49 protein-coding genes (2 of these 49 cut by a window edge) are annotated in these 57,671 nt (G+C 55.4%); 27 read left to right on the plus strand and 22 right to left on the minus strand.

Annotation, left to right across the window (positions count from 1 at the left end):
- On the plus strand, positions 1-4,821 hold the 3' portion of the coding sequence (locus tag K0I31_RS04110) for a S8 family serine peptidase (protein WP_220080002.1). Its footprint begins 297 nt before the window's first position; only the last 4,821 of its 5,118 coding nucleotides appear in the window; its start codon lies beyond the left edge, outside the window; it ends in the stop codon at positions 4,819-4,821.
- 306 nt (positions 4,822-5,127) lie between these two features.
- The gene (locus tag K0I31_RS04115) at positions 5,128-6,792 is read left to right on the plus strand and encodes a methyl-accepting chemotaxis protein (RefSeq protein ID WP_220080003.1); all 1,665 of its coding nucleotides are present in this window, start codon (positions 5,128-5,130) and stop codon (positions 6,790-6,792) included.
- 105 nt (positions 6,793-6,897) lie between these two features.
- Here K0I31_RS04115 and fdhF read toward each other — a convergent pair whose 3' ends face one another.
- Positions 6,898-11,130 (minus strand): formate dehydrogenase subunit alpha, encoded by a 4,233-nt coding sequence (gene fdhF, locus K0I31_RS04120; protein ID WP_220080004.1) that lies wholly within the window; start codon positions 11,128-11,130, stop codon positions 6,898-6,900.
- 265 nt (positions 11,131-11,395) lie between these two features.
- On the minus strand, positions 11,396-12,376 hold the full coding sequence (locus K0I31_RS04125) for a pentapeptide repeat-containing protein (RefSeq protein WP_220080005.1): 981 nt from the start codon (positions 12,374-12,376) through the stop codon (positions 11,396-11,398).
- Between the two features lie 189 nt (positions 12,377-12,565).
- Here K0I31_RS04125 and prfB point away from each other — a divergent pair.
- From prfB to K0I31_RS04140, 3 genes are all read left to right on the plus strand, one after another.
- A protein-coding gene (gene prfB, locus K0I31_RS04130) for a peptide chain release factor 2 (protein ID WP_186300663.1) occupies positions 12,566-13,664 on the plus strand; the annotation gives its coding sequence in 2 pieces (ribosomal slippage) (positions 12,566-12,640 and positions 12,642-13,664; 1,098 coding nt in all).
- Positions 13,665-13,676: 12 nt separating this feature from the next.
- A complete protein-coding gene (gene lysS, locus K0I31_RS04135; protein WP_011864618.1) occupies positions 13,677-15,179 on the plus strand; it encodes a lysine--tRNA ligase in 1,503 nt (500 codons plus the stop codon).
- Positions 15,180-15,476: 297 nt separating this feature from the next.
- Positions 15,477-17,957 (plus strand): sensor domain-containing protein, encoded by a 2,481-nt coding sequence (locus K0I31_RS04140; RefSeq protein ID WP_258406569.1) that lies wholly within the window; start codon positions 15,477-15,479, stop codon positions 17,955-17,957.
- A gap of 44 nt (positions 17,958-18,001) precedes the next feature.
- On the opposite strand, the gene K0I31_RS04145 is transcribed toward K0I31_RS04140, so the two are convergent.
- The gene (locus K0I31_RS04145; RefSeq protein WP_434086916.1) at positions 18,002-18,550 is read right to left on the minus strand and encodes a pseudouridine synthase; all 549 of its coding nucleotides are present in this window, start codon (positions 18,548-18,550) and stop codon (positions 18,002-18,004) included.
- A 318-nt stretch (positions 18,551-18,868) separates the two neighbouring features.
- Between K0I31_RS04145 and nagB the strand changes: the two genes are divergently transcribed.
- The 5 genes from nagB (at position 18,869) to K0I31_RS04170 (ending at position 23,318) form a co-directional block, all read left to right on the plus strand.
- Positions 18,869-19,675, plus strand: a complete 807-nt coding sequence (nagB, locus tag K0I31_RS04150) for a glucosamine-6-phosphate deaminase (RefSeq protein ID WP_220080007.1) — start codon at positions 18,869-18,871, stop codon at positions 19,673-19,675.
- A gap of 275 nt (positions 19,676-19,950) precedes the next feature.
- On the plus strand, positions 19,951-20,487 hold the full coding sequence (locus K0I31_RS04155; protein ID WP_220080008.1) for an SRPBCC family protein: 537 nt from the start codon (positions 19,951-19,953) through the stop codon (positions 20,485-20,487).
- 17 nt (positions 20,488-20,504) lie between these two features.
- The gene (locus K0I31_RS04160) at positions 20,505-20,822 is read left to right on the plus strand and encodes a cupin domain-containing protein (RefSeq protein WP_220080009.1); all 318 of its coding nucleotides are present in this window, start codon (positions 20,505-20,507) and stop codon (positions 20,820-20,822) included.
- 167 nt (positions 20,823-20,989) lie between these two features.
- The gene (locus K0I31_RS04165) at positions 20,990-22,903 is read left to right on the plus strand and encodes a peptidase U32 family protein (RefSeq protein WP_220080010.1); all 1,914 of its coding nucleotides are present in this window, start codon (positions 20,990-20,992) and stop codon (positions 22,901-22,903) included.
- Between the two features lie 40 nt (positions 22,904-22,943).
- Positions 22,944-23,318, plus strand: a complete 375-nt coding sequence (locus K0I31_RS04170) for a PH domain-containing protein (protein WP_011864625.1) — start codon at positions 22,944-22,946, stop codon at positions 23,316-23,318.
- 64 nt (positions 23,319-23,382) lie between these two features.
- Here K0I31_RS04170 and K0I31_RS04175 read toward each other — a convergent pair whose 3' ends face one another.
- From K0I31_RS04175 to K0I31_RS04190, 4 genes are all read right to left on the minus strand, one after another.
- The gene (locus tag K0I31_RS04175) at positions 23,383-24,570 is read right to left on the minus strand and encodes an AAA family ATPase (protein ID WP_220080011.1); all 1,188 of its coding nucleotides are present in this window, start codon (positions 24,568-24,570) and stop codon (positions 23,383-23,385) included.
- Between the two features lie 156 nt (positions 24,571-24,726).
- Positions 24,727-25,014 (minus strand): helix-hairpin-helix domain-containing protein, encoded by a 288-nt coding sequence (locus K0I31_RS04180; protein WP_220080012.1) that lies wholly within the window; start codon positions 25,012-25,014, stop codon positions 24,727-24,729.
- 66 nt (positions 25,015-25,080) lie between these two features.
- Positions 25,081-25,674, minus strand: coding sequence for a LysE family translocator (locus tag K0I31_RS04185; protein WP_220080013.1), 594 nt, complete (start codon positions 25,672-25,674; stop codon positions 25,081-25,083).
- A gap of 246 nt (positions 25,675-25,920) precedes the next feature.
- The gene (locus tag K0I31_RS04190; protein WP_220080014.1) at positions 25,921-26,826 is read right to left on the minus strand and encodes a LysR family transcriptional regulator; all 906 of its coding nucleotides are present in this window, start codon (positions 26,824-26,826) and stop codon (positions 25,921-25,923) included.
- Between the two features lie 131 nt (positions 26,827-26,957).
- Here K0I31_RS04190 and K0I31_RS04195 point away from each other — a divergent pair, with 131 nt between their 5' ends.
- Positions 26,958-27,599, plus strand: coding sequence for an NAD(P)-dependent oxidoreductase (locus K0I31_RS04195; RefSeq protein ID WP_220080015.1), 642 nt, complete (start codon positions 26,958-26,960; stop codon positions 27,597-27,599).
- Between the two features lie 91 nt (positions 27,600-27,690).
- Here K0I31_RS04195 and rpiA read toward each other — a convergent pair whose 3' ends face one another.
- Positions 27,691-28,350 (minus strand): ribose-5-phosphate isomerase RpiA, encoded by a 660-nt coding sequence (gene rpiA / locus K0I31_RS04200; protein ID WP_220080016.1) that lies wholly within the window; start codon positions 28,348-28,350, stop codon positions 27,691-27,693.
- A gap of 330 nt (positions 28,351-28,680) precedes the next feature.
- Between rpiA and K0I31_RS04205 the strand changes: the two genes are divergently transcribed.
- Together K0I31_RS04205 and K0I31_RS04210 are read left to right on the plus strand one after the other, a co-directional pair.
- Positions 28,681-29,604 carry a DUF808 domain-containing protein gene (locus K0I31_RS04205; protein ID WP_220080017.1) on the plus strand — a complete coding sequence of 308 codons (924 nt, stop codon included), beginning with the start codon at positions 28,681-28,683 and terminating at the stop codon, positions 29,602-29,604.
- A 110-nt stretch (positions 29,605-29,714) separates the two neighbouring features.
- Positions 29,715-30,362, plus strand: a complete 648-nt coding sequence (locus K0I31_RS04210) for a peptidylprolyl isomerase (protein ID WP_220080018.1) — start codon at positions 29,715-29,717, stop codon at positions 30,360-30,362.
- A gap of 4 nt (positions 30,363-30,366) precedes the next feature.
- On the opposite strand, the gene K0I31_RS04215 is transcribed toward K0I31_RS04210, so the two are convergent.
- The gene (locus K0I31_RS04215; RefSeq protein WP_220080019.1) at positions 30,367-31,260 is read right to left on the minus strand and encodes a LysR substrate-binding domain-containing protein; all 894 of its coding nucleotides are present in this window, start codon (positions 31,258-31,260) and stop codon (positions 30,367-30,369) included.
- A 100-nt stretch (positions 31,261-31,360) separates the two neighbouring features.
- On the opposite strand from K0I31_RS04215, the gene K0I31_RS04220 reads away from it, so the two are divergent.
- Positions 31,361-31,780: a CidA/LrgA family protein gene (locus K0I31_RS04220; protein WP_011864635.1), complete on the plus strand. Its 420-nt coding sequence runs from the start codon at positions 31,361-31,363 to the stop codon at positions 31,778-31,780.
- 13 nt (positions 31,781-31,793) lie between these two features.
- Entirely contained in the window at positions 31,794-32,483 is a 690-nt protein-coding gene (locus K0I31_RS04225) for an LrgB family protein (RefSeq protein ID WP_220080774.1), read from the plus strand.
- 40 nt (positions 32,484-32,523) lie between these two features.
- On the opposite strand, the gene K0I31_RS04230 is transcribed toward K0I31_RS04225, so the two are convergent.
- Entirely contained in the window at positions 32,524-32,943 is a 420-nt protein-coding gene (locus tag K0I31_RS04230) for a CBS domain-containing protein (RefSeq protein WP_220080020.1), read from the minus strand.
- A 358-nt stretch (positions 32,944-33,301) separates the two neighbouring features.
- Between K0I31_RS04230 and K0I31_RS04235 the strand changes: the two genes are divergently transcribed.
- Both K0I31_RS04235 and K0I31_RS04240 read left to right on the plus strand, forming a co-directional pair.
- Positions 33,302-35,074 (plus strand): alkaline phosphatase D family protein, encoded by a 1,773-nt coding sequence (locus K0I31_RS04235; RefSeq protein ID WP_220080021.1) that lies wholly within the window; start codon positions 33,302-33,304, stop codon positions 35,072-35,074.
- A 262-nt stretch (positions 35,075-35,336) separates the two neighbouring features.
- The gene (locus tag K0I31_RS04240) at positions 35,337-35,903 is read left to right on the plus strand and encodes a phosphoribosyltransferase (RefSeq protein ID WP_011864639.1); all 567 of its coding nucleotides are present in this window, start codon (positions 35,337-35,339) and stop codon (positions 35,901-35,903) included.
- An 82-nt stretch (positions 35,904-35,985) separates the two neighbouring features.
- Here K0I31_RS04240 and K0I31_RS04245 read toward each other — a convergent pair whose 3' ends face one another.
- The 6 genes from K0I31_RS04245 to K0I31_RS04270 all read right to left on the minus strand — a co-directional run bounded on the left by K0I31_RS04245 (position 35,986) and on the right by K0I31_RS04270 (position 42,500).
- Positions 35,986-36,198: a hypothetical protein gene (locus tag K0I31_RS04245; RefSeq protein ID WP_011864640.1), complete on the minus strand. Its 213-nt coding sequence runs from the start codon at positions 36,196-36,198 to the stop codon at positions 35,986-35,988.
- 145 nt (positions 36,199-36,343) lie between these two features.
- Positions 36,344-38,971 (minus strand): ERAP1-like C-terminal domain-containing protein, encoded by a 2,628-nt coding sequence (locus K0I31_RS04250; RefSeq protein WP_220080022.1) that lies wholly within the window; start codon positions 38,969-38,971, stop codon positions 36,344-36,346.
- A gap of 241 nt (positions 38,972-39,212) precedes the next feature.
- Complete coding sequence (gene lpoB / locus K0I31_RS04255) at positions 39,213-39,806, minus strand: penicillin-binding protein activator LpoB (protein ID WP_011864642.1); 594 nt, start codon at positions 39,804-39,806, stop codon at positions 39,213-39,215.
- Positions 39,807-39,831: 25 nt separating this feature from the next.
- On the minus strand, positions 39,832-41,241 hold the full coding sequence (locus K0I31_RS04260; protein ID WP_258406571.1) for a COG3014 family protein: 1,410 nt from the start codon (positions 41,239-41,241) through the stop codon (positions 39,832-39,834).
- A gap of 64 nt (positions 41,242-41,305) precedes the next feature.
- On the minus strand, positions 41,306-41,518 hold the full coding sequence (locus K0I31_RS04265) for a SlyX family protein (RefSeq protein WP_011864644.1): 213 nt from the start codon (positions 41,516-41,518) through the stop codon (positions 41,306-41,308).
- Positions 41,519-41,531: 13 nt separating this feature from the next.
- The gene (locus K0I31_RS04270; protein ID WP_220080023.1) at positions 41,532-42,500 is read right to left on the minus strand and encodes a WD40 repeat domain-containing protein; all 969 of its coding nucleotides are present in this window, start codon (positions 42,498-42,500) and stop codon (positions 41,532-41,534) included.
- A gap of 179 nt (positions 42,501-42,679) precedes the next feature.
- On the opposite strand from K0I31_RS04270, the gene fkpA reads away from it, so the two are divergent.
- A complete protein-coding gene (gene fkpA / locus K0I31_RS04275; protein WP_011864646.1) occupies positions 42,680-43,447 on the plus strand; it encodes an FKBP-type peptidyl-prolyl cis-trans isomerase in 768 nt (255 codons plus the stop codon).
- A 192-nt stretch (positions 43,448-43,639) separates the two neighbouring features.
- Positions 43,640-44,014 carry a YacL family protein gene (locus K0I31_RS04280; RefSeq protein ID WP_220080024.1) on the plus strand — a complete coding sequence of 125 codons (375 nt, stop codon included), beginning with the start codon at positions 43,640-43,642 and terminating at the stop codon, positions 44,012-44,014.
- A 141-nt stretch (positions 44,015-44,155) separates the two neighbouring features.
- Here the strand turns inward: K0I31_RS04280 and K0I31_RS04285 are convergent, their stop codons facing one another.
- Both K0I31_RS04285 and narQ read right to left on the minus strand, forming a co-directional pair.
- A complete protein-coding gene (locus K0I31_RS04285; protein ID WP_011864648.1) occupies positions 44,156-44,785 on the minus strand; it encodes a response regulator in 630 nt (209 codons plus the stop codon).
- Positions 44,786-44,846: 61 nt separating this feature from the next.
- Complete coding sequence (gene narQ / locus K0I31_RS04290; RefSeq protein WP_144203927.1) at positions 44,847-46,550, minus strand: nitrate/nitrite two-component system sensor histidine kinase NarQ; 1,704 nt, start codon at positions 46,548-46,550, stop codon at positions 44,847-44,849.
- A gap of 247 nt (positions 46,551-46,797) precedes the next feature.
- Here narQ and nrfA point away from each other — a divergent pair, with 247 nt between their 5' ends.
- On the plus strand, positions 46,798-48,198 hold the full coding sequence (gene nrfA / locus K0I31_RS04295) for an ammonia-forming nitrite reductase cytochrome c552 subunit (RefSeq protein ID WP_011864650.1): 1,401 nt from the start codon (positions 46,798-46,800) through the stop codon (positions 48,196-48,198).
- Between the two features lie 106 nt (positions 48,199-48,304).
- Here the strand turns inward: nrfA and K0I31_RS04300 are convergent, their stop codons facing one another.
- Positions 48,305-48,847: a hydrolase gene (locus tag K0I31_RS04300; RefSeq protein WP_220080025.1), complete on the minus strand. Its 543-nt coding sequence runs from the start codon at positions 48,845-48,847 to the stop codon at positions 48,305-48,307.
- Between the two features lie 252 nt (positions 48,848-49,099).
- Between K0I31_RS04300 and K0I31_RS04305 the strand changes: the two genes are divergently transcribed.
- The 4 genes from K0I31_RS04305 to K0I31_RS04320 all read left to right on the plus strand — a co-directional run bounded on the left by K0I31_RS04305 (position 49,100) and on the right by K0I31_RS04320 (position 52,419).
- Positions 49,100-49,438, plus strand: a complete 339-nt coding sequence (locus K0I31_RS04305) for a P-II family nitrogen regulator (RefSeq protein ID WP_011864652.1) — start codon at positions 49,100-49,102, stop codon at positions 49,436-49,438.
- A gap of 12 nt (positions 49,439-49,450) precedes the next feature.
- Complete coding sequence (locus K0I31_RS04310; protein ID WP_011864653.1) at positions 49,451-50,701, plus strand: ammonium transporter; 1,251 nt, start codon at positions 49,451-49,453, stop codon at positions 50,699-50,701.
- Positions 50,702-50,818: 117 nt separating this feature from the next.
- Complete coding sequence (locus K0I31_RS04315) at positions 50,819-51,145, plus strand: hypothetical protein (RefSeq protein WP_220073220.1); 327 nt, start codon at positions 50,819-50,821, stop codon at positions 51,143-51,145.
- 92 nt (positions 51,146-51,237) lie between these two features.
- Positions 51,238-52,419, plus strand: coding sequence for a tetratricopeptide repeat protein (locus K0I31_RS04320; RefSeq protein WP_011864655.1), 1,182 nt, complete (start codon positions 51,238-51,240; stop codon positions 52,417-52,419).
- Positions 52,420-52,587: 168 nt separating this feature from the next.
- Here K0I31_RS04320 and K0I31_RS04325 read toward each other — a convergent pair whose 3' ends face one another.
- Entirely contained in the window at positions 52,588-53,385 is a 798-nt protein-coding gene (locus tag K0I31_RS04325) for a substrate-binding periplasmic protein (RefSeq protein ID WP_258406572.1), read from the minus strand.
- 377 nt (positions 53,386-53,762) lie between these two features.
- Here K0I31_RS04325 and aroG point away from each other — a divergent pair, with 377 nt between their 5' ends.
- Entirely contained in the window at positions 53,763-54,815 is a 1,053-nt protein-coding gene (aroG, locus tag K0I31_RS04330; RefSeq protein ID WP_220080027.1) for a 3-deoxy-7-phosphoheptulonate synthase AroG, read from the plus strand.
- A 125-nt stretch (positions 54,816-54,940) separates the two neighbouring features.
- Here aroG and K0I31_RS04335 read toward each other — a convergent pair whose 3' ends face one another.
- Positions 54,941-55,225 carry a hypothetical protein gene (locus K0I31_RS04335; protein ID WP_041406420.1) on the minus strand — a complete coding sequence of 95 codons (285 nt, stop codon included), beginning with the start codon at positions 55,223-55,225 and terminating at the stop codon, positions 54,941-54,943.
- Between the two features lie 291 nt (positions 55,226-55,516).
- Here K0I31_RS04335 and K0I31_RS04340 point away from each other — a divergent pair, with 291 nt between their 5' ends.
- Complete coding sequence (locus K0I31_RS04340) at positions 55,517-57,292, plus strand: ABCB family ABC transporter ATP-binding protein/permease (RefSeq protein WP_220080028.1); 1,776 nt, start codon at positions 55,517-55,519, stop codon at positions 57,290-57,292.
- Positions 57,293-57,367: 75 nt separating this feature from the next.
- Complete coding sequence (locus K0I31_RS04345) at positions 57,368-57,625, plus strand: hypothetical protein (protein ID WP_144200806.1); 258 nt, start codon at positions 57,368-57,370, stop codon at positions 57,623-57,625.
- A gap of 30 nt (positions 57,626-57,655) precedes the next feature.
- Here the strand turns inward: K0I31_RS04345 and K0I31_RS20100 are convergent, their stop codons facing one another.
- Positions 57,656-57,671, minus strand: the 3' end of a protein-coding gene (locus K0I31_RS20100; RefSeq protein ID WP_144200808.1) for a hypothetical protein. Its footprint extends 194 nt past the window's final position; only the last 16 of its 210 coding nucleotides appear in the window; the start codon falls outside the window, past its right edge — the gene reads right to left on this strand; it ends in the stop codon at positions 57,656-57,658.

Consider the following 57,671-nt stretch of genomic DNA (forward strand, 5'->3'; position numbering starts at 1 on the left):
CTGCTGGCTCAAGGCGGCGCCGAGCGTAGTGCTGTCAAGGCTAAGCCCGGTGAGGCTAAGTTGTTTGTGGCCGGTCAGCCGGTTAACCGCGAGATCAAACAGTACCGCGATCAGCTGCTGAGCAAGCAGCAGGCGGTCATCTCTGAACTGTCGGCTACCTTGGGCGATCGTCCTGTGCGTCAGCAGTTTACCAATGCGGTCAACGGTTTCTCTATGACCATGAGTCAGGAGGAGGCGCAGCGTGTTTCTCAGATGGCAAGCGTCGCCTCTGTTCGTCGCTCTAAGACCTATGACCTGCTGTCCGATGTCGGCCCTGAGTTGATCGGTGCCGACAAGATCTGGACTGGTACTGTGACAGATTCGGTTCCCTACAAGGGGGAGAATGTGATCGTTGGTATTATCGATACCGGGGTGAACACGGACCACAGATCTTTTGCCGATGTGGGCGACGATGGCTATGACCATCAAAACCCTTGGGGGGCGGGCCAGTACGTGGGGGACTGTCTCAAAGAGGGCTTCGAGGGCATGTGTAACGACAAGCTTATCGGTGTGCGCTCATACCCAGTGATCACAGATAATTTCACCAGCGGTGTCTATGGCGACACCCGCCCAGCCGTGGGTGAAGACTACCAGGGCCACGGTTCTCACGTGGCCTCGACCGCCGCGGGTAACGTGCTGCTGGATGTGGATTTCGTCAATCCTGCGCCAGGCGCGGTTAACGATGGTAGCGTAGTCAAAGAGGCACTCTTTCCGCGCATGAGTGGTGTGGCGCCTCACGCCAACATCATCTCTTACCAGGTGTGTCACCCATCGAACGAACTCAACCCAGGCTGTCCGGGTGAAGCCCTGATCGCTGGTATCGAAGATGCCATCAGCGACGGCGTAGACGTAATTAACTTCTCTATCGGTGGTCAGGATTCTCACCCATGGAGCGACGACGTCGAGCTGGCCTTCCTGTCGGCTCGCGAAGCCGGTATCTCGGTTGCGGCTGCGGCCGGTAACTCGGGTCAGCCTGCTGGCTACAAGGAATATTTCGGCGCTATCGACCATGCCTCGCCTTGGTTGATGAACGTGGCGGCGAGCACTCACTCTCGCGAGATCTTGGTTGAGACCAAGCTGGTCGATCCTATGGGTGGCGATGAAGCACCACGTTGGAGCGAGATCGTCGGCGGCGCGGTAAATACCAGCTCGGTAACGGGTATGGTGGTTAAGGCTAGCGACTATGGCGACGAGTATTGTGGCGAGCCGTTCCCGGCCGGCACCTTCGATCTGACCGACGCCGATGGTAACCCGACCGACGTGATCGTGGTGTGTAAGCGTAACGATCTGAACGATCCTAACGGTATCGCCCGTAGCGCCAAGGCCAACAACATCCTGGCTGGCGGCGCCGATGGCATGATCATGTACAACTACGCCAATGCCGACAGCATTGTGGCGACGGCAGCCTATTCTGTGCCAAGCATACATATCACCAAGCAGGAGTGGGATGGTCGCTGGGACAACGGTATGTCGGGTTACGGCCTGAGCGACTGGCTAGCCAAGGGCAGCAACCATATGCTGACCATCTCTGAAACTACAATCGATCGCGACCTGGATCCAGAGCGCGCCGACTGGTTGGCTGCCTTCTCGTCACGTGGTCCTAGCCCATCGACCCCAGAAGCCCTGATCCCTGCGGTTGCGGCCCCTGGCGTTAATATCTATGCCGCCTATGCCGATGAGCATCCATTCGTCTCTGGTGGTTCGTCAGGTGATTTCGCCTTCCTCAGCGGTACCTCTATGGCCTCGCCACACGTTGCCGGTGCCATGGCGCTGCTCAAGCAGGCCAAGCCGAGCTGGAGCGCTACCGAGATCCAATCTGCGCTGGCGATGACGGCGGAGAACAAGGTGCAATATCACAGACTCAACGATGAGAACGGTGATGTTGCGCTGGCATCGACCTACCGTGCCGGTACCGGTCGTATCAACGTGGCTAACGCCGCTAAGGCCGGTTTCATCATGGATGAAACGGTTGAGAACTTTAAGGCTGCCGATCCGCAAAATGGCGGTGCGGTGCACAAGCTGAATATTCCTCAGCTGGTGAACTTCGAGTGTAAGCCACAGTGTCAGTGGATCCGTACCATCAAGGCGACAACCGCCGGTAGCTGGAGCGTGACCCATGACGACGTGATGAACTGGGCCTTCGATTCTCGTTCACAGATGGCGCAGAACGGTGTGTCTATCAAGGTGACCCCGAGCGAGTTTACTCTGGAAGCGGGCGAAACCATGGATATCGTGGTCGAGGCTTCGATCATGGATACCCAGGACTGGTTCAGCAACGCGGAAGTTGAGCTGCACTCTAACCTGATCTTCACCGAAACCAGCGGCGCGGCGTCTGAGGCGCACTGGCCAGTGGTGTTCAAGTATGACAAGAACGGCATGCCAGGACGTCTGGCGGCAACGGCTCACCGTAATGATGGCAATGCGATCATCAAGGGGATCAGCCTGCCGGAAGGCGACAACATCCAAGGTCGTATCTTCGCGCCTGTTAAGGCCGACGTGAAGACCATCACCCTGCCGAAGGATAACGATGGTAGCTTCCCTTGGAGCAGCAATGCCGATCAGAGCGTGCCGATGGAAGAGCGCTTGGATGAGGCGACTCACGTGGAGATGATTCAGGTGCCGGCTAATGCCCGTCGTCTGATGGTCGAATCGTTCGGCACCACAGAGAGTGGTCTGGAAGGCAGCCTGGATAAGGGCAACCTGCTGGTTTACGTGGGTAAGGACTATAACGGCAATGGCAAGGCGGATCCGTTCGAAGAGCTATTGTGTGTCTCTAACCACATCCAGTACGACAACTTCTGTAACATCAACCAGCCGGAAGAGGGCCAATACTGGGCAATCTTCTACAACCCAAGAAAGGGCTCGGCGCAGAACAACTACCACGACTTCATGGAAGAGACCTTCCAGTTCGCGACAACTGTTGTGACCGACAATGTCGCCTCAGACATGAGTGTGGACGTGCCTGCCAGCAATGGTCAGGAGCCGGTCGATATCCAGGTGAACTGGAACCTGCCTGAGATGGTTGAGGGCGATGTTTACTACTCACTAATCGATTTTGGTACCTCAGAGGTCAACGCCGGCAATATCGGCAAGGTCGCCTTCAAGCTTGAGCGTGGTATCGATGACGTGCATCTGGATGTACCGCAAACCGGTGCCCATCTGGGTGAGCAGGTGCCTTTCACCTTCGAGGTGCAGCCTAATGATAGCGGCGCGGATCGTGCCTTCACCATTAGTGCCGACATCCCGGCAGGCCTGAGCCTGAATGTGGAAGATGTACTGACCTCGTCTAAGGCGATTGTGACAGACATCAGCCTGGAAGAAGGTAAGCTGACCATCAGCGGTGTTCAACCTAATACCGCCGATCAAGCGCCTAGCTACAATGTCACCACTAACCTGGAAGACGCCATGTGCCGCACGCCAGACTTTGGTAACAAGAATCCGGGTGGTTATGTGGATCTCGAAGAGTTCCGTATCTATCCGATCTTCAGCGGCTTCGCGCCGGTGGAATACGATGCCAACGGCCGTGCCGTCAATGGTAAGGACAACAACATCCTGAGCCGCAACGGTATCGTGCTGCCAATCGATGTGATCTTCGGTGGTCGTTATGACAGCTTCCATCTGTATAACAACAACGAAGAGCTCAATGTTGCTAAGCAGAACGCCCTGGATATCCATGCACACGGTATCGTGTCGCTATGGGAAGGTCAGCCTTTCTTCTTCCCATACCATGACATCTTCCCGTATCAGAGCTTCCCATACGAGTCGATCGGCATGATGTGGCGTGGCTTCGAGGCGCTGGATCCAAGTGCGCCAAAAGCTATCCTGTCGGCACCACTGGTCAACAACTTCAGCGAGCGTTCGGGCATCTCTATCGCCAGCACGCAAACTGGTTGGGGCATCCTGGAATACGATAACGCGCGTTCATACCTGCCTGCGGGCCGCGATGCAAACCGCGTCTATCAGTGGCAAGAGCTGGATGACAGATTCGACTTCGAGCTGATCTTCAACGTCAATACCCGTCATGGCGATGGTGAGTACGAGATGATGATGGCCTATGACAATCTGGACTTTGGTAGCCAAGACGGCCGTGGTTCTATCGGTATCCAAGGCTTCAAGGGCGGCGTCTATGCCTACGGTCCGCTGAGTGCCTACCTGGGTGAGCAGTTTACCTATGGCGAGCTGGACAAGAAGCTATCTGACGGTCTGGTGATCTGTTACGACTACGTGGGCCCTGAGTCTTCGCAGTTTGAGGTAACCGCTTGGACTCGCGTGAAAGACAATGCCGCTGGTCAAGACCTAACGGTTAACGCCGTGAGCCAGGTCGAAGGCATGGCCGACATCAGCATGAGCCACACAGTCAGTGTTGCCTCTAACATCACCCTGGGCGCCATCGCCGACCAGAGTGTGGAAGAGAACACTAGCCTGGAAGGCATCGCCGTGATGTACGCCGATGAGCAAAACAGCGTTAACCAGATCACCGTTACCGGTGAGCACATTACCGCTGTGGTCGATGGCCATACCTCAGGTAGCGAAATCACCATCACGCCAGAAGCCAACTTCTACGGCGAAGTGGAAGTCACGGTTACCGTGAGCGATGTGGAAAACCCAAGCGATGCGGCATCGACCAGCTTCATGCTGACCGTTGAGTCTGATGGCGTCGAGCCACAGCCAGAGCCAGAAACTCAACCTGAAGTCGAAGAGAAAGACGACGGTGGTGCGCTCGGTTTCGCGGCCCTGATGCTGCTAATGTTTGCCGGCCTACGCCGCAAGCTAGCACGCTAATCAGGGTAAGGTGTCAGGCGGTTTGTTATTGAGCCGCCTGATACTAAGCCGGAAAGTGAGTGCGTAAAATCGGTGCTTAGTCGTCGGAGTGATACCTAAGCACTATCTGTTAGCACAAACCAATTACTGAAGTGATTGCCAGTATTCCAGGGATGGAATGCTGGCTTTTTTTATGTTAGGCGGAAATTTCGGGCAAGTTGGCTAAGATTATTGATCTACTACAATTTATCTAGCATTAAGCACTGACACTGGTACTTTTTAGCTATATTTTACTTACAAATGTAATAAACCCTGTTGGAGTGGAACATGTGGCAATTAAGAATGAAAAATAAGCTGTTGGTATTTGCTCTCCTGCCCCTGATTTTGAGTTTTCTCTTCTTAGTTTCAATCACCTATAACCTGGAATCTAACTCCCTCGAAGAGAATATGTCGACCTTCAAGGCGAGCCTCTATAGCGAACGTAAGGCCCAGCTCAAGGATCAGGTCGATATCGCCCTGGATATCGTCGAGCATCAGCTCTCCCTGGGGGCGGCGGGCGATGTGAACAAGGCGCTGCGTAATGTGCGCTTCGGCACCGCCGGTTACTTCTTCATCTACGACTTTGACGGCTTCAACCGTTTCCACGCGGTCAAGCCCGCGCTGGAAGGCACGGCGCAGATCGGCATGACAGACCCTAACGGCAAGAAGATAGTGGTCGGCCTGATCGATGCCGCCAGAAGCGGCGATGGCTTCTTCAATTATGACTACTCCAAACCTGGGGTCACCGGCCTGGTGCCAAAGATTGGCTATGCCGCAACCGTGCCGGGTAAGGATTGGATCTTGGGTACTGGCGCCTACACCGACGATATCGACGCCCAGGTGGAGAGCTATCGAGAGGTGATGACCAAGCACATGAACGACAAGGCGATGATGATTCTGCTCTTCGCCCTGGTGCTGGTGGCGATCACCGCCGTGGTGATGCTGGTGGCCGCCCAACGCATGGTCAACCCGATTCACAACATGGTGCAGAACCTCGAAGATATTGCCAAGGGTGAGGGGGATCTGACCAAGCGCCTGGACGTGCAGGGCAGCGATGAGATCGCCATGTTGGGCCGCGCCTTCAATCAGTTTGTTGATAAGCTGCAGGGGATCATCAAGGATGTGGCCAGGGCCACCGTCGAGGTGAAGAGCGGCGCGGATAACATCTCCTCTCAGACCGCCGCCATGGCGCAGCAGCTGATCAGCCACAACAACGAGACGGATCAGGTGGTCACGGCGATCACCGAGATGTCGGCGACCGCCTCCGAGGTGGCCATGAGCACCACTCAGGTGGCCGAGGCAACCCAGGCGGCCACCCAGGATGTGGGCAACGCTCAGGAGTGCGTCGACAGCTCGCTGCATGAGGTCTCGACCCTGATGGCGGAGATCGATATGGCGGCCGGACACATTAACTCCCTCAACGAGCAGTCACAGAAGATCAACAGCGTGTTGAGTGTGATAGGTGGCATCGCCGAGCAGACCAACCTGCTTGCCCTCAACGCCGCCATCGAAGCGGCCCGCGCCGGTGAGCAGGGTCGCGGCTTTGCCGTGGTAGCCGATGAGGTGCGCAGCCTCGCCAGCCGGACACAGGCCAGTACCTTAGAGATCAACGAGATGCTGTCTGAGCTGCATAATCTGGTGTCGCTGGCGGTGAGCAGTATGGAGTCGAGCCAGCAGAGCTGTCATCGCTCGGTGACCTCGTCGCGGGCGATCTCCGATAGCCTGGGGGCGGTGACCTCGGCGGTGACCTCGATCAACGACATGAGTACCCAGATTGCCACGGCAGCTACCGAGCAGAGTTCGGTGACCGAGGAGATCAACCGCAATGTGTTTGCAATTCAGGAGATCGTCAACGATCTGCTACAGGCCAGTAACAGCGCCTCGGACACCAGTCAGGGACTGGCCAACGAGGGCCGTAACCTGGATACCCTGGTAGGTCAGTTTAAGGTGTAACGGGCAGTCTAAGGTGTAGCAGCCTGCTCGAAGCATCAAGTCGCTAAGCAACAAAGAAAAAGGCCACAACAGGAGTTGTGGCCTTTTTCACTACGTCAGCTTGTTCTAAGACCAACAGATCGCCTCGCTGGCCTTCTCGACCCTGACGGCGCAGATCTTAAACTCGGGGATCTTGGCCACAGGATCCAGCACATTGTTGGTCAGCTTGTTAGCCGCCGCCTCGGCAAAGTGGAAGGGCAGGAAAAGCACTCCCGGCTGGGCGCGGCGCGTGACGAAGGCGGCGATGTTGATGCTGCCGCGTCTCGTGGACAGGGTCAGCACGTCGCCGTTGTTCACCCCCAGACGGTCGGCGTCGATGGCCGACATCATCACCCTGGGTGAGCCCAGGGTATTGAGGCCGTCCGTCTTGCGGGTTAGGGTGCCAGTGTGGAACTGCTCCAGCAGGCGCCCGGTGGAGAGGGTGAAGGGATAATCCTCACAGGGCAGCTCGGCCGGCAGGCGGTAGCCGACGGGGGTCATCTTGCCGAGCCCTCGGGTAAAGCGCTCTCTATGCATCAGGCGGGTGCCCTCATGGCCAGGCTCTGGGCTGGGCCACTGCTTACCCTGCAGACCTTGTGGCGTGCTGGGGTCTGTGTCCTGCCATTGGATGCCGCGATACTGGGGGGTGACGCGGGTCAGCTCCTGCCAGATGGATGCTTCATCCTCATAGCGCCAGTCGGCGCCGAGGGCCTTGGCGATATCAGTGATGATCTGCCAGTCGCGGCGGGCCAGGCCTGGGCTGTCGATGGCAGCCTGCAGGCGCTGCACCCGGCGCTCGGTATTGGTGAAGTGGCCTGGCTTCTCGGCGAAGCTGGCGGCCGGCAACACCACATCGGCCAGCTGTGCCGTCTCCGTCATGAAGATATCCTGGACGATCAGCAGCTCGGCCGACTCCAGCCCTTGCATCACATGGGCTTGATCGGGATCGCTCAGTACAGGGTTTTCTCCCATCACATAGAGGGCTTTGAGCTTGCCGTGGGCCAGGGCGTGCATCATCTCGGTGGCCGCCAGACCTATCTGATCCGGTAGCCACTCCTGCTGCCAGGCTTGCCTGAAGGCGGCTTGCACCTCGGGGTCGGTGACCTTCTGATAGCCGGTGAAGTAGTTGGGCAGGGCGCCCATGTCACAGGCGCCCTGGACATTGCTCTGGCCCCGCAGCGGGTTGATCCCCGCGCCCTCGACCCCTATGTTGCCGCACAGCAGTTGCAGGTTGGCGATGGCGGTGACATTGTCATGTCCCGAGGTGTGCTGGGTGATCCCCATGGCATAGTAGATGGCGGTCTTCTCTGCCGTGCCTATCATGCGGGCCAGCTGGGCTATCTCCTCTTCGCCAACCCCGGTGATCTTGGCGGCGTTACTCAGGCTGTAGTCGTCCTTCATCACCTCGGCGCGCAGTGCGTCGAATCCTTCGACACGGCGACTGATGTAGTCGCTGTCGTGCCAGCCCTGCTTGATGATCTCCTGCATGATGGCGTTGAGCAGCATGACGTCGCTGCCGGGGCGGTGACGCAGGTAGAGCTCGGCGCTGTCGGCGATGCTCACCCGTTTGGGGTCGGCCACCACCAGGCGGGCACCGTGTTGGTTCACCGCCTGTTTGATCTTGGAGGCGATGATAGGGTGGGCGGCTTCGGTATCCGAGCCCAAGATGAAGATGAGATCCGAGGATTTTATCGACGGAATATCATTGGTCATGGCGCCGCTGCCAAGGCTTTCTTGCAGGGCGGTGACCGTCGAGGCATGACACAGGCGGGCGCAGTGATCTATGTTGTTGGTGCCGATGACGCTTCTAAACAGCTTCTGGAACAGATAGTTATCTTCATTGGTCGCCTTGGCGGAGGCCAGGCCCGCGATGGCGTCGCCGCCATGTTCGGCCTTGATGCGACCCAGCTGAGTGCCTATGTAATCGATCGCCTCATTCCAGCTGACCGGCACCAGCTCACCATCTCTGCGCAGCAGCGGCTGGGTCAGCCGTTGCTGGCTGTTGATGAAGTCGAATCCGAAGCGGCCCTTGACGCAGAGCATCCCCTCGTTGACCTGAGATCGGTTGTCGCCCGAGACGCGTTTGATTTCGCCAGTTAGGGGATCGCTGTGGATGATGACACGGCAACCCACGCCGCAGTATGTGCAGACGGTGGAGGTCTGTTTCAGCTCATGTTTAACGCCCTGACGCTTGTCTCTTGCATCGGTCAGCGCCCCTGTGGGGCAGACCTGGACACAATTACCGCACTGCACGCATTGGCTGTCGGCCATGGTGGCGCTGAATCCGGCGCGAGGCGCCTGGCGGCTGTGTGTTTCGGCCATCTCCTTGGGCAGTGCCAGGTAACTGTCGGGCTCGAAGCTGATCGCCTGATGGCCAGACTGCTGGCGGCACATGGCGACGCAGGCACCGCAGCTGATGCAGCGGTTGGGGTCGAAGTTGATAAAAGGTGTGCTGGCATCCTGGGTAAAGGCGCGGTGGCCCTGTTTATCGAGCGCGGCACCATCGACACGGTACTCGGTGGCGTAATCCCGCAGGGCACACTCAGTGTTGGCCTGACAGCCACACTCCAGGCAGCGGGCGGCCTCGAGCATCGCCTCCTCGTCGTTAAAGCCGAGTTCTATCTCGTCGAAATTATCCAGGCGCTTGTTGATGGCCAGTTCCGGCATCTTGGCCTTGGCCTGTAGCAGACGAGCCGGGAAGTGACGGCTGTCTGGCTTCTGCTCATCCTGCTTCTGGGAGTTGAAGGGCGCAGGTGTCAGTTCACAGCTCAGCTCGCCGCTCAGCAGTTTCTCGATGGCATTGGCGGCCTTACGCCCATCGGCCACCGCGGCAACCGCCGTGGCTGGGCCGGTGCGCGAATCACCGAGCACGAACAGCTTTTCTACTCCACTGGACATAGTATGTTCACAGCCGGAGAAGGTGTTCCAGCGGGTCAGGGCCACCTCGCCGGTGGAGAGCTGGCTCTCTGGATGCTCGAGGAAGGTCATGTCCGGGGTCTGGGAGACCGCGGGTATCACAGTGTCGAACGCCTCGGTGAAGGTCTCGCCCGTGGCCTTAGGTGAGCGTCTGCCGGAGGCATCGGGCTCGCCCAGGCGCATCTTCTCGAAGGTGACGGCATTGATACGGCCATTGGCGTCGCCATGGTTTTCGATGGGGTTAGTGAGGAAATAGAAGCGCACGCCCTCATGTTCGGCCTCCTCTATCTCATAGGCCTCAGCCGGCATCTCGTCGCGGGTGCGGCGATAGACCAGAGTCACCTCGGCGCCCTTGCGTAGCGCGGTGCGGGCGCAGTCGATGGCGGTGTTGCCGCCGCCGATCACCGCCACCTTCTGGCCTGTGTGGTAGTTGTTGTCTGTGCAGTGATCTTTAAGGTAATCCACCCCCAAGTAGCAGCCTTCGAGGTCTACACCCGGGTAGTTCATGGGCACCGCCTTCTGGGCGCCGATGGCGAGACAGACGGCGTCGAATTGGTTGACCAGCTCCTTGAGGTGGATGTCTCGGCCGAGGCGAGTATCTGTCTGTATCACTAGGCCATTCTGACACAGCAGGTCTATCTCTCTGTCCAGTATCTGCTTGGGCAGACGGTACTCGGGGATACCGTATCTTAGCCAGCCGCCCGCCTTGGGCATGGACTCGAAAATGGTCACCTCGTGACCTGAGTTGGAGAGATAGTAACCCGCGCTGATCCCCGCCGGGCCGCTGCCTATGATGGCGACGCGTTTGCCGGTGGCGGGCGCCTTGGGCGGCACATAGGTGTCTTCACTGTCCAAATCCAGGTCGGCGGCGTGACGCTTGAGTTGGCGAATGGCCAGGGGCTCATCCAGCTCGCCGCGGCGACAGGCCGATTCGCAAAACGCCGGGCAGACACGGCCGATAGAGAGCGGCAGCGGCAGGGTTTGTTTGATCACCTTGACCGCTTCCTTGTGGTTGCCCTGGGCGATATGCAGCAGATAGGACTGCACGTCTACGCCGGCCGGACAGGCCTGTTGGCAGGGCGCTTCGCAGTCGGCGAAGTGGTCGCTCAGAAGATGTTTCAGCGCCGCCTGGCGGCGCTTGCTAAGGGCGGCCGAATGGGTGATCACCTCGAGCGGTGCCTCGACCTGTGTCTTACAGGCCTTGACTGTGTGGAAGTCGCCCTTTTCGTCTCGCACCTCGACATAGCAGAGGTTACAGTCTTGTTTGCCCGCGAGTTTGTCGTCCAGTTGCTTGCCCAGATGACATAAATTAGGGATCGCTATGCCTGCGGCCTTGGCACAGGTGAGCAGATCTTCGCCCCGGTTGGCTTTGACGACCTGGCCGTCGAAGGTGAGTTCTATCATGGTAGGGACCTTTTATTAGAATCTAAGCTTGAGCTTGGCTACCTTGGTCTCGTCGATGATTTTTTATGGACTGCCTATGGGTAAAGAGGCTTATCGTAAATTAGCGAAACAAGGTTTGCTTGAGTATACCCAGAGGCTTTTTCACCACAGGTCTTAGTAGTGATTTTTTGTGCTGCATTTGCAGTGCTGCTCACAAATTGTGCTGAGTTTGTTGGCTTACGCCGTGGCGGAATTGGCGCGATTTGAGGTGGATCACACTCTGGTTTTAGCGGGTCATCTTCTTGACGAACACCACCACAAACAGGGCGATGGTAAAGCTGCCGGTGAAGGCCTCGACGGCCGCGATGGCGCGGGAATAGCCTATGGGGGTGAAGTCGCCATAGCCTAGTGTGGTGAAGGTGACGACCGAGTAGTAGATGCAGTTGAAGAAGAGCGCCAGGTTGGTGGTGAGATCGTTTTGCCAGTTGAACACATGGATATTGCCGTCATAGTTGAGGCCGGTAAACAGGTAGAGCAGGGCGCAGACGAAGATGAGTCCCATGGAGAAGCCGATCACCCGGGTGGGGGCCTCGCCATAGCCGCAGAAGATGTCGATCATCTTGGAGAGGATGCGCGAGTAGCTGTATTTGGGCATCTGATGGCGGCGCATGGTGAGCTCTTTACGCAGGTAGTCGCCGCCCATGGCAAACAGGCCTTCGCGCTCGGCTGCCTTGCGCAGATCCCGGTAGATCTCCTCGGCCTGTTCGAAATAGTCGAGGGCGATCTCGGTTTCGCCCACTCTCTCTGCCTCGTTGGCCAGACGTTCCTGCCTGAGGAGCTTACCGGTATTTATGTTCTCTATCTTGGCGCCGTTCCACTTGATCCCCAAGAGGTTGGTGCCCACCAGATTGGCGCAGTGAACATTGGCCTCGCGCAGATCTGCCTTCATCAGGCTGGCGTGTTGCAGGTTGAGGTTAAACATGTGCGCGCCCTGTAAATTGGCGCGATACAGCTCGGCGTGGCTCATGTCGAAGCCCGTCTTCTGATGGTGCCTCACCAGATCGATGCCGGGCAGGTTGGCCCGCTTGAGGGAGATGCCCCGCAGCATGCCGCCGTTGCGGGCGAAGGCCTCCAGACGGGCGACATCTTCCGGCTTATCTTTAATGATTTTAGGATCATGCCAATAACAGAGCCCAGAGGCTTCGGCCGGCTCGGTGCAGGAGAAACCTTCGTCTTCGTGATAGCAGCATTGGTTCGTCTGTTTCATATTGAACAGTATAGCCAGCCTGTTGAAAAGGGGCGGGGATTCTCCCCGCTGCCGGAGCCGGGCAAGAATGGCGTTTTTTGCGATGAAATTCGCTCAATTAGCACTGCTTCGCCCCTATGCGAAAAGGGACGATTGCGTTAAAATACCGCGTTTGCATTCCTGCCAATCGAATTTTAAGTAGAAAGAGTCATGTTTGAAGTAAATCCGGTTAAATTTAAAATCAAGGAGCTGGCCGAGCGCACCCAACTTCTTCGGGGGTATCTTTGACTACGATGCCAAGAGTGAGCGTCTAGAAGAAGTCAGTCGAGAGCTAGAGAGCGCCGACGTTTGGAACAATCCCGATAATGCCCAGGCCCTGGGTAAAGAGCGCGCCTCCCTTGAGGCCGTGGTCAAGACCATAGACGATATGGACAGTGGCCTAGAGGATGTGGAAGGCCTGCTGGAGCTGGCCGTCGAAGAGGAAGATGAAGACACCTTCAACGACGCCAACAGCGAGCTGGCTGGTTTAGAGAAGCGCCTGGAAGAGCTGGAGTTCCGCCGCATGTTCTCGGGTCCGAACGACGCCTCTGATTGCTACCTTGATATTCAATCGGGTTCTGGTGGTACCGAGGCTCAGGATTGGGCCAACATGGTGCTACGTATGTATCTGCGCTGGGGCGAAGCCAAGGGCTATAAGCCTGAGCTTATCGAAGTTACCGACGGCGATGTCGCCGGCATCAAGGGCGCCACCATAAAGTTTACCGGCGAGTACGCCTTCGGGTCGCTACGCACCGAAACCGGGGTACACCGTCTGGTGCGTAAGTCGCCGTTCGACTCCTCGGGTAAGCGTCATACCTCGTTCTGTTCTGTGTTTGTCTATCCGGAGATCGACGACTCTATCGAGATCGATATCAATCCGGCGGATCTGCGCATCGACGTTTACCGTGCCTCGGGTGCCGGTGGTCAGCACGTTAACCGTACCGAGTCTGCGGTACGTATTACCCACTTGCCGACCAATACCGTAGTGCAGTGCCAGAACGATCGTTCACAGCACAAGAACAAAGACACGGCGATGAAACAGCTGAAAGCTAAGCTGTTCGAACTGGAAATGCATAAACAAAACGCCGAGAAGCAAGCCGCCGAAGACGCCAAGTCTGATATCGGTTGGGGCAGCCAGATCCGCTCTTACGTGCTGGACGATGCCCGTATCAAAGATCTGCGTACCGGCGTGGAAAACCGTAATACCCAGAGCGTCCTCGACGGCGATCTGGACAAGTTTATTGAAGCTAGCCTGAAATCTGGCCTTTAACGAGAGAAGAAGATGACTGAACAAACTCAAGACGAAAACAAGTTAATTGCAGAGCGCCGTGCCAAGTTAGATCACGTTCGCGCTTCTTGCCCTGCTAACGGTCACCCGAACAACTTCGATCGAAAACATAAGGCTGCCGACATCCAGGCCGAGTATGGTCAATACAGCAAGGAAGAGCTGGAAGAGATGAATGTCCAGCGTTCTATAGCCGGTCGTATCATGGCCAAGCGTGGTCCCTTCCTGGTGATCCAAGACGTGAGCGGTCGCATCCAGGCCTATGCTGGTAAAGACGTTCAGAAAGATCTTAAGGCCAAGTATCAAGGTCTGGATATCGGTGACATTATCGGTGTGACCGGCCAGCTGCACCTGTCTGGCAAGGGCGACCTCTATGTCAACATGGAAGAGTACCAGCTGCTGACCAAGGCACTGCGTCCACTGCCTGAGAAGTTCCACGGCCTGACCGACCAAGAGACCCGCTACCGTCAGCGTTATGTTGATCTGATCGTGAACGAAGAGTCACGTGCGGCCTTCATCATGCGCTCTAAAGTGGTTACCGCTATTCGTAACTTCATGGTAAGCAAAGAGTTTATGGAAGTGGAAACCCCTATGATGCACAGCATCCCGGGTGGTGCCTCTGCGCGTCCTTTCATTACTCACCACAATGCGCTGGATATCGAGATGTACCTGCGTATCGCGCCTGAGCTATATCTCAAGCGTCTGGTGGTAGGTGGTTTCGAGCGCGTGTTCGAGATCAACCGTAACTTCCGTAACGAAGGCCTGTCGCCACGCCATAACCCAGAATTCACCATGATGGAATTCTATATGGCCTATGCCGACTACAAAGATCTGATGGATCTGACCGAAGAGATGCTCTCTTCGATCGCCAAAGATCTGCTGGGTGATACCAAGCTGCCATACGGCGAGCACACTATCGACTTCGGCGGTCCATACGAGCGTCTGAGCATGCTGGATGCGATCAAGAAGTACAACCCAGACAACGAGACGATTCAGTCTATGACCTATGAAGAGGTTAAAGACGTCGAGTTTATGCGTAACCTGGCTAAGAGCCTGGGCATGACTATCGAGAAGTTCTGGACCTGTGGTCAGTTGCTGGAAGAGATCTTCGGTGAAACCGCCGAGCCTAAGCTGATGCAGCCTACCTTCATCACTGGCTATCCGGCCGATATCTCGCCGCTGGCCCGTCGTAACGATGAAAACCACTTCATCACCGACCGTTTCGAGTTCTTCATCGGCGGTCGCGAAGTGGCCAACGGCTTCAGCGAGCTGAACGATGCGGAAGATCAAGACAAGCGCTTCAAGGCGCAGGTTGATGCGAAAGATGCGGGCGACGATGAAGCCATGTTCTATGACGCCGACTACATCACGGCGCTGGAGCACGGTCTGCCACCGACTGCCGGTCAGGGTATTGGTATCGACCGTCTGGTGATGTTGTTTACCAACACTCACACCATTCGTGACGTGATCCTCTTCCCGGCGATGCGTCCTCAGGGATAAGCAGGCAACGCTTAATTAAAAACCAGCCCCAGGGCTGGTTTTTTTATCTGCGCCATTTGGAGCTAAAGTGACCGCCTGAGATGAAGTTTTAGATTAAACCACTGATAAGTTACTCTATTTCTAGTATAAGATGGGTTGGTCCGCTGCCCGCGCCATTTTTTGTCGGGGCTAACACACTTTTGTTAAATTAAGGTTAATTTATCGCATTTGCAGGTGTCCATTACGACTATTTGGCGATAAGCTAGCGAAAAGGATTCAGGGATAGTGACACTCGGTCGTCGCTCTCGGAGTAGGATAGTGATAGATATCAAGATTCCAGATGAAGCGTTACAAGATTGGCAGGAAGCGTTAGAGACCCTGGCCCAGGCGTTTGACGGCAGTCTTTTCCTGCTGGCCCTCACCGCCAGCGATGGTCTGACGCCACAGCTTAGCCTGTGCGATGACAATCAGGTCCATCGCCAGAGTGTCGCCCAGCTTTGCGCCCAGGGACTCAGCCTGTTTCGCGACTATATCGAACATCCCCATCATCCCCGTGAACCTGTCGATGTCGGCGGCATCATACTGCATCCGCTCTTCTGGCCGTCCCAGGCGCTTTATGGCGCCCTGTGTCTGGTGCCAAACGAACGGCCCAACCACGACAAGCGGCTAAACACCCAAGTCAAGCTGACCTGTCAGGCGATGCAATATGCCCTGGTCAACCTCTATCAGACCCATCGCCAGCAGTTGCTGGAGATAACACCGCAATCGGCGCCGAATGTGGATCTGCAACTCTTCATCGACAGCCTGCAGGAGCATGTGTGGATGAAGGATGTGGCGGGGCGCTACGTGCTGATCAACCACAGCGTCGAGATCGCCTGGGGCCGCAGCAAAGAGCAGCTGCTTAATCGCACCGATGATGAGATCTTCTCCCCCGAGCTAGCCGAAGAGTTTGTTCAGGGGGATTATGAGTCAATCGTGCGCGGCGTGCAGGTGACGGCCGCCGAGTGCGAGGCTAAAGATATCGACCAGTCCAACTCCTGGCTGGAGACCACTAAGGTTCCGGTCGTCTCGCCCGACGGCACTCTGGAGGGGGTGATCGGCATCTCCCGTAACATCACCTCCCATAAGGCGGCCCAGGAACAGCTGGAGCTGGCGGCCAACATCTTCGAAAACTCGGTGGAAGGTGTGGTGATCACCGATGCCAGCGGCAATATCATCGAAGTTCATGGCGCCTTTACCGAGATCACCGGCTATAGCCGCGACGAGGTGCTGGGGGAAAATCCACGCATCTTAAATTCCGGCCGTCACGACAAGGCCTTCTTCGAGCGCCTGTGGCGCTCGTTGCTGACCAACGGCAAGTGGCACGGCGAGATCTGGAACCGACGCAAGAGCGGCGCCATCTATCCGGAGCAGCTCACCATCAGCTCCATGTATGGCGACGATCATCAGGTGCGCTACTTTGTCGCCGTGTTTGCAGATATCTCAGCTCAGAAGCAGAGCGAGAAGGAGTTGGCGCGGCTGGTGTACCACGACCCGCTGACCAAGTTGCCCAACCGCATGATGCTGTCGGCCAACCTGGAGCAGGAGCTGAGACACGCCGCCCGTGAAGAGACTGAGCTGGCGCTGATCTTCATCGACGTGGATCTGTTTAAACATATCAATGACAGCTACGGCCATGTGACCGGCGATGCCATCTTGGTGGAGGTCGCCAGACGTCTGGGACAGAAGCTCGGCGAAGAGGCGACCCTGGCCAGGCTGGGTAGCGATGAGTTTATCGCCGTCCTGCCCCATGTGGAGAGTGACGACAGTGTCTCCCTTATGGTGAGTCGGCTGCGTGAAGCCTTCGATGCGCCCTTCTTGCTGGATGACGAAGGCAGCGTGCGCCTCACCGCCAGCATGGGGGTGGCCATCTATCCGGGTGATGGCGAGAGTGGCGACACCCTGCTGCGTAACGCCGATACCGCCATGCACAGGGCCAAGGCCAATGGCCGCAACAACTACGCTTTCTATACCCAATCTTTGACTCTGGCCTCGGTGGAGCATCTTAAGCTACAGAGCGCGCTGCACGATGCTATCAACAAGGATGCCTTCTATCTGGTGTATCAGCCTAAGTTGGCGCTGGGCACGGGTCAGTGTGTCGGCTTCGAGGCGCTGCTGCGCTGGGAAGATCCACAGCTTGGCACTATCTCGCCGGCCATCTTTATCCCAGTGGCTGAGAATATCGGCCTGATCAACGAGATAGGTCTCTGGGTACTGAAACAGGCGGCGACTCAGGGGGCTCAATGGTTAGCCGAGGGCAAGACTTTCGGTCGTATCTCGGTGAACGTTGCCGGGCCTCAGTTGCAGCAGAAAGCGTTTTGCGCCCAGGTGAAACGCGCGCTCGACGAGGCGGGACTGCCGCCCGAATACCTTGAGCTGGAGGTGACCGAGAGCTGCATGATGTCCGATCCCCTGGCGGTGATCGAGGTGCTTAAACAATTGGGCGAGCTCGGGGTCGAGTTGTCGGTGGATGATTTCGGTACCGGCTATTCGTCGCTGAACTACCTGAAGCGTCTGCCCATACATAAGCTGAAGATAGATCAATCCTTCATCCGTGATATTCCCAGAGACGGCAACAACACGGCAATCGCCAAGGCGGTGATCGCCCTTGGCCATGCGCTGAATCTCTGCATCATAGCAGAAGGGGTGGAGACGCCGGAGCAGGCGGCCTTCCTCGAGGCAGCGGGGTGCGATCAGGCCCAGGGCTATCTCTACAGCAAGCCCAGAGTGGTCGAGGAGCTGGCCGAGTTCTTAGGTTAGCGCTAGGGCTAGTACTTAGCTTAGCGCTTGGGCTAACGTCTGGCTTAACCTAGTGTCGCGAGCGGTTTAACTTCGCCTGGCAGCAGCGTGCCCAGGTGGATATCGCCTATGCGTACCCGCACCAGCCTCAGGGTGGCAAAGCCCACGGCGGCGGTCATCTTACGTAGCTGACGATTCTTGCCCTCTGTGATGGTGATCGCCAGCCAGCTGGTCGGCCCGTGGCGGGCGTCTCTTATCTTGCGTCCCCGCGGCGGTAGATTGGGCGCTTGGTCGAGACGGTGCGCGCGGCAGGGTAGGGTGCGATACTTCGCGCCCTTGATGCCTATCTCAACCCCTTCGCATAGCCTCAATATCGCCTTATCAGTGATCTCGCCATCGAGCTGCAGGTAATACTCCTTCTCTATTGATTTGCTGCGCACCGCATGGCTGGTCTTGCCATCAGTGGTCAATAGCAGTAATCCCTCAGAGTCATGATCCAGCCGGCCGATCGCCATGATGCCCGTTGGGAAGTTGGCCAGCTCACCAAGTAAAGGCTTACATTTACGCCGCTCGCCGACAAACTGGCTCAGATAGCCGTAAGGCTTAAAGATCATGAAGTGCTGGGCAGGCGTGCTTGTTTGCCCAGTCAATTGCATCTGTTCTTGGGCTTCGCCTTGAGTCGCTTCAAGTGAATCTGGGGTAATTTTCAAAGGCGTGACCTTTGCTGGCATAGATGCTGACATGGGCTTCTCTGTGGTAATGGACGGGGGCAGTTTACCACGAATGGCACGGCGTTTTTATGGTCAGATTAATAATGACAACGCTGTCATTTGTGGTTATAGTAATGTTAATTTCTCTCATCGGCGCGTAGAGCTGCTGCAGCCAGCCGCCGTGAGAGGGCGTTAACTACCAGGGCCGAGACGAATCAAATCATGCAAATTGTTATTCTAAAAGACAGCGCCGAGGTGGCGGAATATGGTGCCAATCTCATCATCAATCAGCTTAAGCGTAAGTCGGACTCTGTGCTGGGGCTGGCAACTGGTTCGACCCCTGTGTCTCTCTATCAGCGCCTGGTGGCGGCCAATCAGGCGGGCGCCGTCTCTTTCGAGGGCGTGACCAGCTTTAACCTGGATGAATATCTGGGGCTGGAGGGCAGCCATCCCCAGAGCTATCGCTACTTCATGGACAACCAACTGTTTGATGCTATCGACATCAATAAGGCCAACACCCATGTGCCGCCGGGGGATGCCGAAGATCCCATCGCCGCCTGCGAGGCTTATGAGGCGCAGATCCAGGCCGCCGGCGGTATCGATATTCAGCTGCTCGGCATAGGCCGCAACGGACATATCGGTTTCAACGAGCCCTCGTCTGGTTTGATGTCACGTACCCGGGTCAAGACGCTGACCCAGGCGACCATAGAAGACAATGCCCGTTTCTTCGCCGGAGGGGAATATCAGCCCCATCTATCGATCACCATGGGGATAGGCACCATTTTAGATGCCAAGAAGGTGCTGCTGCTGGCCACAGGTGAGAGTAAGGCCGACGCCATTCGCGCCGCGGTAGAGGGCGCCCTGAGCGCTGCCTGCCCGGCATCGGCGTTGCAGCTGCATCGCGACGCCGTATTGGTGATCGATGAGGCGGCGGCATCTAAGCTGGCCGACAAGGAGTTCTATCGTCATATCGAGGCAGAGAATCAGCTGCTGCAGGCCAGACTGGCGGCCCTCAAGGCCGGCGAGTAGTAACTGCTATTGGTAAACAAAGGGCGTCTCTTACTGGAGGCGCCCTTTCTGTTTTGTGGCCTTGCCATGGCAAGGCCTTGTTATTAATCGGCTCTTTTCAGTTACTAAGAGCTGGTACTAAGAGCTGGTACTAGGCGCTGGTATTAGGAGCCGATGTTAGCTGCCGGCGCCGCTTTCCAACGCCCTGATTCTTGACTATGTTATGACAGATACAACTAGACCAGACCATTTTGCGCTCGCCACAAGCTTATCGCCATCCTGCTAAGGAACTCGCCATGCTAAAGAAACTCCTGATACTCGTACTCCTGCTACTCTCATCTCCCTTTATTGCCGCCCTCTTTATCGAAGAAGATTATCGTGTGGATACTCAAATCGTTATCGACAGGCCGGCGGACCAGGTGTTCGACTTCTTGAGAAAGCTCAAAAACCAGGATCAATTCAGCGTCTGGGCCAAGATGGACGCGGCCATGGAGAAGAGTTATCGCGGCGAGGATGGCACAGTTGGGTTTGTCTCAAGCTGGCGCAGCGATAACCCAGATGTCGGCGCGGGAGAGCAGGAGATCATGGCTATCTTCCCCGGCAAGCGTATCGAGTATGAGCTGAGATTTAAGACGCCCTTCGAGGCGGTCTCGCCCGCCTATATCACTACCGACGCCCTGGGGCCGAACCGGACCGAGGTGCACTGGGGCTTTAGCGGCCACATGGCCTATCCCATGAATATATTGCTGCCGCTGATGCAGGTGGATGCCATGGTGGAGCGGGATCTTAGTCAGGGGCTGAGTAACCTCAAGACCCTACTCGAGAGCAAGTGAGCCTGAGGGAGATGGTCATGGAAAAGCACAACATCTTTGCGTCCCTGCCGGAGGATCTCACCCTGGAGGTGTTCGAGCCCCTGGTGGATACCGGCGGCGTGTTGATCGAGCGTATCGTCTCTAAGGCCCATCGTACGCCAGAAGGACAATGGTACGATCAGGACAGAAATGAGTGGGTCATGGTGCTTAAGGGAGAGGCGACCTTAGTGTTCGAGGGCGCCGAGGTGGTGCACCTTAAGGTGGGCGATCATCTTAATATTCCTGCCCATTGCCGCCACAGGGTCAGCTGGACCAGTGAGCAGGAGGAGACCCTATGGCTGGCGGTGCATTACTGAATATAAGGGGACTGGCACTAGCAAAAGCCGAGGCTCGAGTGGATTGTGAGCCTGATGACTGGCTGGCTTGGTGAAAAAATGCGCGATATCGAGGTGTTTTGTGAGCCAGGTCTGTTATAATCGCGCCCCTAATTTTTATCTATCTGTGATCTGATTCGAGACTCCTCATGGACAAGCCTGAGATTTTTATCCCCGATAGCGCCCCGATCGCGCCGGTAACTACCCGCTCAAACCGCCTCGAGCTCCTGGCACCCGCCAAGAATGCCGACTATGGTATCGAGGCCATCAAGCATGGTGCCGACGCCGTCTATATCGGCGGCCCAGCCTTCGGTGCCAGGGCGACTGCCGGCAATAGCGTCGAGGATATCGCGCGTCTGTGTGAGTTTGCCCACCGCTATCACGCCCAGGTATTTGTTGCCATCAACACCATCTTGATGGACGACGAGCTGGACGCGGCGCAGAAGCTGATCTGGCAGGTGTATGAGGCTGGTGCCGATGCCCTAATCGTGCAGGATATGGGGGTGCTGCAGCTGGATATTCCGCCAATCGCCCTGCACGCCAGTACCCAGATGGATAACCGTAACCCAGAGAAGGTTGCCTTCTTGGAGCAGGTGGGCTTTTCTCAGGTGGTGCTCGCCCGCGAACTGGGCCTGAGTCAGATCCGTGATGTGGCGGCTAAGACCAATATGCAGCTGGAGTTCTTCATTCACGGCGCCCTGTGCGTCGCCTACAGCGGCCTGTGTAACCTGAGTCATGCCTTCAGTAATCGCAGCGCCAACCGAGGAGAATGCTCGCAGATGTGCCGCCTGCCGGGGGATCTCAAGACCCGCCAGGGGGAGGTGTTGGCGCAGAACGAACACTTGCTGTCGCTCAAAGACAACAACCAGACAGATAACTTAGAGGCGCTGATCGACGCCGGTATTCGCTCCTTTAAGATCGAGGGCCGCCTCAAAGATCTCAGTTATGTGAAGAACGTGACCGCTCACTATCGCCAGGAGCTGGATAAGATAATCGCGCGTCGCCCCGAGTTTGTGGCCTCGAGCCATGGCCGCTGCGAACACAGCTTCACGCCTAACACGGAGAAGACCTTCAACCGTGGCCGCACCGACTACTTCGTCAACGAACGTAGCCAGGGGGTCAGCGATTTCCGCTCGCCGAAATATATCGGCGAAGAGGTGGGCAAGGTGGCGGCTCTGGGTAAAGACTTTATTCAGGTGGAATCGAGCCACAGCTTCAACAACGGTGACGGCCTGTGTTACTTCCCGCCAAACTATGAGAAGGCCAAGCAGTCTGACGATAAGTTGCAGGGGCTCAGGGTTAACCGCGCCGAAGGCAACAAGCTGTATGTGATCGCCGTGCCGGGCGATCTTAAGGTGGGCGCTACCCTGTATCGTAACCATGACCAGGCGTTCGAGACAGTACTGGCCAAGGAGTCCTCCAAGCGTATCATCAAGGTGGACATGACCCTGAGCGACACCGCAAAAGGGATCGCCCTGACCATGACAGACCAATATGGCCTGAGCGCCACCCGCGAGCTGGAACTCGACAAGACCCCGGCCACAGACACAGAGAAGGCGCTGAAGAATCTGCGTAAGCAGCTGGGTAAGCTGGGCAGCACGGACTTCGAGGCCCGCGAGATCAATATCGAGACCGCCAGTCCCTGGTTTATGCCGGCTTCCCTGCTTAATGGCCTGCGCCGTGACACGGTTGCCGCCCTGGAGCTGGCGCGCGTCGAGGGCTACGAGCGCCCTCAGGCATGGAAATACAACCAAGACGCCGTCTATCCCTTTAAGCACCTTAGCTTCATGGGTAACGTGGCCAACGAGAAGGCCAAAGACTTCTACACGCGCCATGGGGTGATCGAGATAGAAGACACCTATGAGAAGAATGGCGTGACCGAGGATGCGCCGCTGATGGTGACCAAGCACTGCCTGCGGTTTAACTTTAACCTCTGCCCGAAAGAGGTGCCCGGCATCAAGGCGGAGCCGCTGCAGATTGAGATAGGTAAAGATGTGCTTAAGCTGGTCTTCGACTGTCCTAAATGCGAAATGATGGTTGTCGGCGCTAACCGTCAGGTATAGGCTAGGGAACAAATTAAGTTCACTTTCAAGGAGATCAAATATGGGACTGTTAGATGCGCTGATGGGCAATGCTGCCGAAGTGAACCTGGATGAGTTAGCCCAGGAGCTGGGGCCCATCATGGGCGACAACGAGCAGTTAGCGCTGGCTTACCGTGTCATCCGCGACATGTTCGTGTTTACCAACAAGCGACTCATCCTCATCGACAAGCAGGGCGTCACCGGCAAGAAGGTGAGTTATCACTCTGTGCCCTATAAGGCGATCACCCATTTTGAGGTGGAAACCGCCGGGACCTTCGACATGGACGCCGAGCTAAAGCTATGGATCTCGGGGCAGAAAGATCCCCTGGTGAAGGAGCTGAAGAAAGGCACCGACGTCGTGGGCATTCAGAAGACGATTGCTAACTTTTCGTTATAAAACTAGCTAGTTATAAAGCCGCGACTCTTTTTAGAGTGCGTTTTTAAAGTGAATAAGCCCAGGCCTAGCCCTGGGCTTTTTGTTGCCAGTTCCAGCCTGGGGTCGAGAGCAGATCTTGCCTCACTATCTTGGTCTGTCCCAGCTGCTTGTCGAGTTCGATTAGCTGGCACTGCTCAAATTCGTTGAGGGCATTGATCAGCCGATTGGCGTGGGACACCACCCAGAGCTGACACACCTTAGATGCCTTGGCGATAAGCCGGGCAAGGGCCGGTAACAGATCTGGATGCAGGCTGGTCTCCGGCTCGTTGAGCACCATCAGCTCAGGCGGCCTTGGGGTGAGTAGGGCGGCGATCAGCAGCAGATACCTGAGGGTGCCGTCGGAGAGCTCCTGGGCGTTGAGGGGCCTTAGCAGCCCCTGCTGGTGAAAGTTAACGCTTAACAGGCCACTGGCCTGGTAGCCTATGGTGACATGGGCGCCGGGAAAGGCATCACTCACCGCCTCATCGAAGCTTTCCCTATCGCCTATCTCGAAGATGGTCTGAATCGCCGAGGCCAGATCCCGGCCGTCATGGTGCAGCACTGGGGTGCGGGTACCCAGCTGCGGCTGACGCGCGGGGGCCTCGCTGTCGCTGCGGAAATGATCGTAGAAGCGCCAGGCGCGGATGCTGTCTCTGAGCCTGAGCACCTCGGGCGTGCGGGTGGGATCCGACAGCTCGGTGAAGATGCTGTCGCCGTGCTGCATATGCTGATTCAGGCTCTGCCAGCCATCTTGCCCCCCTTGCTGGGCGCGCCCCTTCACCATGGGGCCACGTCGCTCCACCAGTACGGCGGCGGGTCGATACTTGTTGCCGACCCAGATCGCCTCGCGTTTTATCTGAGGATCTAGCCCGAAGAGGGTGGTGCTGTCGGGCTTGGGTAGCCCAAGCTCAATCAGGTAGCTGAACTCATCACCGGCAAAGCCCAGTTTCAGTCGCTTGGTCTGCTGGCGTACCGTAGGGGTTATTTCGGTGTCACCACTCAACATCCCCTTGGTGAGGTTTTCCGGCCCCGCCCAGAAGCAGGAGTCCAGCCCGCCTTCCTGGGCCAGAGCATTGACCACGCCACCTTGGGCCGTCTGTGCCAGTAGCCTAAGCGCCTTGTAGAGGTTGGACTTGCCACTGCCGTTGGCGCCCGTGACCAGATTGAGCCGCCCCAGGGGCAGGCGTATGTCTCGCAGCGAACGGTAGTTGTTGATGGCTAAGGTGGTCAGCATGGCGCTCTTTTTTTGTGGTTTTAGTATTGGTTTTAGTAGTGGTTTTCGTTGTTGTGGTTGAGCATGAGTTTAATTTTGGCTTGGGACCATAGTGGCATCTTTAGGCTCTCGATGCCATCAACACTCAAACGCGGGGCGAGCCTATCCTTTAGCCGCTTATCCCTGTTGCAGCTTGGCGAGATGCGCCTTGCGCTCCGGGGTATAGTGCCACCAGGGCTGAGACGCTTCCCCTTCCATGAAACGCACCGCGGCGATAAACACATCGATGACACAGGGATCGTGACGACACTGGGTGATGGCTTCGAGCTGGGCGTGCATCTGATACGGATCCAGCCCGATAAGCTCCTTGGGCTGATGCAGGCCGAGCTTGTAAAAATCCTCCGCCGTGGCCTTACCCACGTTGGGGATCATGGTGAACTCAGTGATGGTATCGCGGGCTGACATCTGGTTTCTCTTCTTATCTGTGTGGTTTTAAGTGTACGGCGTTTAACGCGGCTTGTCAGCGACTCCCTAGGCCAGCAAGGCATAACCGACCGCGACTAGCATGGCGATGGCGAAGAAGATGCGCAGCGCCCTCGCGGCCTTTGGCCTGGAAAATAGCGGGCGTAGCAGGCCGCCGAAGATCAGCCAGAGGCTGTCTACCAGAGTCGCGACCAGCAAGGCGCAAACGCCCGTGGCCAGATAACCCAGGGCCGTGTTCTCCAGTGGCAGTAAAAACTGGGAGAAGATGGCCAGGAAGGCGGCATAGGCCTTGGGATTAAGCAGGTTGAGGATAAAGCCATCCTTGAAGCTCGGTGCCTGCTGCGCGTCATCTAACTGGGTGCAGGGGGCACTGGCAATCTTATAGGCGATGAAGGCGATATAGGCGGCGCCGAGCAGCTGACAGGTTAGCCTGAGGTCGGGAAAGCGGCTAAACAGGGCGGCGAGTCCGGCGCTGGCGCCTATGATGGCGACCGAGAGCCCAAGGAGTATGCCCGCCAGGAAGGGGGCGCCGCGTCTTATGCCAAAGGTGGCACCCGTGGCGGCCAGTGCCAGCGGCGCTGGGCCGGGTGAGCCCAGTAGTAATCCGGTGGCGGCGATTAACGAAACGAGTGATTCCAACATGCCAGGCTCCTTGTGGCGCGCTTTTGATGGGCAACCCATATGCCCGGATTGAGCATCTTAGCCTGATTGGTTTATCTGTAAAGCCATGGGGGCGATTTGGCGCGGCGCCTCGCTGCAAGGCTAACGCTACACCTAACACTGCCCTCTTGGTAACTCGGCGATAAACCTGGCGATAGAACTTGCGATAAACCTGGGGGCGACACCAGCGAGGTCTGCACAGGTTTCATTACACTTTCGACTTCCTGCCTATCGGGCCGATGCGGGCTGCTTAAGGATATCTTGCTGCCAGCGCTCGGCGAGAAAATCGATGAAGTGGCGAATCAGATGTTGCTGATAGCTGCGCGAAAGGTAGACGGCCCACAGCGTCTTACCCGGCAGGTGATATTCAGGCAGCAGCTCGACCAGCGCCCCAGATGCCAAGTGCACATTGGCGAGATCGCAGGGCAGGTGAATGAGCCCCTTGCCCCGCAGCGCCGCCTTGATGAGGACGCCCATGTCGTTGGCCTGCAGGTTGCCGCTGATCTTTTTTTCGATATTTTGATTGTCTTTGACAAACAACCAGCGGGTTTGGCTGGCGTGCAGCAAGCAGTTGTGCGCCGTGATATCGTCGAGACTGGTGATGGGCTCATGGGCGGCGAGATAGTCAGGCGAGGCGCACAGCACTGAGTCTATATGCATCAGGCGACGGGCGATCAGGCTCTCATCGGGCTGCTGGGTGTAACGCAGGGCGATATCAACCCGCTCATCGACCAGCTGCACCATCTCATCCGACAGCAGCAACTGCACCTTGACCTCGGGATGCTCGCGGGTGAAGTCGTCCACCGCATCGAACAGTAGCGCCTGACCCAGGCCGATGGGGGAGGCGATACGTATGCTGCCGACCAGCTCCTGTCTATGGCGCTGGGCGCGGTTTTGCAGCGCCGCGACCTCATCGAGGATCTTCTGACAATAGATGAAGGCCTCTTCGCCCTGCACGCTCAGGCTGACACTGCGGGTGGTGCGATGCAGCAGGCGCAGTCCCAGCCAACGTTCCACCTCCTGAATATGGCGGGAGACCTGTAGTCGGCTGAGGCCTAGTTGTTCGGCGGCCTGGGTAAAGCTGCCGCAACTGGCCACCTCGACGAAGCTACGGATCGCGCTGATCTTATCCATTCTAGTAACCTTATTTTGTAACCCAGATTGGTAACACAAAGTGAAACAATGATGCTCTATCTAAGCTGTTTATCACGATAATCTGGCTAAGTAAACTGATGCCAATTTAGTCAGATAGTGAGGAACAGAAGATGAATATAGCGATTATTGGTGCCACGGGTTGGATAGGCAGTACCTTGATGCAGGAAGCCTTAAGCCGCCAATTGCCGGTCACCGCCCTGGTGAGAGACCCGTCTAAATTAAGCGGTGAGTTAGCCGGTCAGGTTACGGCGCGGGTCGTCGATCTCGAGCAGGGTATCGACCCTCAGGTATTCGAGGGGATTGACCTGGCGATCGCCTCCGTGGGTGGACGAGCCTCTGGCCAGCATCAATTGGTGCCCCAGAGCGCCAAGGCGCTGCTCGAGCTGCTGCCCAAGACTCAGGTTAAGCGCCTGCTGTGGGTCGGCGGTGCCGGCAGTCTCGAGCTGGCCCCAGGCCAGACCCTGGTGCAATCGCCAGGATTCCCGCCAGAATACAGGGATGAGGCCTTAGCCCAGGGTGAGGCGCTCGAGGTATTCAGGGCGAGTGACTCGCCGCTTAACTGGACCTTTGTCAGCCCGGCGGCAGAGATCTACCCCGGCGCCAGCGAAGGGCCCTATCGCATCGGCGGCGATAAGTTTTTCACCGACGAGGAGGGACGCAGCCGCATCTCGGTCGCGGACTACGCGAAGGCGATGCTGGATCTAATTGATTCAGACGACTATGCCCGCCAGCGGATCAGCGTGGCTTACTAGAGTCGCGAAGAAGCGCATTAGGGCCTGAAAAACAAAAAGCCACTCTATGAGTGGCTTTTTTAATGGCTTTTTTAATGGCTTTTGATTCGGCCTATGGCTTAACCGTCTTCACGCCTTCTGGGGTGCCGACCAGCAGGACGTCGGCGCCGCGGTTGGCGAACAGGCCATTGGTGACCACACCAACGATCTGGTTGATCTGCTCTTCAAGCGCCTTTGGATTGAAGATCTTCATGTTGTAGACATCCAGGATCACGTTGCCGTTATCTGTGACTACGCCCTCACGGTAGACAGGGTCACCGCCTAATTTGACCAGCTCGCGGGCCACGTAAGAACGCGCCATAGGAATCACTTCTACCGGCAGCGGAAACTCGCCCAATACCTCGACTTCCTTAGTGTTATCCACGATGCAGACGAACTTGTCGGCCACGGCGGCAACAATCTTCTCGCGGGTCAGCGCGGCGCCGCCACCCTTGATCATGTCCATGAGGCCGTTGATCTCGTCGGCGCCATCGACATAGACAGAGAGCTGATCGACAGAGTTCAGGTCGAATACCGGGATCCCCAGCGCCTTCATCTTCTCGGTCGAGGCCTCAGAGCTAGACACTGCACCTTCGATATCGGCCTTCATGGTGGCCAGTGCATCGATAAAGTGGTTAACGGTCGAGCCAGTACCCACGCCGACAATACTGTCTTTCTCTACATACTCGAGCGCGGCCCATCCGGCGGCTTTTTTCATTTCATCTTGAGTCATAAGGAGTTCCTATAAGGATAAACGAAGCATTTTGTCGTCATTATACCTTTAGTTCTCCTCTGGAGTATGTCAAATGACGCAGTTTGTTGCTTTAGCGCAGAATTTATTCCCCAGATCCCAGGGGAAATTTGTGTGAAATCTCCCAACTTGAGCCTGCGGCTAGGGTTTTGTCTGGCGCCCTCTGGAAAAATGCATTGAGGCAGAGTACTTTAGCTCTCAACAAGCGTACTTTAGCTTGCAGTTAGCGCTAAAGATTAGCGCTTAATTCGCGAGAGCGCCCTCACGCCCAAGGCGGTGGGTAAAGGATATAGAAGAGAGTAAGGAGAGAGCATGGCGGGCGCGAGTCTGTTAACCCTGTTGGATGATATCGCGGCAATATTGGATGATGTCGCCCTGATGAGTAAGGTGGCGGCGCGCAAGACGGCCGGTGTGTTGGGGGACGATCTGGCCTTAAACGCCCAGCAGGTGTCTGGGGTGAATGCGGACCGTGAGCTGCCCGTGGTGTGGGCGGTGGCTAAGGGATCGCTGCGCAACAAGTGTATCTTGGTTCCGGCGGCGCTGCTGATCAGTGCCTTTATCCCCTGGGCGGTGACGCCGCTGTTGATGTTTGGTGGTCTGTTTCTCTGCTATGAGGGGTTCGAGAAGGTATATCACTCCCTGACCCACAAGCATGAGCCTGCCATGAGCCAGAGCGAGATGGCCAAGGCGGCGGAGGATCTCAAGGCCTTCGAGAAGCAGAAGGTGGCCGGCGCGATCCGTACCGACTTCGTGCTCTCGGCGGAGATCATCGCCATCACCCTTGGGGTAGTGGCCGAGAGTAGCTTCATGACCCAGGTGGTGACCCTGGCGATCATCGCCGTGCTGATGACAGTCGGTGTCTACGGCCTAGTGGCGGGCATCGTTAAGCTGGATGATGCCGGGCTCTATCTGAGTCAGCGTCAGGGGGATGGCCTGCTGCGCCGTCTGGGGCGTAAGTTAGGTGGCGGCCTGGTAAATGCGGCGCCTTACCTGATGCGCTGCCTCACTGTGGTGGGCACCATAGCCATGTTTATGGTGGGCGGCGGTATTCTCACCCATGGGATACATCAGATTGCCGAGGTGTTCGAGCAGGTGGCCCATTGGGTGGCGGGGCTTGCTATAGTCGGGCCAGTCTTGGCCTGGATGACACCGAGTTTGCTCAACGCCCTGTTTGGTGTCCTGGTGGGCGCGGTGGCCCTTGTTGTGATGTCGCTGATTGGGCGGCCACGCAACTGATATTTGGCCGTTAGATGTAGCATAATGTATCAGTAACAACTTGTATCTTATATTGTTTTCTAATTTAGTGCCTCGTAACATCCCTAAGGTGACACGTGTTGGGGACTGTGATGAAAAAGCAAATAAGAGGCAAGTTGGCGCTGGGAATATTGCTGCTTTTGGGCTTAACCGCCTGCGGCGGTGAAGAGGGCAGCAATGGGGCGATAGTCAATCCGCCGGTGACTGGCCCAGTGCCCGATATGAGCATAGATGCCTGCTTCACCATGACCACGAGTCTGGGGGAGGTTGGGCTAGGTATCGATAGCCGCCATACGCCGCAATCGGCGGCCAACTTCATCGGCTATGTCGACGATGGCTTTTACGATGGCACCCTGATCCACAGGGTGATCCACAACTTTATCATCCAGGGGGGCGGATTCACCTCTGGCATGGTGCCTAAGCCCGGCAAGGCGCCCATCAAAAATGAGGCTAGCGTAGGCTTTAGCAACCTCAGGGGCACCCTGGCCATGGCGCGCGCCCGTCAGAGCGATTCGGCCACCTCGCAGTTTTTCATCAACACCTTAGACAATCCGCAGCTGGATTATAGCGCCAGCAGCGAAGGCTACGCCGTGTTTGGCAGGGTGCTGTTTGGCATGGAGGTGGTGGATCAGATAAGCATAGTCGCCACCACTCGGGTGGGGGAGTACGCCGATGTGCCGCTGGAGGAGATAGTGATCGAACGTATCACCCCCAGCGAGTGCCCTATGCTGGAAGAATGATCGTCTAAGCGCCGCTTGCCTGATGATGTTTGACCAGATCTATCATCGCCTGGGCGGCGAAGGAGAGGCAGAGATCTTTACGCCAAAACAGGCTCATCTGCCAGCTGAGATCCGTCTGGGTCAGGGGGCGGGTGATCACTGCGTCTGGGCGGTAGCGCTCGGCAATAAATTTAGGCAGCAGCATCAGGCCGATCCCGGCGGCAACCAGGGCGACGCCAAACTCCGGCTGGTTCACCTGGGTGGGGTTCTTGATGCTCACACCGGCCTGCTGGCAGGCATTGATCACCATCTCATGCAGAGAAAATTCCGATTCAAACAGGATCTGCGCCTGGCCATCGAGTTCGCCAAGGGGGATCTCCGAGCGCTTGGCTAGCGGGTGCTCGCTGGGAAGTACCACCACCATAGGCTCGGTATGGATGGCGATCCCCTCATAGCGATCCTTGAGATCGATAATGCCGGTGGCGAGTTCTATCTCCCCCTGTTGTAGGGCCTGGGTCTGCTCGACCCCGCCGCGAACCAGCAGCTGGGTCTCTATCTCAGGGTAGGCCTGGCGATACTTGGCGATGATGGGGGCGAACAGTTCGGCGCTGCCCAGCGGCGCCAGCCCCAGTTTTAGTATGCCGCGATTGAGCCCCTTCAGTTGTGCCAGCTCCTCCATCATCGTCTGCTTATCTTCCAAAAGCCTGAGGGCGTGGCGGTAGACCACCTCGCCATGGGGGGTGAGCTGCACCTTAGTGCCGCGTTTGCCCCGGGTCAGCAGGGGCAATGCCAGCTCGCTCTCCAGCTGGGCGATAGACTTGGACAGGGCGGGCTGGCTGATATGGATCCGCTCGGCGGCGCGGTTAAAGCCTCCCGAGGCGACGATCTCGACGAAGTAGTGTAGTGCCTTAAGATCCATTAAATAGCTTTTGGTGATTTATTTTATAAATAATATTCATTTTTTTTATTTAAATGGCAAGCGTAAGATCGCCATATCATCTCGTTAGACAGAGTTTTTCATGGCAACTTACCTTCCCCCACTCAGAAACTTGCTGCAGCTGTTGTTGCAGGTGGGGTTATTGTCTCTACTGGCCCTGGCCGCCCAATGGTTGGTGACTCGCCTGGCATTGCCGCTACCCAGCGGCGTGATTGGCTTGGCGGCGCTTCTGGCCCTGCTGGCACTTAACTGGCTGCCGGAGCGTTTCGTGGCCCGCGGCGCCGCCTGGCTGCTCGGCGAGCTGCTGCTCTTCTTCATTCCGCCCGTGGTGGCCTCGATGCATTATGCGCCGCTGCTGGAGCAGTATGGCGTCAGCCTGCTCTGCACCTTAGTGCTGGGGAGTGTTAGTGTCTTGCTGATCACCGGTTTCGTGATAGACAGGGTCTTCAAGTATGAGCGCCGCCTCAGACAGGCCGGCGCGGCCAAAGCGGTGGGCGTCTGATATGTTGGCTTCCATGCACCTGTCAATGCTTGGCCTTGGCTGTTTGCTGGCGACCCTGGTCAGCTATGGCCTGAGTAAGCGTCTCTATCGCCGCTTCGGTCACTGGTGGCTGTCACCCATGGTGCTGACGCCGGGCTTCTTGCTGGCCTTGGTGGTGGGGTTTGCCATTCCGCTGCCTACTTATTTCGAGTACAACCACTACCTCAGTTTGTTGCTGGCACCGGCGACCATCGCCTTCGCCCTGCCGATCTACCGCGAGCGCCATCTTATCCGCCGTTATCCGCTGACACTGAGCCTGGGCGTGTTGACCGGCCTGTTGGCGGGTTTGGTCTCCTCCTGGCTGCTGACCCAGGTGATCTATCTGCCGCCCGAGCTGTCTCACAGTTTGCTGGTGCGTTCGGTCTCGACCCCCTTTGCCCTGGAGGCGACCCGCGAGTTTGGCGGCGTGCCGGATCTCACCGCCGTGCTGGTGTTGATGACGGGTGTGCTGGGCATGTTGCTGTGTGGTCCTGTGTTCAGGCTGGCGAAGATCTCTAGCCCTTTGGCTAAGGGCGCCGCCTTGGGCGCCAGTGCCCATGGGGTGGGGGCGGCCAAGGCCGCCGAATATGGCCGGGAGGAGGGCGTGGTAGCCAGCCTCACCATGATCTTTACCGGTATCGCCATGGTGGTCGGTGCGCCGCTGTTCGCCTATCTGCTGGTCTAGCCTGGCTGTATCGGCTAGAGCGGCTATCTATTCTGATGCCTCATTGTTTTAGCAGTGAGGCGCACAGCTTAACGAAGTCCGACGAGGTCAGGATGCCGATCACCTTGTGATTGTCGTCGACCACAGGCAGGCAGCCCAGCTTGTTGTCGATGAAGTAATCCACCACGACCGCAAGTGGCTCGTCCAGCGTGACCCTCTGAAATTCCCTATCCATGATCTCGGCCACCGAGGTGCGCCGCTCCTGACGATCTAGCCCTTCGTTGCCGTAATGGGTCAACATGACCATGACGGTGCTGATCATCTTCTTGTGGGTCAGTATGCCTACTAGGGTACCGTCGACTTCGCTGATGACGGGCAGATGGCGCACGCCGCGGCTACTCATCAAGAGGTGGGCATCCTTGGTGGTGGCCTGATCGCTGATGCACACAGTGTCTGTGGTCATGATATCGCTGACTCTCATGGTCGACTCCTTCAACTATGGGGATGCCTTCATCATAACAGCTATTTACGCCGTGGTTGAAAAATGCACTCTGGCAAGCGGTGGTCGCGATCTCTGATTGGCGAAAAATGCTGTGACATGGCGATAAGCATGCCTCTGCCGAGATGTTCTGCTGCCGCGGCAGTGCCCCTTAGTCGAAACTAGCGGTTGCCGTGATCATAATAATTTTGCAATATTGTTAATTGATAATTAGAGTCATTAGACCTCTTACCAGGAATAACAATAACAAGGTCAGTTATCTTTCGCAGTACGCGTTTTCAGCTTCACATGGTGTGAACCGAGGGCACAAGGGATAACCGGCTCAAATAAAGGAATAACAATGAAAACCAATTATTCTCGCAGGGATTTTCTGGCCATGTCGGCCAAGGGTGTGGGTGCCGCCGTTGTCTCCTATGGCCTGATGGGCTGTTCAAGCAGTGATGACGATAAGCAAGAAACCGCCCCTAAGGTTCAATTTCTACACGGTATCGCCAGTGGTGACCCTACCCACAGCGCAGTGATCCTCTGGACCCGAGTAACCCCTGACACCGACGGTGACGTCAAGGTGGGTTGGGAGATCGCTTCCGACGCCAATTTTACCCAGATGATCTCAAACGGCGAGACCACCACTAACGCCGATCGCGATTACACAGTGAAGGTCGATGCTATCGGCCTGGATTCGGGTACGGCCTACTATTATCGCTTCATGTCGGGTGAGCAGGTCTCAAGTGTCGGCATGACCAAGACGCTGCCAGAAGGCGCCGTCGAGCAGGTCAAGCTTGCGGTGATGTCTTGCGCTAACTTCCCAGCCGGTTTCTTCAACGTCTATGAGCTGGCGGGTCAGCAGGAAGGGCTGGACGCCGTGGTGCACCTTGGCGACTACATCTATGAGTATGGCCGCGGCGGTTATGCCAGCGAACATGCTGCCGAGCTTGGCCGTGAAGTACTGCCTGCCGGTGAACTCTTTACCCTGTCAGACTATCGCACCCGTTACGGTCAATACCGCAGCGACGAGTCTCTACAGACCCTGCATGCCAAGGTGCCTTTCATCACAGTTTGGGATGACCATGAGGTGGCTAACGATACTTGGTCTGGCGGCGCCGAAAACCACAACGAGGGTGAGGGCGACTTCGAGGCCCGCAAGATGGGCGCCCTGCAAGCCTATTTCGAATGGCTGCCTATCCGTCCATGGCGCGAGGGCAACCACGAGGAGATCTATCGCTCATTTAGTTTCGGCGATCTGGTCGACCTACATATGCTAGACACCCGCGTACTGGCTCGTGACAAGCAGCTGGACTACGCCGACTATGTCGATGCCGCTACAGGTGCCATGGACAGTGCCCGCTTCATGGCGGATGTCACCAGCACAGAGCGTACTCTGCTGGGGGCCGAGCAGCTACAGTGGCTGCAGGCCAGCCTGCTGAGCGCCACGGGTAAGTGGCAGGTGCTGGGACAACAGATATTGATGGGTACCATGATGCTGCCTGCGGCGATCGCCATGCAGAAGCTCTCCGTCTATGAATATGCCGAGCTAGGCGCCTTGGCACAGCTGGCGGCCCGTGCAGCGGCCAATGATCCGACCCTGACGCCACAGGAGTACAGCTTTCTCATAGGTAACCAGTACAAGCTGACCCCTGAGGTGATGGCGCTGCTGCAACTGCCTTCTATCCCCTACAACTTGGATGCCTGGGATGGCTACGCCTATGAGCGTGAGGTGATCCTGGCGACGGCCAAGCAGAAGGGCGCTAACCTGGTGGTGATCGCCGGTGATACCCATAACGCCTGGGCCAACGAACTTAAGGACAGCCATGGGGACCTGGTGGGCGTCGAGTATGCGACTAGCTCGGTATCCTCTCCTGGACTCGAGTATTACCTTGGCATCCCTGCCGATCAGCAGAGCGTGACCGAGGCCGGTGTCGTCGACCTGGTCGATGGCCTCAAGTACACCAACTTGAGGGATCGCGGCTTCATGGTGCTGACCTTCACCTCCGAGGCGGTGCGCAGCGACTGGCACTTTGTCGATACCATTCTCGACAGCGAGTTCAGCGAGGCGACCGACAAGCATTACGCGGCGATGACCATGGCGGGTGAGCCTAAGATCACCGCGGCATAAGCCTGTTTTCTGCCGATAAAGCCGCCCTCGAGGCGGCTTTTTTACCTTTAAAAATGCATCCCCCGTCCAAGTTTCGCTATTTAGTTCTGCATGGGGGAAATTTTTAGTATAAAATTCAGCTCCAAATCCCGCAGCGTCGATTGTCGTCGTGTTGAAGTTCAATACGCGCCCCTTGTGCTACGCTGGATTTGGGGCGAAGCCTAATCGATGGATTACCTTCCTCCCTCTCAAAGACCAAATAGAACAAGATGGGGACGGCCTGATGTCTGAGAAACACTTTATTACCGCACAGGAATTGCTGGAAGATTCTTTTCGCCTAGCGGCGCAAGTTTATGAGAGCGGTTTTAGACCACAGTTTATTGTCGGCATATGGCGTGGCGGTGCCCCGATAGGGATCGCGGTCCAGGAATATTTCGATTTCAAGAAGGTCGAGACGGACCATATCGCCGTGCGTACCTCCTCTTACTATGGCATTGGCACCGATAAGCAGAGCAAGCAGATCAAGGTGCATGGCCTGCACTATATCGTCGAGAACGCTAACGCCGATGACGGCCTGCTGATTGTCGATGATGTGTTCGACTCTGGCCGCAGCATCCATGCCCTGAAAGAGAAGCTGGCGGAGCTGATGCGCCTCAATATGCCAACCGACGTGCGTATTGCCTGCCCTTACTACAAGCCGAAGAATACCGCAGTATCTTTGAAGCCGGATTACTTCATCCATGAGTCTGAAGACTGGTTGGTATTCCCACACGAGGTTTCTGGCCTGTCGCCAGAGGAGATCGCCAACGGTAAGGGCGATCTGAAGAACATCAAAGAGCTTTTCGTATAACGCGTCTAGCCATGATTAGCACCAATAAAAATGCCACCCTAGGGTGGCATTTTTATTGGTGCTAATTCTTGCCATAACCTGTTTATAGCTTGTCTATCTCGTCACCCAGCTGATAGGCCTTGTCCGTGACTATCTTCTCTAGGGTGGCGATGCGGGATTTGAGTTTATCTATCTCGGCCTTAAGCGCATCAATTTCGCTGTTGTCTACGCTGGCCTGTCGCCGGTTGTGCTCCTTAAAGGCGGCGAAGGCGAAGGCGCCTATGATGGCGATGGCGGCGAGTTGAAAAATGCCCATGGGCTTGCTCCTGTTTATGCTAGGGCCTGTAGACCTAGACGTCCCAATGTCTGTTATCTCACTATAACCCAAAAATGTTTCGCTACCAGGCCCTTATCCTGTTTTATCTATTCTGCTTACGAGGGGCTGACTAGATCTACCAATGTTAGGGATTTGGCTGCATAGCTTCCTGCACCCGGATACATTCCTGCTCGGCGGCTATGGTTCGATTGATGCCTCTCAGGGTAGTTGGGCTATAGCCTTCTGGCTTATCGAGCAGTGCCTGCAGCCTGAGTAGGCTGGCGTAACTGCAGCTCCTGGGCAGCAGGTTAGCCGTATAGCTCTGCATGAATGCCTGGCTGTTGCGTTTGTCCACCTCGGCAAGATCTGCCAGACGCTGCTCGGCGCTGGCCTGACTCAGGGCCTTCTGCTCGCTGGGGTAGAGGTGGCGCATCACCTGAGTTAATTTTTCCAGCAGCTGAGGATCGCTCTCCTTGCTGTGGGCCTGAATGCGCTCGAACCACTGGCGTTTCTCCTTGGCGCTGGGACGGGCCACCAGGGCGCCGAGCGCCGCCGTTTGCCCCTCGGGCGAACTATCCTTCTGTTTCTCCTTGAGTAGCAGGCGTTCGCTGCCCAGGTAGTCATAGCGATTGAGGTGGGTGATTATCTGCCAGCGGCGCTCTGGTGTGAGCGTGATGCCGGGCAGTGACTCTCTCTCATCGAGCAGCGCAGCAAGGTGACTCTTGGCCTGATGACTGACGGCAAAGTGCAGGTAGTTGTCGAACCACAGAGATTGCAGCGCGGGATCAGCCTTGTTGCTGATGGTCAGGCGCAGGCTCATCTGGGCGATGGCGTTGAGGGCCTGACGGCTATAGCGCTGCTGATTGGGACTCATCTGCTCCAGCAGGGCTTTGGCCTGTTTAAGCTGGCCTTGAGCACCGACCAGCACCTGGGGATCGGTTTCAGCTGGCAGGTTCACCAGGGTACTGCCGATAAAGCGGGGCAGGGGAAGTTCGCCGGCCAGCACAGACTCCCACAGGGATTGCCACAGCATGCGTCTGAGATCGGCTTCTTCCAGGCTGCCAAGGTGCAAGAGAGCCGTCTCTAGGGAGGCCTTGTCCAGCTTGACCCTGACGTAGGCCTTGTTCTGATAGTTGCTAAACACCAAGTCGGGACAGCGCACACCCTTGAGGCGCTTGGCCTCGGTGCTCGCGCCCTGATAATCGACTTCGCTCACCAGATTCTTGTGCAGGCCATGTCGCCCCAGGGTAAACAGACCTAGCTTTACCCTCTGTGTGCTAGCCAGATCGCCATTATGCTGTTTGAGGTCAAAGCGCGATATGCGATCGCCTGCGCAGCTGAATGCCGCCTCAAGACGGGTGACGCCGGCGCGCTTAAAGGCCGCCTGGCTCCACTGGCTCAGGGGCTGTTTGGTAACCTGCTCTAGGCTCGAAATAAAGTCATTTAGGTCGGCATTTTGCAGGGCAAAGCGCTCGAGATAATTGCCTATGCCCTGGTAGAAGCTGGTATCGCCCAGCATAAATTTCAGCTGATTAAGTTGGGCGATCGCCTTGTTTTGACTCGGCAGGGGATCTTGCGAAAACAGCTCCAGGCTGTTGGCGATCTGCTGCTCTACCTGCTCGGGGCTGCGGATAAAACTCTGTTGCTCTTCGGCCTGAGTCTGGCCAAACAGCTGGGCCTCGCCGTCGTCGGCAACCAGATAGGCCAGACTCTGATTGAGCCAGAGCTGATCCCACCACTTGAGGGTGACCAGATTGCCCAGCCACTGCTCTGCCAATGCCCGCAGGATATCACGGCGAGGTGTGCCCTGAGGCAGGCTTCGCTCATCGAAGCTGGTCTGTGCCTGACTGGCGCGAAACTCACTCGGCAAGTGAGGCACGATTGCCTGAGTGTAGTGACCGAAGGGGTACTTGCTGCCAAGACGCTGCTGATAATAGCTAAGGGCCTGCTGGGTCTGTGATAGCCAGGTCTCGGCATCGATTGACTCTGCCTGGGACTGGCGGGAAAAAAGCTGCAGCGCTATGCCCTCGGCCTCACTCTGCCAGGTCTGATAAGGCCCCGCGAGCAGGGAGAAGTTGTGGGGGCTGACCGGCTCGCTCTGCACAAACTGCCACAGACTGCTCCCGCCTGCTGGCTGATGGCTCTCGCCTACAGTCTGACGGCTCTCATCTACGGGCTGACGGCTCAGCACCTTGGCTGCGCTGGCGACCTGCCAGTCGCTGGGTGCCAACACGCTCAGCCGATAGCTGGCCCTGAGATCTGGCTGATCAAACTGCGGCGCCAGGGTCTGGGCGCTGGAGGGCAGGAAATGGCTGTAGAGATAGCGAAGACCATCCTTAGGGTCGATAAACTCGATAAGCCCTTGGTCTTCATGGCTGTAGGGACTGCTAAAGTCCACCTTTATCAGGTTGGCGCCGCCCTGTAGCAGGCTGGCCGGGATCACCAGCCTGTGGCCATCATAGTTGGGGTAAAGTTTCTGGCCGTTGATGACAAGTTGACTGATGAGCGCCTGCTCCAGATCTAGGCTCAAGGCCTGCTGGGTGTCGGCTAACTGAAACTGGATCTGCGCCTCGCCCTTGAAGCGTCTCGCCTGGGTAAGGTCGAGGTGCAGCTGGTAGCTGACCTGACTAACTCTGCTTGCGCGCTGCTTGGCGATACTGGCGCTGATGCCGAGGGACTTATCGCTGCGCTGTTGGCTGCCGGGGGAGGTGCTTTGACATGCGCCGATAAGGAGGCAGAGGAGGAGGCTAGCGCACAGGGAAAACAGTCTCAAAATGGGTCCTTCTTATTCTATATGCTAGAGGGCTTGTCGGTTTGGCTGGCAGTCAAGGGGCGGGTAAATAGCCGCATCACGAATGAGTGCCAAAGGCCGCCACATTCTACCCGACTCTACCGCTCGGCAGTAGAATTTATCGACAAAAATTCTGTACCTTCACCTGCTTTTGGCGATTGCTCGCCGATGACAAGGCATAAAAAAACCAGCGCTGGGCTGGTTTTTTAAAGGAGATGCAGACTTACATGCCGAGGAAAGACTTCGACTTGGTCTTGCGGATCTCTTTCTCGTCAGACCATTCGATCAGGCCGGTTTCCAGATCCATCAGGCGCATGGTCATCTTGTAGTAGACATCCTTAGTGCTGCCATCTTGCTTAACTATGCTCGACAGGTTGCCGTACAGCATATACTGAGCACCGATCTGACGGCCGAAGTTGATGGCGGTCGATGGGTCGACCATGCCGGCATTGTTTTGATAATCCAGTTGCTTGCGTACCGTGTCGACCTTAGTCATGTCGATGAAGCGGAACTTACCCGAGCGCAGCAGCTTGTTGCTGATGGAGTCGGTAACCGATTCGGTGTCGATATGCTCTGAGGTCTTGTTCTTAATCTTGTCGACGAAGATGACGGGACGATCTTTGGCTGTCATGGCGACCACTGGCGGGAAGCTCAGCATGCTGTCGACCATCTTGGCAGTGATCGCCTGAAGATCCGTAGAACCGAAGTTTTCATTAACGGTTTCGACTTCAGTTGCATCACCGTACTGCACCTTAGATTGACAGCCCGCCAGGCCAATCGCCACGGCGATGATAAAAATGAGGTTGAATTTTTTCATAAAAATACCGATTCCTTAGTCTTGATTAGATGATTATTGAATAAAAACGGGTGAAATTACCAGTCTCAATTATCCAAATTAATGTGGTTTTATCGCTTTGTACGTCAATCGCTTGCGTTTGGGACAGCCCCAGACGGATTTGATACTGGCCCGCATCCAGATAACGCCGTCCTAACTGTGCCTGCTTGGGCAGGGTCAACCAGCTACGCCTGTCGGCCTGCTCTGTGACCACGTTAAAGATCTGCATGGCGATGGCACCGGCATCGAACTCATCATTGCGCCGCTTCGATTCGCTGCGCACGCTGCGGGCCATCTCTGCCTTGGCGTAGATCCTCGCGGCCTGACGAAACAGGGCGCTGGGGAGCTCCTCCTTGAGGGCGGTGATCGCCAAGGCATCGATATTGGCGAGCGGCGCCGTTTGCAGCACAGTGCCCAGGCCGACTATCTCGCCTTGAGGCACGCTTACCCTGCCCGGGGTATAGGTGGCCAGGGAGGCGGTCTGCCAGTTGCCATGGATACGAAACGGCACGGTAAAGCTCTGTTTCTCTGGGACAAATCCCCGCTCGAGCAGGACCACCACCTGGCCCTGTCCCGCCTTTGCCAGCTTGGCGTCGCCCCAACGACGCTTAAATTCTTCATATTGTGGCATGGCCAGTTTCTTGGCCAGACGCACCAGATCTTGTTGCAGGTAGGGGTTGTCAGGAGTTATCTGCGCCGCCTTGCGATAATCGATGAAGGCGTCGTTCTCTTCCCCCAACAGCTCATGCAGCAGGCCTGTGGTGTAGTAACTATAGGCGTTGAGGAAGGAGCTTGTGGTGGTGCCTGCCGCCTGCCCGAGTCGATTGACCTCGGCGTCTATGGTGCCGTTGGCCATCGCCTGTACCGAGGCCTGGGATTTTTGGTATCTGGCCTGTTCGCTCTGTTGTAGCTCGTTGCTGCGCCTGACCTCCACCAGTGCCCCCTGACTGTCTCGGCTAAAGAGATAGTTTAAGGCCTGATATTGGTGCAGCATGATGCGCTCATAACCTGGGCCGCGATAGGGGATAACATTGTCGTTGATAAACAGGCTGCTGGCGGTGGCGCCGAGATCGGATGCGCTGATCACCGCCTGCTCGTCAAACTTGGTGTAGGCGTCGACCGCCTGCTGGTAATAGGCTTTGCTGGCCTCGAAGTTGCCGGTGATCTGGGCGATACGCCCCGCTTCCTGGGCGTACAGCAGTCCATCTTGCCCCGTGATGGCATCATCGAACTGTCGATAGAGGGCGGTATCGCCTTGCCTGCCGAGATCGGCCTTTACCGGTGCCAGCTGAGAGGGGTAGCTGATGAACACGCTGTTAAAGGCGCAGCCCGATAGGGTGAGCGACAAGAGCGCGCCGGCAAATGCCGCGCGGTATCGCCTTGAGACTCGGTTGTATGGGCTGCTTTGGTGTGGCATAGCGGGTCAGATCCTTTGTAAAGCAAGTTCCGTCAAATGGCTCCGCGCCCAGCGCGGCATCGATTTAATAGTGAGGTGGTGGCGTCTCTTCTGCCTGACTGGCGATGTTGCTGGGTTCGACCTGGGAGAGCTTGCTGGTGAGCAGGCGTAACTTCTCCTGTTGATCCGCCAGCAGGTCATTGAGCCTGATCACCTGCTGGTTCAGCGACTCTATGGTGTCATCCTGAAACGCCAGTTTCATCTCAAGATCTTCGATTCGTTGTTCTAGTTGCACCAATTTAATTCCTCTATCAATCGGGCTTGGGCCAGGTCTCCAGCAAGCCATTGCTGCTAAAGCTGATGATCTGCCCATTAATGGTTTCAGCCACAGAGTATACAACGGCGCCCTTGATTTGGGCACGCTCGGTGCGGGTAACTTGCCAGTTGGCGCGCATTTTTCCATCGGCGACCCGCCAAACGCTCACTTCTCTGGCGGGGGTGCCCGTTAGCAGTGTCTGATTATCTTTGGTAAAGCGCGCGGTGGAAAAGTTCATTGTGCGGCGTTTTATTTTAAGCGAAGACACAGGTTTACCTGTCTGGGTCTGCCAGATGTCGGCCTTGTTGGTGCTGTCGGCCGCAAACGCCAGGCTGGCGTCCTGACTCAGGCTCACCTCTAGTATCCGGCTGGGGAGTTGCCACTGGTGCAAAGGCTGGCCCGTATTGGCCTGCCAGAGGAAGACTTTATTGTCGTTGCCGCCCGACAGCGCCCAGCGACCGTCGGCGGACAAGGCCACGCTGTTGACCTTCTCGCTGTGGCCGAGGAACTTGATTAAGGTATCTGTCTGGTGATTGAGGGACATGACGCTGCCGTCGGTGAGGCCGATGAGCAGGGTACCGTTATTGGCCAGCGCCAGACACTGACCGTTGGCGGGCAGGGACCACCATCCCAAGGGTTGACCGTCGTCCATGTTCCACAGGGCAACAGAGTCGCGGCTGAGGGAGGCGGCATATTTCAGGTTGTCCGACAGCGCTGTGGCTATGGCTGTGCCGCCCGCTTTGCCGTGGAGCCACTGATATTTAAGCGTTTTTTTTGTGAGGTCCCAGAGCTGTAGGTTGTTGCTGGTGGTGCTGACCAACAGATATCGGGCCTGGGGGGAGAGGCTAGCGTCATAGCTGGGTTCGGCGACCAGGCTGCTCACCTCGGGCTTAGGCTGGCAAGCGCTCAGCAGGAGCGTACAAGCAATCAGTGTACAAAAATGTAGCAATCTGGTTCTGCTCATGAACTTGTTCCTGGTTGCGTTGTCTCTAGCTCAAAGGTTTTCGCCTGGCGCAAGGGCGCCAGGCGACATTGATGAAACTTAATCAATGTAATTGGTATATGTTAATTAACTAGTATAAAGTGGTTCGTCTTAGAAGAGTAAGGTTATTGTAACCACAAGAAAATGCTGAGGAAGCTTTAATGAAGTCCATTTATAAAATGTCACTGGTCGCGTTGGCGGTGGTTGGTCTAACTGCTTGTAACCAAGAACAAAAAGTAACAAAACCGGCAGAAGTTAAACTTGAGACCCAAGCGCAGAAGCAAGCCTATAGTGTAGGTGCGTCTATCGGTAAATATATGTCTGGTCATATCAAAGAGCAGGAAGAACTAGGTCTACCAGTGGATCGTAGCCTGATCATTCAAGGCTTTAGCAATGGTCTGAACGATGAGCTTAAGCTGACTGAAGAAGAGATGCAGACAGTACTGCAAGGCCTAGACGAGCAGCTAAATGAGAAGCGTCAGGCGCAAGCCACTGCACTGGCAGAGAAAGCCAAGGCTGAGAGCGCGGCTTTCTTAGAAGCCAACAAGGCAAAAGAAGGCGTAACGACCACAGATTCAGGTCTGCAGTATGAAGTGATCACCGAAGGTACTGGCGACAAGCCAAGCGCCGAAGACACGGTTGAAGTGCACTATGTGGGCACACTGATCGACGGCACCGAGTTTGATAGCTCTATCGCCCGTGGTCAGAGCGCTAAGTTCCCGCTAAACCGCGTTATCCCAGGTTGGACCGAGGGTGTTCAGCTGATGTCTGTGGGTTCTAAGTACCGTTTCGTGATCCCAGCCGAGCTGGCCTATGGTAGCCGCGACACAGGTAGCATTCCAGCTAACTCTACGCTGATCTTCGAAGTTGAGCTGCTTTCTATCGAGAAGGCTGCGCCAGCAGCAGAAGAAGCCGCAGCGGCTAAGTAAGCCATGCTGCTATAGGTTTGGAAAGGGGCGCTTAGGCGCCCTTTTTTGTGGCCGAAAGAAAAGACTGTGAGAACCGCATATGTGAACAGCGAGGGGGAATTTTCGCCGCTTAGCGTAAGGGGAATCGGATAACTCTGGCATTGTCTCGGCCTTAGGTTAGAATTTGCAAGGTAACCTTGGGGAAGACAGCTTATGGAATATGAATTTCGCCGCAACACATTGACCGGCACCCTGGTGGCTCAGTTCACCATGGATCATGAGATTATGGGGCTTTGGTTCGTCGATGAGCTGGGCGAAGATAAGGCCCTCATCGAGCAGATCGCCTCGACCATAGCGGCGCTGCAGCAGGGTAGGCTGACTGAGCAGCGTTTTGTCGGCCAGGGGATCTCCCTCGAGCTGGATGAAGAGCAGGCCAGAGTATTTGCCAACGCCCTGGAGATGGATGACGACACCCTGCTGGATGAGTCCATGTCCCTGTATGACGGTGAGTCCCAGGCCTTCTGTGGTCTTGAGGATTTTGAGGCGGCGCTCAAGAGCTGGCAAGCCTTCATCGAAGAGAGCCGATAGGCAGGGACTGTACAGGGCAAGTGTGTAGAGAAAGCGTGTATAGAAAGCGTGTAGATAAAGCACGGGAATTCTTGCAAAGAAAAAGGCAGCTCAGGCTGCCTTTTTACGTTTTAGCGCTCTTGAAGTGTTTTGCACAGAGGCTCATTGGTTTAGGTAGCGTACCGCCATCTCGGTGCGTGACTTGGCGTTGGCCTTGCGCAGCAGGTTCTTCACGTGCACCTTGACCGTGCCTTCGCTGATATGCAGCTGCTCTGAGATCACCCGGTTGCTCTTACCTTCGGCCAGTTGCTCGAGGATCTGTAGCTCTCTCGGGGTTAGGTTGTCTATCCAGGCCTGCTCGTCGGCGCCATCTTTCAGCTCATAGATGAAGTCTTCCACCGACTCAGAGATCACTCGGTGACCCTGCATGGCATTCTTCAGCTTCTCCAGCAGCAGATCCGGCTCTGTGTCTTTGAGCAGGTAACCGTCGGCGCCGGCCCTGACCAGGCGGATAACATCTTGCTTGGCATCGGATACCGTGAGGATCACGATGCGGCTGGTGACCCCTTCCTGACGTAAGGCATTGAGGGTATCTAGCCCTGTCATCCCCTTCATGTTGAGGTCCAGTAGTACGATGTCCGGTTCGTTTTCGGCAATTGCCGACAGGGCATCTAGGCCGCTGCCTGCTTCACCAAATAGGGTGAAGTCTGAGTCAGAGGTGATAAGTTGACAGATCCCGCGACGTAGCAGGGGATGATCGTCTACAACCAAAACTGAATATGGTTTGCCCATTTTATTGCCTCCACTGAGGTCTGTTTTATTTAAAAATTAGTATCTTATATCACCAGCATCCCTACTGGCGCGGCTCTTGTTCGGGCGGGAAAAGCAAGGTGACCGTGGTTCCGCCCTGTTCATTGCTGCTGAAGTCTACCACACCCGAGAGGCGACTTGCGCGTTCATGCATGATTCCTATGCCAAAATGTTGATCCCTCTCCTTGAGCTTCTCTAGGCCGACGCCGTCGTCGCTGATGCTGATCTTGACGTTATTGCCGCTGCGGGTGCAACAGATATGAATATGATCCGCCTGGGCATGCTTGATGGCGTTGAGGGTCGCTTCACGGGTGAGCTGCAGCACATGAATGTGTTGATGAGCGCCAAGCAGCTGAATAGGCAGCTTATCTTCCAGGGTGATCTTGGCCGTGGTTTGTCCCCTGAGCTGGTCGAGCATCATCTCGATCGCATGATTGAGGTTGGGATCTTTGATGGTCAGGCGGAAGGTAGATAGCAGCTCACGTAGCTGCACATAGGCGGTGTTGACCCCTTCGTTGATCTCCTTGAGCTGCTCCTCTACCTGGGGGCTGCGGCACTGGCTGTCCAGCCCCTTGGAGAGCAGGTTGACCTGGATCTTGAGAAATGAGAGTAGCTGACCCAGAGAGTCGTGCAGCTCGCGGGCGATCACGCCGCGCTCCTCCATCAGTGCCAGCTGCTGGCGCTGCTCGCCGGCGTTATAGATGACAATAGAGCGGGCCAGCATGATGGCGAAGTTCTCGAACAGGGGATGATTGATCTCACCCAGGGCAGTGACCTCGAGGTAGCCCAGCTCGTTGTCGGCAAATTTTAGCGGGAAACGGGTCTGGCTGCGCGAGGCGATGGGCCAGCCACCGTCGGCATCTATGTAGAGCTTCTCTTTATCATCCTGGGCGATCACCAGGCGCAGGAAGCTGTTGGGTTCGTGAGCCCTGAGCTGATTCAGCGCCTGTTTCAGGGTGCTGATCTCCAGCTTGCCCGAGTGCAGCATCACCAGGTTGTCGTAGAGCAGCTTGAGCTCGTTGTTGGCGCGGGTGAGGGCGAAGGTCTTCTCTTTGACCTGATTCTCCAGGTTGTTATAGAGGGTCGACAGCTCTCTGGCGCTGGTGGCCAGCGCGTTGCTGAGCGAGCTGAGCTCGATATATTCGCTGTCTGGCATGGTGACATCGAACTCCCCCTTAGAGATGGTGTTGGCCGACTCCATCAACTGATTGAGGGGAGTGACCACCTTGCGCTTGGTAAAGCGTACGGCGAAGAAGGCGATCAGCAACATGAGGCCCAGGCCGGTGATCTGGCTGGCGGCCAGGAGCTTGAGCTTGAAGGCGGCGAATTCCTCGGTTTCCAGCACGAAGAGATCTATGGTGTCGACGAAATCTTTGAGGGCGGAGACATAGAGGCGGGAGTTCTCCTCTTCGATATATTGCTTCATCACCTGCCATTTCTGGATAACCAACAGGTATTGGGAGGCGAGATCGTCTGGGGTCATCCAGTCGAGTGAGCGTTTCAGCGCATCCGAGTGGAGTGTGGCCTCAAACTCTCTAATTTTGTCGTCGGCTCCCTCGCTGCCGGAGTTGGCGTAGAACATCAGACGGTAACTCTGCATACGCAGAGAGCCGGAGGCGTTGATGGCTCTGGCGTCTCCCAGGCTATAAGCCAAATTAGCTATGGCGAAGGTGGCAAGTCCACTGGAAAGTAAAATTAAGGCCAGCATTAACCTTAATATGGTGGAGGTGAGGCTGCCTTTCTTCATGTATTAGAACTCATTAAATTATAGGGAAAAATCGGAAATTTGGACTATGATACTTGTTTAGCAATTGCTGATAAAATTAACAAGGTGATAAAAATGTGACCAACAACACATTCACATTATGATCTGCCTCAAGTTTTAACCCGGATACCCCATAAGGGGTATATTTTTAACGGGGTTAAGGGACTAACTTTGGCCTTGGAGATGTTGTGGTTTTTAAGACTACTATAAAAAGTAACACGGAGATGAGATGGTGAGAACATTAACTACAAAAACCTTTGCACTGAGTGCTTTGGTCGCCGCTGGCCTGATGGCTACCGGCGTGATGGCAAGTGACAAGACTGAGCCACGTAACGAAGTCTACAAAGACAAGTTTTCTAAGCAGTACAACAGCTGGCATGACACAGCCGAAAGCAAAGAAGTTGTCGATATGCTTGAAGAAGTTCCTAGCCTGGTTGTATTGTGGGCAGGTTACGGCTTCGCCAAAGATTACAATGCACCTCGTGGTCATATGTATGCGGTAACCGACGTACGTAACACACTGCGTACCGGTGCGCCTAAGTCTGCCGAAGATGGTCCAATGCCAATGGCATGTTGGTCATGTAAGAGCCCAGACGTGCCTCGCGTGATCGAGGAGCAGGGCGAAGATGGCTACTTCACTGGTAAGTGGTACAAAGGCGGCGCAGAAATCGTGAACACTATCGGTTGTTCTGACTGTCACGAGAAAGGCTCTTCTAAACTGCGTATGTCTCGTCCATTTGCCGAGCGCGCCATGGCTACACTAGGCACTCCATTTGACAAGGCTTCTAAGAAAGACAAGCAGTCTATGGTGTGTGGTCAGTGTCACGTAGAGTACTACTTCGAGAAGACCAAAGATCGCAAAGGTTTTGTTAAGTTCCCTTGGGATATGGGAACAACTGTTGAGCAGATGGAAGTCTACTACGACAACATGGAGTTCAAAGACTGGACTCACGCCGTATCTAAGACTCCTATGCTGAAAGCACAGCACCCTGGTTATGAAACTTGGCAGCTAGGCGTACACGGTAAGAATAATGTTACCTGTACCGACTGTCATATGCCTAAGGTGAAGAATGCTGAAGGTCGTAAGTTTACCGACCATAAAGTAGGTAACCCATTCGATCGCTTCGAAGAGACTTGTGCGACTTGTCATACTCAAAGCAAAGAGTTCATGGTTAACCTGACTAAAGAGCGCAAAGTTAAGGTTGCTGACCTTAAGGCACGTGCCGAGTCTCAGCTAGTTAAGGCGCACTTCGAAGCTAAAGCGGCTTGGGATGCGGGTGCAACTGAAGCTGAAATGAAGCCAATCTTAATGGATATCCGTCACGCACAATGGCGCTGGGACTATGCAACCGCCTCTCATGGTGTTGCGGCTCACGCAGCTGACGAAGCGCTTCGCATCCTAGGTACTGCGGTAGATAAGGCTGGTGATGCACGCATCAAACTAGCTCAACTGCTAGCGACTAAAGGTGTTAAGCAACCTATCGCCTTCCCAGATGTTTCTACCAAGGCTAAGGCGCAAGCTGCACTGGGTATGGACATGAACAAGTTGAATGCCGACAAGGCAGAGTTCAAGAAGACTGTTCTTCCTAAGTGGGATGCCGAAGCTAAGAAACGCGAAGCAACTTACTAATTTCTCCCCCCCCTGCATAGTAAAAGCCCCGGTTATCCGGGGCTTTTTTATATCTTCACGACTTTATACTTTCACGATCTTATATTCTCACTGTTTCATTTCCCCACTACTTTATCATCCTCAGCAGGGCCCTGAATCTGTCGCCACTGGCCTCTGCCTGCAGCTCGAACAACAAAGACTCGCTGTTGGTCAGCAAGGCGCCGTGCTGGGTCATCATCTCACAGCCTAACAGCTTGTTGGCCTCGGTTCGCGAGGAGACGGCGTCGGTCACCAAGTGCACCTCATATTCGTTGTCCAGCAGATCCCGGCAGGTTTGATAGACGCAGATGTGGGTCTCTATGCCGGCGAGCAACACCTTGGGCCTGCCATACTGCTGCAGTGCCTGCCTGAAGGGCTCGGCGTGCCAGCCGCTAAAGTGAGCCTTAGGGATAGGCTGATAATGAGGCGTAAGCAGCTCGGCCAATGCCGGGCTGGTTGCGCCCAGCTTATCGGGCAGCTGCTCCAGCCAGATGACAGGGATCTCAAACAGCTCGGCCGCCTTTATCAGCGTGGTGAGCCGGGTTTCCAGTTCTTCAGCCTGGTGCATCAGGGTGGCCAGCTTTCCCTGAACATCGACGATGATGAGTACACATTCCTGTGGTTGCAACATAGGGCGCTCCTCTATGGGTGATGACTCCATCATACCCGGATATTTTCGCCACCCAATCCGTCATAAGTCGAATAGGCGACTGCGCTATTTTTGTGCGCTCTGTGCATAGTCGCACCTAATTGGTGCATTTATATGCAGCATGAAGGACGTCGCTATTACTAAGCTTATGAATGTTAAGGTTTTGTAATGTTGGCCTGATGATTGAATTGCCTTTGGCATCAGCAAGAATACTAAGATGAGTCGGAGGCGGTAATGAAATTAATCAGCGCAATAATCAAGCCATTCAAACTCGATGATGTGCGAGAAGCCATTGCAGGGTTGGGGATTGAGGGGATGACTGTGACCGAGGTGAAGGGGTTCGGACGTCAGAAAGGCCATACAGAGCTCTATCGTGGCGCCGAATACCAGGTGGATTTTCTGCCTAAGGTCAAACTGGATATCGCCACTAAGGCTGAAAACGTCGATCACCTTATCGAGTCCATCGTCGCGGCGGCGCATACGGGCAAGATAGGCGACGGCAAGATTTTCGTGACGGATCTCGATCAGGTGATCCGTATCCGTACCGGCGAACTCGATAACGAAGCACTTTAAGGGGGAATTCCAATGGAAGAGTTAGTAACACTAGGTGCGACAGTATCTGAGTTGAAGTTTGCTCTCGACACCTTTTATTTTTTGATCTCAGGCGCGCTGGTGATGTGGATGGCAGCCGGGTTTGCCATGTTGGAAGCGGGTCTGGTGCGCTCCAAGAACACCACTGAGATCTTAACCAAGAACGTCTGTCTCTACTCTATCGCCTGTATCATGTATTTGGTGGTGGGTTACAACATCATGTATGTGGATAATGCCGAGGGGGGCTGGTTGCCATCGTTCGCCAGCCTCATTGGTGCTCAGGCAAGTGACGCCGACCACGCGCTGGAATCGGATTTCTTCTTCCAGGTGGTGTTTGTGGCGACCGCTATGTCTATCGTCTCGGGCGCCGTTGCCGAGCGTATGAAGCTGTGGGCCTTCCTGATCTTCTCTGTGGTCATGACTGGGGTTATCTATCCTGTCGAAGGTTACTGGACCTGGGGCGGCGGTTTCCTCTCTGAGGCTGGATTTGTCGACTTCGCCGGTAGTGGCATAGTACACATGGCGGGCGCGGCTGCGGCTATCTCGGGTGTCTTGTTACTCGGCGCTCGTAAGGGCAAGTATGGCCCTAACGGTCAGGTGAATCCTATCCCTGGTTCTAACCTGCCGATGGCAACCTTAGGCATGTTCATCTTGTGGATGGGGTGGTTCGGCTTTAACGGCGGCTCTCAGCTTTTGGTGTCTGACGCCGAGAACGCGTCGGCGGTGGCGAAGATCTTCGTTAACACTAACTCTGCAGCCGCCTTCGGCGCCGTCTCTGCCCTAGTGGTCTGTAAGATGGTATGGGGTAAGGCGGACTTGACCATGATCTTAAACGGCGCCTTGGCGGGCCTGGTGGCGATCACCGCAGATCCTTTGTCGCCATCACTGCCTCTGGCCGGGGTTATCGGCATGGTTGCCGGCGGTCTGGTGGTCTTCTCTATCGTGATGTTCGACAGAGTCAAGATTGACGATCCGGTCGGGGCGATTTCGGTGCACGGTGTTGCTGGCCTGTTCGGTGTGATGTTGGTGCCGCTGTCAAATGCCGATGCGACAGTCTTGGGTCAGCTATATGGCGCCTCGGTCATCTTCGCCTGGGTATTCGGGGTTTCCTTCGCGGCCTGGTATATCCTCAAGATCACCATGGGGATCCGTGTCTCCGAAGAGGAAGAGTATAACGGTATGGATGCATCGGATTGCGGCATCGATGCCTACCCAGAGTTTGTCTCACTCAAGAGCGCCAGTTAACGGCAGTCAAAACAGATTGCCGAAACTGATAGTAGAATTAACAGGGTCCGTACCTCATGGTGCGGACCCTGTCTTTTGTATTATGCTATCGAAAAGTATGGTGTGAGGAGCGCTAACATGAAGCAGTCTCTCTGGGTGTTGTTGTCGTTACTGGTCTCAATTCAGCTGCAGGCGGGACAGGTGGTGGTGCGTAAGTCGAGCGAACCCTTCGACGCCTTCGCCGTGCGCGACAAGGTGCAGCAGGACTTTGAGTGGCGGGAATCCCTGCGTTTGCAGCAGCAGATCCAGATATTACAGAGTCTGCCCTTGGGCTGCGTGCTGTTTAAGTCGCCCTATGCCTACTATCGTTGCGGCGCGAGTTTTTATCGCCCCTATCTGTATCAAACCGAGGGCCTAGACCCTCAGCAGCTCTATATTCAGGTCGATCCGCCAGTATCTCAGTGATTGTTAATATTTTGTAACGCTTTGCGTGGGGCAAAATGAAAAAGCCTACTTTATGATAGATCTTACGGTGCTCTCATCAGCGTAGGTTTAATATGAAAAGGCTAATTGAGTATAAGCGCGCTATCTTGTTGTTATTCTTCATAGTGAGCGGTTGTGCCAGCGGCCCGGGTAAGGAAACCCTCGCTAATATCGATCAGTACTTTGCCGACGATGAATTCGCGGCGGTTGCGGTTCAGGTTACGCCGGATAAGCTATTTGCGCTGCCGACTCAGGTCACGATCGATCTGCGGCAAGATTATAAGCGCAGCCGAATGGCGCGAGACTATATTGCCGCTAACTTGTGGCTAGCCAACTACATCAACGCCGATAAAGGCGGTTTCAAATACCAAGATAATCTAACAAAGATCCCGGCGGATACCTTTAATGCGCGCGCCGGTAACTGTCTGTCGTTGGTGTTACTCAGTGCCTCGCTTGCCGATGCCTTGGGGGTCGATGTCGAGTTTCAAGAGGTCGAAGTGCCGCCCGTGTGGGACAAGGCAGGTGACTTCTATCTGGTGAATGGTCACATTAATCTGCGCCTAATTCCAAGAGAGACGAGTGATACCTTCCTTGCCGACAAAAATGCGTTGCAGATAGATTTTCTGCCCGAGCGTACCATGCGTGGCTATGCCAAACGGCGAATCGACAGAACCACCGTCATGGCGATGTTCTATAACAATGTCGCGGCAGAGTCTCTGGTGGAGGGACGTTACGACCAGGCCTATGCCTATCTGAAGCAGAGCCTGATGTTAAAGGCCGATTTTATTCCTGCCTTGAATACCCTGGCGATCCTCTATCGCTACAAGGGGTTGGATGATAGGGCGGAAAGTCTCTATAAGCTGGCGCTTTCCCGAGACAGTGAGGATATGAATGCCCTGTTTAACTATGGGGTGTTACTCGCCAGTCAAGACAGGCTAGAGGAGTGGGCCAAGGTGCATAAGACCCTTGAGCTGGTTAGGATCCGCAATCCCTATTACTACTATGACATGGCGCAGCAAGCCTACTCAGAGCATGAATATCAGACGGCGCTCACCTGGTATAAACGTGCGGTAGAGAAGGCCGATTATCGCCATGAGTTCTACTTTGGACTCTCCAGGGCCTATTGGGCCACGGGCGATGAGCGCAGGGCTAAGCTGAATATGCAAAAGGCACTGTCGCTGTCGGTGGATGAATATAATCAGCGACGTTATCAGGCCAAGCTGCAGGCGATGCAGTCCCATCAAGGGATTCATTAGCCTGTTTATTTAGAGAAAAGGTTATTCAAAGAAAAGGTTATTCAGAGACCAGTTTATTCATAGATTAAGTCTTCTATAAACCAAGGCAAACAGGCATGTATGCCTTGGTTTAATGACCGTATAATTAGTTCACTCAATGAATCGCTAGCCGCATAAATAGCTAGCGGGTTACTTGAGATCTAAAGGCATTTTTTCTGGTTCAAGTTCCGACTCAGGCTTAGACACTGGCTCTAGCTCTAGCTCTAGCTCTGGTTCGAGTTCGGGAGCAGAGGGAATGCTTTTCCTCATCTCCTCGGCTTCTTCTCTATCCAATTGCGCAATACCCAGATCTATCTTTTGTGCTATGGACTGACTGTGGCAGGCTATCTTGCGCGGCGCCGCTGCAAATAGTGAGTGGTGAGAGGTTGGCTGCAGTGTGTCGACTCTAAACTTCAGCTGCTCACGGTAGTGTTCGAAGATGCGCCCCTCTAGGATGATGGCATCGACCCGCCCGGAAAACAGCATCATCACCTGACTCTTCTGACTATTGGATTCGCCATATTGTGGGTTACTGAGCGCCATCTGATAGAAGTCTCTACCTAAGTATTGGGTCGCGTTCTGAAACCCCATGACAGAGATCCCGGCCAGATCGGCAACCGAGTCGATGGCCAGTTTATTGCTGGCCAGGGTAAACACGCTGTTTTGGTAGCTGATTAGGCTGCGGGTGTAGTAGAGACCCGCCAAGTTTTCCGGCGCATTGATGAGGCAGTCGACATTGCCACTGGCGACCTGACGAAAGGCTCTCTTATTGGGTGACAGATAGATATGGCCGATCGATAGGGACTGCTTGGCTAACGCGGAGGCGAGACGCTCATATTGAATTCCGCTTTGACCGTTAGCAAAGAAGTAAGGGGGTATGGTGTTGCTGACCGCAAAGGAGATCTCAGTATTAGCATTTTGTGCCAGGAGTGGGTTAGAAACTAGCATAAAACCAGATGCCAGCAGCAATCTTCTCATCGGGGGGATGGTTACCTCAACAGGGGCTGTAGCGCCTTCGGCGCTGTTTCGAGAGCCTCAATGTGACTCTCTTATGACCATTAATAATCTACTATAGATAGGCTTTTGGTCGATTTCCAGATAAATGTTAACACTTTGTTTTGTTACTTCTGTTTTTTCTCGCAGGCTTAGCTGAGGAAGTTTTAAATAAAAATAATAATTTAATCTTATATAACAGATGGTTATTTTTATCTTCTTTATTTTATTAATGTTTGGTTGCAATAGCGGTGGATACTGGATAAATTGAAATCAGTAGTGCAATAGAGAGACCCTTATTTAATCCAGAGCCGGAGTGGAAAATAAATATCATGTATTATCAAACTGATGACGTTCGCATTAATAAAATTAAAGAGTTGTTACCCCCTGTCGCCATTCTCGAGCGATTTCCGGCAAGCGAAAATGCATCGGCAACAGTGTTTAACGCGCGGCAGAATATTCACAATATCCTGAAAAAAGAAGATGATCGTCTGCTGGTGATCATCGGGCCTTGTTCTATCCACGACCCTAAGGCAGCGCTGGAATATGGTGAGAGACTCGCCAAATTGCGCGAGCAATATAAGGATCAACTCGAGGTCGTGATGCGCGTCTATTTCGAGAAACCGCGGACCACAGTGGGCTGGAAGGGTCTGATCAACGACCCTTACATGGACAATAGCTTCAAGCTGAACGATGGCCTGCGCACAGCTCGAAAACTGCTTTTAGATCTCAATGAGTTAGGCGTGCCGACCGCGGGTGAATTTTTAGATATGATCACGCCTCAATATGTGGCGGATCTCATGTGTTGGGGCGCTATCGGTGCTCGCACCACAGAATCACAGGTACACAGAGAGCTGGCATCTGGCCTCTCTTGCCCGGTCGGTTTTAAGAATGGTACCGATGGCACCATCAAGGTGGCTATCGATGCTATAGGCGCCGCCAGTGCGCCGCACCATTTCCTGTCGGTGACCAAGTATGGCCATTCGGCGATCGTCTCCACCAAGGGCAATCCTGATTGTCACATCATTCTGCGTGGCGGCAAGGAGCCTAATTATAGCGCCGAGCATGTGCAGGCGATCAGCGAGCAGTTGGCTATGGCTAACCTGCCGCAAAATATCATGGTGGATTTTAGCCATGCTAACAGCAGCAAACAGTTTAAGCGCCAGATGCTGGTGGGCGAAGATGTGGCCAGCCAGGTGAGCGCCGGTGAGCGGGCGATTTTCGGTGTGATGGTTGAGAGTCACCTGGTTGAGGGACGTCAGGACTATATCGAAGGGCAGCCGTTGTGTTACGGCCAGAGCATCACAGATGCCTGTATCGGTTGGGAAGATACCGAAATCTTGCTGGCAAATTTGAATCAGTGTGTGCTCGAGCGCCGCGGCTAATGCTATGCCAGCTTTGCCCAAGGTTTTGTTGGTTGCAGAGTTAGTTACAGTCGCTTGATGCTATGTCGACCCTAATATGAAAAAGGAAGCCAATTGGCTTCCTTTTTTGCGTTCTGCTGGCCTGTTTATTTGGCTTGTTGTTTCACCAGATATTCGTTGGCTTTAGCAAGACTGCCAAAAGACGATATTAAATTGTTTTGACCCTTTTGTTGGATTTCTGGGCTGTTCGATTCTGTCATCATCCATACCCAAGTTTGTACCAATGGCAATGGAGGGTATTGCACGTCAGATGATTGTGGCATATCGGCTTCCTTTAAAAATTTGGGGTTATTCCCGCTCTGCTTTTTACTCAGCTTGAACTGCCTTAAGCTGATCTTGAGATTATCAAAATCTCCGGCAAGAGATAACAATAATTACCCCGTTGAAACACTAAACTGATAATTATTCTCTCAAGAATAATGCTTTTTTCTGGTTTTGCCATCATTTAATCAGTCAAAAGTTGTACCTGTTTGTACGGGGGACTGCACCAAAAGTCTGATATTGACCTCCTTATCTAAGGCAAAATGCTAACCCCTTGGCAAAGGCGGATAATTGAGCTAGTGGCGGGTAAGCCTACTGAGGTAAGATGGTGTATGTTATGGCTTTTATCTTAATCTCACCTAAATGCCATCGTCCTTATCTTGATGCTAGCTGGAGTTGCCATGCGTCCCACGCTCTATTTTGATGGTCCTATCGATAAACTGAACTGGCATGTCCTGAAATTGCTTTGGCCCTATTTGTTGGAGTTTAAGGGGCGGGTGATCTTGGCGCTTGCTTGTCTGGTGGTGGCCAAAATGGCGAGTGTTGGCCTGCCATTCGTACTCAAACAGCTGGTGGATACCCTGAGTGAGGCCTCAGTCGAGCAGATGATCGCCGTGCCCATCGCCCTGGTGCTCGCATACGGCAGCCTGCGCCTGCTCAATACGGTGATCTCAGAGGTGAGAGACACACTGTTTGGCCGGGTCACCGAGCGGGCGATTAGACGTCTTGGCCTATCTGTGTTTGACCATCTGCACCGGCTGGATCTGGCGTTTCATCTTGAGCGGCGTACCGGGGGACTGTCGCGGGATATCGAGCGCGGTACCAGTGGGGTCAGCTTCTTGATGCGCTTCATGGTATTCAACATAGTACCGACCCTGCTTGAGATAGCCCTGGTGGTGGGCATCTTGCTGTATAACTATGGCTGGGCATTTGCGCTAATTACTCTGAGCGCCGTCGTTGCCTATATTCTCTTCTCCATCTTCGCCACCGAATGGCGTACCGGCTTCGTGCGGGAGGCAGCGATGGCCGATTCTCAGTCCAATACCCGCGCCATAGATAGCCTGCTTAACTATGAGACGGTGAAATACTTTAACAACGAGGCCTATGAATCTGATCAATATGATCATGCCCTCGAGCGCTGGGAAGTGGCCAAGCGCAAGAATCGACTCTCGTTGTTTGCGCTCAATGCCGGTCAGGCGCTGATCATCTCGCTGGCGATGACGCTGATGTTGGCGCTGGCGGCGACTCGGGTGAGCCAGGGCGCCATGACCATAGGTGACTTTGTATTGATTAACGCCTTCATGATGCAGCTGTTTATGCCGCTGAATTTTTTAGGCTTCGTCTACCGCGAGATCCGCGGCGCCCTGGCTAACATAGAGCGCATGTTTAGCCTGTTAGACAGGCAGCCTAAGATTGAGGATGCCCCCGATGCGACATCGCCCCATATCACCCAAGGGAGCCTTAAATTTGAGGGTGTGAGTTTTCGTTACGGTGACAGGCCTATCTTGTCCGATGTGAGTTTCGAGATCCCTGCTGGTCACAAGGTGGCGATAGTGGGGGACAGCGGCGCGGGAAAATCTACCATAGTGAAGCTGCTGTTTCGCTTCTATGAGACGCAGCAGGGGACTATCACCATAGATGGCCATGATACCAAGGCGCTGACTCAACACGCGCTGCGTAGCGCCATCGCCATCGTGCCCCAAGATACCGTGTTGTTTAACGACTCCCTGCTGGAGAATATTCGTTATGGTCTGCCGGGGGCGAGCGATGAGCAGGTGAAGGCGGCGATAGAGCTGGCGCATCTGTCTAATTTCGTCTCTCAACTCAGCGAAGGCTGGCACACTAAGGTGGGTGAGCGCGGGTTAAAACTCTCCGGCGGCGAGAAACAGAGGGTGGCGATCGCCAGGGCGATCCTCAAGGGCTCGCCCCTGTTGGTGTTCGATGAGGCGACCTCTTCGCTGGATAGCCATTCAGAGCAGGCGATCCTCAATGCGCTCAAGGAGATGGCCAAGGGGCATACGAGTCTGGTCATCGCTCACAGGCTGTCGACGGTCGTGGATGCCGACCAGATCTTGGTGCTGAGTCAGGGCAAGATAGTCGAGCGTGGCGATCATCAGAGCCTGCTCGCGGCCGATGGCCTGTATAAGAAATTGTGGACCGTACAAAATCAGCATTAATTGTGTGGGATTAAGTATTCGTTCAGGTTTGATTTGCATAATATTTGTTAATAACAAACCTACGGAGGCGGTCCCATGAAAAACATCCCTATACATGCAAGTATCGAAGGCCAGGCGCGGATCGTAGATACCGATTGGCTAGCCATCATGGCGACCTTAAGAGAGCGGGGATTGGGACAGGAGGAGTTGGTGGTCGTCTATGCCCAGCTGAGCTCCTACCTGAGGGTCACGACACGGGGCCTGACCCTTGCCATGATCCCGCCCTCGACCGTAATCGAAGGGCTTACGCGTGAAGTAAAGCACTACGCGAATGACTATGCGGGGATGATGTAGGGTTTGCCGCCAGACTGGCTGGCAGAAGGACTAGGCTGTTTTTGAG

It is taken from the genome of Shewanella spartinae (assembly GCF_019457555.1).
GTDB lineage: Bacteria > Pseudomonadota > Gammaproteobacteria > Enterobacterales > Shewanellaceae > Shewanella > Shewanella loihica.

What these genes read in the sequence shown, in the direction of transcription:
- K0I31_RS04300 (WP_220080025.1), bottom strand. Translation starts at nt 48,847, where the DNA reads ATGTTGCAACCACAGGAATGTGTACTCATCATCGTCGATGTTCAGGGA.
- K0I31_RS04165 (WP_220080010.1), top strand. Translation starts at nt 20,990, where the DNA reads ATGGACAAGCCTGAGATTTTTATCCCCGATAGCGCCCCGATCGCGCCG.
- K0I31_RS04285 (WP_011864648.1), bottom strand. Translation starts at nt 44,785, where the DNA reads ATGGGCAAACCATATTCAGTTTTGGTTGTAGACGATCATCCCCTGCTA.
- K0I31_RS04235 (WP_220080021.1), top strand. Translation starts at nt 33,302, where the DNA reads ATGAAAACCAATTATTCTCGCAGGGATTTTCTGGCCATGTCGGCCAAG.
- aroG (WP_220080027.1), top strand. Translation starts at nt 53,763, where the DNA reads ATGTATTATCAAACTGATGACGTTCGCATTAATAAAATTAAAGAGTTG.
- K0I31_RS04210 (WP_220080018.1), top strand. Translation starts at nt 29,715, where the DNA reads ATGAAAAAGCAAATAAGAGGCAAGTTGGCGCTGGGAATATTGCTGCTT.
- fkpA (WP_011864646.1), top strand. Translation starts at nt 42,680, where the DNA reads ATGAAGTCCATTTATAAAATGTCACTGGTCGCGTTGGCGGTGGTTGGT.
- K0I31_RS04325 (WP_258406572.1), bottom strand. Translation starts at nt 53,385, where the DNA reads ATGCTAGTTTCTAACCCACTCCTGGCACAAAATGCTAATACTGAGATC.
- K0I31_RS04190 (WP_220080014.1), bottom strand. Translation starts at nt 26,826, where the DNA reads ATGGATAAGATCAGCGCGATCCGTAGCTTCGTCGAGGTGGCCAGTTGC.
- narQ (WP_144203927.1), bottom strand. Translation starts at nt 46,550, where the DNA reads ATGAAGAAAGGCAGCCTCACCTCCACCATATTAAGGTTAATGCTGGCC.
- K0I31_RS04270 (WP_220080023.1), bottom strand. Translation starts at nt 42,500, where the DNA reads ATGAGCAGAACCAGATTGCTACATTTTTGTACACTGATTGCTTGTACG.
- K0I31_RS04310 (WP_011864653.1), top strand. Translation starts at nt 49,451, where the DNA reads ATGGAAGAGTTAGTAACACTAGGTGCGACAGTATCTGAGTTGAAGTTT.
- K0I31_RS04170 (WP_011864625.1), top strand. Translation starts at nt 22,944, where the DNA reads ATGGGACTGTTAGATGCGCTGATGGGCAATGCTGCCGAAGTGAACCTG.
- K0I31_RS04315 (WP_220073220.1), top strand. Translation starts at nt 50,819, where the DNA reads ATGAAGCAGTCTCTCTGGGTGTTGTTGTCGTTACTGGTCTCAATTCAG.
- lpoB (WP_011864642.1), bottom strand. Translation starts at nt 39,806, where the DNA reads ATGAAAAAATTCAACCTCATTTTTATCATCGCCGTGGCGATTGGCCTG.
- K0I31_RS04320 (WP_011864655.1), top strand. Translation starts at nt 51,238, where the DNA reads ATGAAAAGGCTAATTGAGTATAAGCGCGCTATCTTGTTGTTATTCTTC.
- K0I31_RS04155 (WP_220080008.1), top strand. Translation starts at nt 19,951, where the DNA reads ATGCTAAAGAAACTCCTGATACTCGTACTCCTGCTACTCTCATCTCCC.
- K0I31_RS04345 (WP_144200806.1), top strand. Translation starts at nt 57,368, where the DNA reads ATGAAAAACATCCCTATACATGCAAGTATCGAAGGCCAGGCGCGGATC.
- lysS (WP_011864618.1), top strand. Translation starts at nt 13,677, where the DNA reads ATGACTGAACAAACTCAAGACGAAAACAAGTTAATTGCAGAGCGCCGT.
- K0I31_RS04230 (WP_220080020.1), bottom strand. Translation starts at nt 32,943, where the DNA reads ATGAGAGTCAGCGATATCATGACCACAGACACTGTGTGCATCAGCGAT.
- K0I31_RS04115 (WP_220080003.1), top strand. Translation starts at nt 5,128, where the DNA reads ATGTGGCAATTAAGAATGAAAAATAAGCTGTTGGTATTTGCTCTCCTG.
- nagB (WP_220080007.1), top strand. Translation starts at nt 18,869, where the DNA reads ATGCAAATTGTTATTCTAAAAGACAGCGCCGAGGTGGCGGAATATGGT.
- K0I31_RS04280 (WP_220080024.1), top strand. Translation starts at nt 43,640, where the DNA reads ATGGAATATGAATTTCGCCGCAACACATTGACCGGCACCCTGGTGGCT.
- K0I31_RS04245 (WP_011864640.1), bottom strand. Translation starts at nt 36,198, where the DNA reads ATGGGCATTTTTCAACTCGCCGCCATCGCCATCATAGGCGCCTTCGCC.
- nrfA (WP_011864650.1), top strand. Translation starts at nt 46,798, where the DNA reads ATGGTGAGAACATTAACTACAAAAACCTTTGCACTGAGTGCTTTGGTC.
- K0I31_RS04340 (WP_220080028.1), top strand. Translation starts at nt 55,517, where the DNA reads ATGCGTCCCACGCTCTATTTTGATGGTCCTATCGATAAACTGAACTGG.
- K0I31_RS04145 (WP_434086916.1), bottom strand. Translation starts at nt 18,550, where the DNA reads ATGATCTTTAAGCCTTACGGCTATCTGAGCCAGTTTGTCGGCGAGCGG.
- rpiA (WP_220080016.1), bottom strand. Translation starts at nt 28,350, where the DNA reads ATGACTCAAGATGAAATGAAAAAAGCCGCCGGATGGGCCGCGCTCGAG.
- K0I31_RS04125 (WP_220080005.1), bottom strand. Translation starts at nt 12,376, where the DNA reads ATGAAACAGACGAACCAATGCTGCTATCACGAAGACGAAGGTTTCTCC.
- K0I31_RS04240 (WP_011864639.1), top strand. Translation starts at nt 35,337, where the DNA reads ATGTCTGAGAAACACTTTATTACCGCACAGGAATTGCTGGAAGATTCT.
- K0I31_RS04305 (WP_011864652.1), top strand. Translation starts at nt 49,100, where the DNA reads ATGAAATTAATCAGCGCAATAATCAAGCCATTCAAACTCGATGATGTG.
- K0I31_RS04215 (WP_220080019.1), bottom strand. Translation starts at nt 31,260, where the DNA reads ATGGATCTTAAGGCACTACACTACTTCGTCGAGATCGTCGCCTCGGGA.
- K0I31_RS04180 (WP_220080012.1), bottom strand. Translation starts at nt 25,014, where the DNA reads ATGTCAGCCCGCGATACCATCACTGAGTTCACCATGATCCCCAACGTG.
- K0I31_RS04185 (WP_220080013.1), bottom strand. Translation starts at nt 25,674, where the DNA reads ATGTTGGAATCACTCGTTTCGTTAATCGCCGCCACCGGATTACTACTG.
- K0I31_RS04220 (WP_011864635.1), top strand. Translation starts at nt 31,361, where the DNA reads ATGGCAACTTACCTTCCCCCACTCAGAAACTTGCTGCAGCTGTTGTTG.
- K0I31_RS04160 (WP_220080009.1), top strand. Translation starts at nt 20,505, where the DNA reads ATGGAAAAGCACAACATCTTTGCGTCCCTGCCGGAGGATCTCACCCTG.
- K0I31_RS04225 (WP_220080774.1), top strand. Translation starts at nt 31,794, where the DNA reads ATGCACCTGTCAATGCTTGGCCTTGGCTGTTTGCTGGCGACCCTGGTC.
- K0I31_RS04260 (WP_258406571.1), bottom strand. Translation starts at nt 41,241, where the DNA reads ATGCCACACCAAAGCAGCCCATACAACCGAGTCTCAAGGCGATACCGC.
- K0I31_RS04195 (WP_220080015.1), top strand. Translation starts at nt 26,958, where the DNA reads ATGAATATAGCGATTATTGGTGCCACGGGTTGGATAGGCAGTACCTTG.
- fdhF (WP_220080004.1), bottom strand. Translation starts at nt 11,130, where the DNA reads ATGATAGAACTCACCTTCGACGGCCAGGTCGTCAAAGCCAACCGGGGC.
- K0I31_RS04175 (WP_220080011.1), bottom strand. Translation starts at nt 24,570, where the DNA reads ATGCTGACCACCTTAGCCATCAACAACTACCGTTCGCTGCGAGACATA.
- K0I31_RS04205 (WP_220080017.1), top strand. Translation starts at nt 28,681, where the DNA reads ATGGCGGGCGCGAGTCTGTTAACCCTGTTGGATGATATCGCGGCAATA.